This window comes from Leptospira harrisiae (genome assembly GCF_002811945.1).
GTDB classification, from domain to species: domain Bacteria; phylum Spirochaetota; class Leptospiria; order Leptospirales; family Leptospiraceae; genus Leptospira_A; species Leptospira_A harrisiae.
Genome location: NZ_NPDX01000001.1, coordinates 57,672 through 115,342, shown reverse-complemented (window position 1 = coordinate 115,342; position 57,671 = coordinate 57,672). Strand labels below are relative to the sequence as shown.

Here is a 57,671-nt window from a genome sequence, read left to right as displayed (position 1 = left end):
GTCTCAATATTAACAATGGAACCATTTTTGATACCGGCAGAAGGATAAACTCCAGTTCCAATAATTTCGATTTCATGTTCCCCTAGAAGTCGCCCGATGACAACTTTAACTAGTGAGGAACCTAAATCCAAGGCCGTTATGATTGGTACATCATCATAAGTCATATCAATGATAAACTGCGTCTTCCCCTCTCAAGTCGATAGAAACAGCTTTTACAGATTCAGCTTCCATATAAGCTAATGATGCGTATAATTTACGAAAAACATTCAGTTCTAATTTATCACCTAAATACACTTTCATAGTGTTTGGTGATTTTAAATACATAGTGTAATTTCCGTCACGTTCTGCGACGAGTTCGGAGATTCTTGATCTTAAAGCAGGATAAGAGGAAAGAGCATAACGCATTTCTTTAGTGATATCAAAAATCTGTCTGCCTTCTAGTTTATTTTCCCCAACAGTGAACTGACCACTAATCACAATTAGATGATTAGCTAACACTCGATCTCTGGAAATTATTTCCAGATCTTCATCCACTTCATACAGGGAACTTCCTACATGTATGACAAATTCGGCGACTTTCTCCTGTACATTGATCATCAAAAATCCATCAGGGTCTCTTGTGATCCGAACCTTTCGAATCCTTGGATGAACAGAAAGTTGTTTCTCCCAATCCTTCCAATCCCCGATCCTTGGGTTTTCCGGATCCACTCCCAAATAGGTAAATACCTCGGGAGGAGTGAGCGCCACAAGGCCTTCCCATTCCACACGGACCACCGGTTTCACTGGCCTACCCCAACGAAAGATTAACCCTAAAGCCAATAGGCCCAAAGCAACTAACAGGATGGGAACCACGCGCCCAAATCGTTTTTCTTTGATTTCTTGGGGGGTGTCAACCATATATTGATTATGTCACATAGTTAAGCTGCTTGGAAAGCATTTATCATGAGGGTACAAAAAAAGGCCAGGCGAACCTGACCTTTCTCGCAATTCTCAAACGTAAGGTTTGAGGTGCTTAGTTTTGTGCTACCTGCATAGAACCTGCATGAAGGTCCATAGAGATAGTTTGGTATTTTTTGGCTTCTTTTTCAAGAGCTTCTGCACGGCGAAGAAGTTCTTTCTTCTCGTTCATTTGGCTAAGAGCCTTACCACCGCGAGTAGATCCTGCTCTGTCACGAAGTGCCTGAGCCATTTCTACTTTTTCTTTTGCGACATTCGCAAGGTATTCCGAAACGGCAGATTTTTGCGCTGGAGTTGTTGCTTGTTCAATCATAGCAGACTCCAAAAGCTCTAATCTTTCGTTTGTATCTAAAGCTTGGAGATTTGCTGTTGCAAGCCCCATTGCCAAGATCCCTGTTGCGATAATCTTTGTTGTTTTCATGTGATCCTCTCTAGAGTGGGAACCTCTTTTTCCGATTCCCTATTTGTATTCTATGACTCTAAGAATCTCCCCATAAGGATTAAATTCAATCGGAAATTATGAAGAATTTCCTCATTCGAGGGCAAAAAAAGGAAAAATTTTGAAAAATGGATTAATATTAATCAAAATAGGATTAAATTTAATCAATCATTGCTGCAAATAGCTGAAAAGGAGAATTTTAAGATTGGTAAAGGTTATAAAAAAGCCCTCCGAGGAGGGCTTGGTCAAAATTTTGGGACCCAGGTCCAGGAATTGGATCAGTATTTTGTTTTTGTATAACTCAATTTTTTATTGAGGATGATGTCCACATTGGTCACTTCTCCCGGTTGGACTTGAATCTCTGAGTTTTCTAATTTCATTTCTTCCATGAAACTAGCTCGGATTTCATATTTTCCCGGTTTTAAGTTGGTAAACCAAAAGTAGCCATCTTTGTCTGTGGTGACCTTAAAAATCTGATTTGTGGAAACCACTGTCGGCATATAGATGGGATGTTTTTCGATCGGATTGTCTAAGGTTTTATAAAATACACGGCCCCGAATCGCTCCAAATCCATCCATGGAGTTGATCGCATCCACAGTCACAGTCTGTTTGGGGAGAACTGCCGTAGCTGTTTTATAAATCGGGTATTTATCTGCTCTGATTTCGATTTGGTGCACACCTGCAGGAAGGTTATCGATTTTTACATTATAGATATCTCCCTGGATGAGAGTTCCATTTTTGGTCACAGATCCCCAGATTTTTGATTTCTCTGTTGTGACTTGAGAGCTGTATTCCTGGTCATCCACAAGGACTTTGATCGATCTTACTTTGTCTTCTGTTGGAGAAGATTTTAGTTTTCCCTGTTTGTTGAGAAGATCGTAAGGCGATTTTGTAGCCGCTCCCCCATAAGACTTGTCTTTGATGATGGAGGTACGAATGAGAATGCTTCCCGTAGTGACAGAAGGTGGTGCCGGTGGTTCTTCCACGATTGGAGGAATGACAACTGTCGTTTCGTTGGCAGGTGTTGGTTCCGGCTCCGGTGCCACAGGAGGAGTTGTGGTGTTATTTGTATTTGGCGTCGTTGTTTCTACAGGTGTGATGGGAACGTTTACAACAACATTCGGTGGTTTGGGCGGAGGGGTTTGTGGTTTGGGTGAACCCGATAAAAAGATCCCTGCGGCATTCCCTGAAACTTGCGGGGTCTGTTCGTGGTTGAATTGGCGGGCCATCTTTACCGTTTCTTCTTTGGCAACAAAGAAGGCTTCGAGGGCTGTCACCACACTGTCTTTGTTTAAATCCCCTTTTTCTAAGGCATTTCCAAAGTTATAAGTAAAGATCCCATGATTGATGGTTCCTCCGACTTCGATCGAAGTTTGGTCATCGTCTGAGGAAGAAATGACTGCTTTATCTTGGAAAAAATAATCTTCAGCATTTTGTCGAACCACTCCGTCATTTCCTTGGGCAATCGGGATTTCTGCGGCGCCCCGGGTGTTTTTTCCTTTTTTAGCAATCCCACCCGAATAACAACAATCCATCACGAGGACTGTTTTTTGGGATTTGATTTCTGTTAAAAATTCGTTTAGTTCTTCATCCGAAATATGCGGGCGATCGTAACAAATGAGATAGTTACGCATTCCATTTTTTGCTTTCGCATCTTTCATATACATTCCATGACCGGAGAAGTATAAAAAAACAGAATCCTCTTTGCCGACGACTTTCCCCAATTGGGTGATGGCGTTTTTGACATTGTCACGAGTGACCATGGAACCTAACAGGACTTTGATATCCTTGAAGTTTCCTTTCTTTTGGATTTTTTCTTTTAAGAAGTTTGCGTCTGCTTCACAGAGATTCAACTCAGGGATTTTTGCAGTGTTCCCTTTGTAATTAGTTCCAATGAACAACGCATAACGGTTCTGGCCAAACACCGGTAATCCGATGAGATAGGCTGATAGAATACATACAAATATGTTTCGAAACGAAAACATGATTGGGTTTCCTCTTATCCGGATGGAGTGCTTCATTCTCCAACGCCGGAAATCGGAAATCAATTGGATTTTTGTTTGGAATGCAAAAAACGAAACACTTGCGGAAGAACAAAATTACGGAATTCTTCGTTTACCCGTTTTTCCCCTCGACAATCGTAATGGATATTATCTACAAATCTCTCCGCAGGGTAAGAAGAATCGGGAAAGAAAAAAAGTCCAGAATCTGGATTCTCTCTAAAAAAAAGTTTTAAATCGGTAAGTAGGTCTTTCGACTCCTTGGATTCTTGTTTTTCCTGAATCCATGGCATGTAGATCATACCAAATTGGATTCCCTGGGAACGAGTGTATTCGATCAGTTCTTTTAATACGATAAAGTCTGGTTTGCGGTATACATATGGAATTGGATTTTTTAACTCTGCATCCAATTCTTTACGAATCAATTCTTTCGAAAACAAAACAAGTTCTGGTTTCAATCGATTAGAAATATTATACTTTCCGAAATGACGAGTGATTTGGTCTTCGATGGTGCGATTGTCTTCTAATTGGGAAGAGGAAGGTTTACAAAGTCCAGCTTCCACATTTTCACAAGCCTCACAAAAGAGAGATCGTTCTTTGTAATTTTTGTCCACTTTCCAATTGGATAAACTTAGACCATTTCGAATGGCTCCATGAAACCTGTAAGATTCGTATAAAAGCGGCATTGCTTTAGAAAGAATATACAAACGTTCTACACCAGAATACTGGTTTGATAATTCGGAAAATGTAAACTGGTGAAGATAACGATGACCAAAAAATTCCCAAAGGATTTGATTTGCATCTTCTTGTTTTCCGCTGTAACTGATAATATTTGAAGGAGTTACAGTTCGAAAAAAATTCTTTTTTATGCCTTCATTCCATCTTCGATTGAGGTATTCAGATACGGATTCGTTTTCCTTGACTGCCTTTGCATCAGGATCATAAAGTGGAGGGCCGTATCCCGTCGCATAGAGTTTAGGTGATGCGGCAAACAAAATCATTTTTGGTTTGGCGTTTCCTTTTTTTAAATACTTATCCAAAAAGAAACGGTAGTATTTGGGTCCCATGGCAGGCAAACTATGATTATAAACAGAAAACTCAATATCTGGTTGTTTTGGATATCCAGCCAAAGCCATTGAACGTGAATCACCTAACACAATAATCTCGGCATCGCCTTTGCCCGATTCCACAAAGTTTTTCTTTAAATTGACAAAGAAAATTTCCGGTTGTTCCAAATAGTGGATTCCAGTGAATCGAACTACAATTTCCAAAACCAAAAACAATAAAAGGGTAATCCCTATTCCTAAAAATTTAGAACGCAAAGTAGATTACCTCCTTTCCAAAAACTCCACGGGTGAGGATGAGAAATCCCATAAAAAACAAAACAAAAACTTGAACAAGTGGGTGAGATACAAAAACCCAATACCTTTCTTTTTTGAAATAGGTGATTCCATCGATGATGAGAAGTGGTAAAAATATTTTAAAATATTCCTCAAAAAGACCAAACATATTCTTAATGTTATTATTCGGGTTTAGATCCCAATCCCAAACCATTAAGAATTTTTTCATATAAAGAAACATCATATTGGCATCATAAGAACGAAACCCAACGGCACTAAAAACAACGAGCGTATAAATGAGCACTCTAGAAAACGTTCCCAAAAGAATACCTTGGATTCTTTCAAGTAACGAAGGTTTTGTGATTTCTGTAACATCAGATTTATCATCTTTCTTTTTAGCAAAAGCCACCAGGTAAATAATGGTGTATACACCTTGCAAACAACCCCAAGTGATAAAGGTCCAATTGGCCCCATGCCAAAGCCCAGACAAAAAGAAAATAATAAATAAGTTTCTGTACTGAGCAAACTTTCCATATTTACTTCCACCGAGTGAAATATAAATATAATCTCGAAACCATCTGTTCAGTGTTACATGCCATCGATTCCAAAACTCAGTTGGTGTTTTGGAAAATTCTGGAGTTTCAAAATTTACAGTCAGCGTAACTCCAAGAAGTCGCGAAATACCGAGGGCAATAAAAGAATAACCAGCAAAGTCACAATAAATTTGGGTTAAAAATAAAAACCCACCAGCAAACACTTGGGATCCATCCATGGCTTGGATGATGTCTGGATTTTGTGTATAAAGAGATTTTCCAGCAAGGAAAACTTGGTCAACGTATGTGGATAAATTATCCGCAACAAAGACCTTCATAAAGTAACCAAGAAGGATATCATACAATCCTTTTTGTACTCCATCCCAAGTGGGGAATTTTGGTTGTTTCAATTGGGGAAGAAGGTCCGCTGCGCGTTCGATGGGACCTGCCACAAGTTGTGGGAAATAATTCACAAAAAGAGCAAAGTCAAAAAAATCACGTTCCGCTTTGATTTGTTTTCGGAACACATCTATCGTATAAGACATGGTTTGGAAGGTATAAAAACTAATTCCCACCGGTAGAATGATATTTCTTAACAAGTATGTATTCGAATCGGCGGCAACTGTGGAACCCATCCACAAAGCCAATTGGTTCCAGGAATCAATGAGGTTCACTGCGAAAAAATCGTAGTACTTCATTGTAAAAAGAAGGCCCAAGTTGGCAACAATGGAAACTGATAGATAGAGGCGACGACGGATTTGGTTTTCCGTCCCTTCAATCAAAATGGCAGCACAGTAGTCAATGATGGTACTGACAAGGATGAGGGTTAAAAAAAACCACTCCCACCACCCGTAAAAAAAGTAAGATGCAAGGAGTAACCATAGGTTTTGTGCACGGTATGCCCATTTTTGTTTTCCGGCAAACCATCCGAATCCCAAAAAAACCGAATACACGATAAGAAAAAATAACAAAAAGACAAAGGTATTAAAAAGCATCGGTCTTCGTTACAATTTCCGGGTCACTCGATTCTGTAAAATTGAAAAAATGAGGTTAAAATGGGGAATCTTATCGTTGACCCTTTCGGATTTGCAGAAAACTTGAGAGTTACCTTGGATCTACGTTCGGAACTCAAAACCAAATTCGGTTTTTCGGAATTTCGCCCGGGCCAAGAAGAGGCCATTCGTTCTGTGTTAACAGGACAAGATACCTTGGCCATTTTACCTACAGGTGCCGGAAAGTCACTCATCTATCAACTTCCTGCGGCCATTCAAAAAAACAAACTAACGCTAGTTATATCTCCGCTGATTGCTCTGATGAAAGACCAAACAGAGAGTTTGCTTGCCAAAGGGATTCCTGCGGCGTTTTGTAATTCCACCCAAGATGAAGTCGAACAAATGACGATTCTTGCCAAATCGGTCAAAGGAGAAATTCGAGTCCTTCTCGTTTCTCCAGAAAGGGCACTTTCCAATGGATTTTTAAGGATCTTTCGGGAACTTGATTTATTTGCCCTTGTAGTCGACGAGGCCCATTGTGTTTCGCAATGGGGGCATGACTTTCGTCCCGAATACCGCCAAATCCATATTTTGCGAGAACGCCATCCTCGCCCCAATTTTCCAATCCTTGCTCTGACTGCCACAGCCACCACAAAAGTCCAGACTGATGTACAAGCAGCCCTTGGAATGAAATCACCGAACGTGGTGCTTTCCACTTTTTATAGACCCAATTTAAAATTCAGTGTAGAATATCCTGCTGCAGAAAGGGACAAGGCGGATAGGCTCATTGAACTTTTAGAACCTTGGAAGGATGGAAGGAAATTTCCTGGCCGTTGCATTGTTTACTGTGCCACAAGGAAAAAAACTGACGAGGTTTATGATCTCTTAAAAGATTTTGGATTCTCTGTCGGAAAGTATCATGCTGGCAGGACCGATGGAATCCGAGAACGAACTCAAAATGCTTACTCTTCAGGAAAAGTACCGATCCTTGTTGCGACCAATGCTTTTGGGATGGGAATGGATCAACCTGATGTTCGTTTGGTGGTGCATTACCAAGTTCCAGCTTCTCTCGAAGCCTATTACCAAGAAGCAGGTCGTGCTGGAAGAGACGGACTTGGTTCGGAATGTGTTTTGTTTTTTAAGGCTGGTGATGTGGCGACACAAGCCTTTATGATATCCAAGGAAACCAACTTCAAAGGGGGAGATACTCTTCTAAAATACATTAAGGAATATGCAAACAAAGAAGAATGTAGGCAAGTCCAACTTTGTTCTTATTTTGGTGAAACCATTTCTCCTTGTGGAAGTTGTGATATCTGCACTGAGGTAGGAACCAATCTCCATCGAACTCATTTTTTAAAATCGGAAGCTGCCAAAATCCAAAAGAAAAATGAAAAAAGAGATTATCCCCTTTCCGATTGGGAAGAAGAAACCATTCAGAATTTTTTAAAGGAACATCCGGCTGTATTTGGAAAAACCATCATTGCTAAAACTCTTGTGGGCAAACGTACAAAAGATGTACTCAGGTACCGAATGGAACGAAATCCCTTTCATGGAAAGTTGGATGGGATTCCCGAAGAAGCAGTGGTGGCAAAATTAGAAACCTGGGTAGAAGAAAAAAAAGTTTTGGTCGCCGGGGCCAAATATCCAAAACTATATTTGCCTAATTTTGCTAAAACCAAATCCAAACTTTCCTCATCTAACTCTGATAATACGAATTCTTCACAATTAAAATTAAAAAAACCACCCACTCTCCATTCTCAAATTTTGAAAGAACTTATAAATTACCGAGATCGTAAGGCAAGGCAACTCAAATGGAAAAAGTTTATGGTATTTCAAAATCCAGTTCTCAAACGAATTGCCGAAAGAAAACCGAAAAACCTTTCCGAACTAGAAGCTACAAAAGGTGTAGGTCCTGCTAAAGTAGAACGATTTGGAAATGATATTATCGAAATCTTATCCAAGTGGGACTAAGATCCTAATTTTTTTTCGTACAATCGGAACTTGCGAACAGGGTTCTAGACTCTCGAATCCAAAGTAAATTCCCTTGAAACTTTCCATGTCTCTTAGAATCTGCAGATTCATAGGGGCAAAATGGAAAAAATTGCAGGGAAGATCGTTACTCACGAAAGAGAATTTGAAGGAACGATCGAATTCGATTCGAATACCGGACTCATCACAGGAGTGAAAGACGGAATTGATCCTGATGCTCATCAGTTTTCAGAAGGTTCGGTGATTTTTCCTGGTTTTGGTGATATCCACATTCATGCAAGAGAAGATGTGAGCGGAAAACATACTTACAAAGAAGATTTTATCTCAGCCGGAAATGCAGCCATCAATGGTGGCGTGGTCCATGTGGCCGATATGCCAAACAATCCCGTTCCTCCTATTGATGATGAATCCTACGCCGCCAAACAAGCGCTCACCAAAAAAGCACCCATTCATATTACATTGTATGCAGGCATTGGCCCTCATACAAAACCACTAGCAAAAAAAGTTCCGTATAAAGTGTTTATGGGACCTTCTATTGGCGAATTATTTTTTCATGACAATGCATCTTTAGAAGAAGTGATCAAACACTATGCGGGCCAAGACATCAGCTTCCACTGTGAAGATCCAGAGATTTTGATTGCCAACCAATCACAACCCACACACGAATCAAGACGTCCCAAAGAAGCAGAAACTGTTGCTACAGATTTTGCTTTGTATTTGATCGAAAAATACAACCTCAAAGGTAAACTTTGTCACTATTCGACGAAAGACGGACTTTCTAAAATCATCGCAGCTAAAAAACGAGGAGTGAATGTGACTTGTGAAGTGACACCGACTCATTTGATGTTTGATACTGATATGCTTACAGAAACCAATCACAAATGGTTTCAAATGAACCCTCCTCTTCGTGGCAAAGAAGACCGCGAAGCTATGGTCAAAGGAATTTTAGAGGGACATATTGATTACTTAGCAACAGACCATGCGCCCCATTCCATTGAAGAAAAACAAAAAGGAACCAGTGGGATCTCCCAACTCGACACTTATGGGTTATTTGTAACCTATATGATACTCAAATTAAACATTCCGATGAAGACCATAGCAACAATATGTTCCAAAAACCCCGGAGAATTTGTCGCACCCTACTTACCGAATCAATTTGGAAAAGGGGTAGGTGTCATTAATCAAGGTTATGCGGCTAACTTTTCTGTATTAAATTTAAAAAAACCAGTTGAATTTCAAAAATCAATGGTTAAAAGTAAGTCCGGCTGGTCACCCTTTGAAGGATTTAGTTTTCCTGGATCCATTGAGGCAGTTTACTTTTTAGGCAAAGAAATACATGCAAAATGAGCCATTAGGCAGTAAAATTCTCTCTGGTCTCACCGTTAAGTCACTCCTTGCGGAATATCCGAATAGCTTTCAAGTTCTAGACTGGGAAGGAAATTTTATTTCTGTTACGGAACGATTTGCTAGGTTTTTAGAATTTGAACCAAAAGAAATTGTAGGTAAATCCATTGTTGACTTTGCCCACGAAGACGACAAAGAGAACACAAAATACACATTTGATAGTTTGGGTGAGAATCCGAATATTGTAAATTTCGAAAATCGTTTGGTCACCAATTCGAAAGAAGAAGTGTGGATCATTTGGTTACTCATCCCATTACGTGAATCAAAAATAATTCTTGGATTTGATAGAGACGTTACTATCCAAAAGGACATTTCCTTCGAATTCCTCCTCCAACAACAAAAGTACAAATCTATCTTTGACAACCTTCCGATGGGAATTGCCATCACCGATGAAAAAGGGAAAATTGTAGAAACAAATAAAACTGCAAGAACCTATTTTAACATCCAAGATGGAGAACTTTTAAATCGAACTTTAAACATTCGAAAATACACTCTCATCCAACCCAATGGAAATAAAATTTATCCAAGAAATTCCAGTTTAATGCGGGCCCTTCGTCACAAAGAAGTGATTCGAAATTTGGAAATTGGCCTAATCAAAGAGGAAAAAATCACTTGGTTTGATATTTTAGCAACTCCCATTCCTCTCGAAAACTTTGGACTTGCCGTTGCCTTTCTTGATATCACACAAAGAAGACATGCCGAAGAAAAAATTGCATACTTAGCTTTTTTTGACCAACTCACAAACCTACCCAACAGAAACTCATTGATAGATAAACTTTTTCCTATCTTTGAAGAAGCAAGAAGGCATGGGAACCTTGTTGGAATCCTTGCCATCGATTTAGATAATTTTAAAATCATCAATGATTCTCGTGGTCATGACTTTGGTGATAAAATCATCAAATTAGTAGCATACCGTATTCGTGAAAGTATACGAGTTTATGATTTGATTAGTAGACAAGGTGGAGATGAGTTCACCGTTGTATTACCCGATCTTTCGAACGAACGTGATGCAGCTGTCATATCTGAATCTATATTGGATGCGATGACCCATCCATTTGTGATCGATGGAGAAAGAATCTTTGTTAACATATCAATTGGGATCGCACTTTATCCAACAGATGGAAAAGATTCTAACACACTTCTAAAAAATGCGGACAGTGCACTCAACTTAGCAAAATCTCAAGGTAAAAACTGTTATGTATTTTTTACGGAAGAACTCCAAACAGTAGTCGCAGAACGATTAGAAATAGAAAACCGAATGCGAATTGCCATCATCGAAAATCAATTTACTTTGATGTACCAACCAAAAATCGATCTTTATACCAAAAAACCGGTCGGCGTCGAAGCACTGATTCGTTGGCGTCATCCAGAACGTGGTCTAATTTCTCCCAATGTTTTTATCCCGATCTCTGAAGAAACTGGGATGATTTTTGCCATAGGAGAATGGGTGATTAAGTCAGCCATACAAACCATGAGGTTTTGGAAAGACGAAGGGATCAGTGATGTTTCTATGGCGGTTAACATATCCACCAAACAATTCAAACACGAAAGACTCATCTCTACGATTGCCGAAAACTTAAAATTATTCAAAGTAGATCCACATGACCTGGAAGTGGAACTCACTGAAAGTTCGGTTATGGAAAATGCAGATGCAGCAGTTCGCACCATGCAAGAAATCCGAAAACTCGGAGCCAAAATTGCAATTGATGATTTTGGAACTGGATACAGTAGTTTGGGATATTTAAAAAAACTTCCGATCTCCTCATTAAAAATTGATCGTTCCTTTGTCTCTGAAATCACTTCCGACAAAGATTCCAAAACAATCATTCATGCGGTTTCCAATTTGGCACATAACCTTGGTTTGAGTGTTGTGGCAGAGGGTGCAGAAACTGAGGAACAAGTCAGATTACTTGCCGAAAGTGGGGTGGATCTCATTCAGGGATTTTATTTTGCAAAACCGATGACTTCCGAGGATTGTCTACATTTTCTGAAGACAGAACTTGGAATTTCGGATTGACCCGACCGCTTTCCCACCGTTTTTATCAATTAAGGATTTCACTTGAAACTTTCAGTTGATTGGTTAAACGATTTTACCCCGCTCTCCCAGATTCCTTTTGAAAAGGTTCTGGAAAAAATTAATACATCCATTTGCGAAATAGATGATGTGGAAGAATTTAAAGTTCACCTATCGTCAGTTATCACAGTCAAAATCAAATCACTTGAAAAACATCCCAATGCGGAAAAACTTTCCACAACCATAGCTACAGATGGTTCAAAAGATTACCAAATTGTCACTGCCGCCACAAATGTAAAGGTCGGCGACATTGTTCCTCTGGCACTGCCAGGAACCAAACTCGACGGAAAAGAAATTTTAGATTCGGAACTTCGGGGAGTTCGTTCCCAAGGGATGTATTGTTCAGAAAAAGAATTAGGGCTCGCTTTAGAATCTTCGGGAGTTTTGATTTTTCCAAACGACAGCAGTCTTGGAATCTCCGTACGCAAACTTTTTTTATGGGAAGATACCATTCTCACAATTGATAATAAATCTATCACACATAGACCAGACCTATGGAATCATTTTGGATTCGCAAGGGAACTTTCATCTCAACTCCAATTGCCTTTAAACGATTTTCCTTTCCAAACAAATACAAAATGGGAATCGGGTAATGAAGGTTTAGTTGTAGAAAAATCGGACAATGCACATGCGTATTATGTTTGTTCCATCCAAAATGTAAACATCGCTCCATCGAATACTAAAATCAAATCTAGACTTGAAAAATGTGGAATTCGTTCCATTAACAATGTTGTGGATGTATCCAACTATCTTTTGTTAGAACTTGGCCAACCTACACATTTTTTTGATCGTGAAAAACTAAAGTCCACAACCTTCTCAGTTGTAAAATCAAAAGATGGTGACTCATTTCCTTTGTTAGATGATACCACGCCAAAATTACAAAAAGATTTACTTCTCATTCAAAATGGAAAGGATCCTGTTGCTCTCGCTGGTGTGATGGGAGGAAAAGAATCTGCGGTTACAGATTCTACAAAAAACTTAGTAATGGAATCGGCTATCTTCAAAAGAGAAGACGTACGTTATACAATTCGTAAAACAAATATCCGCACCGAATCTGCAGTTCGGTATGAAAAAGGTTTAGACAGTTTCACTTGTTTGCCTGTCATCAAACGGGCTGTACAACTTTTAAAAGAAAACGGAAATCCAAATATCAAAGTTTATGAACCACAAGGATTCAACCAAACAGAATCAAAATCGGTTACCATTCAAACAAACCTTAGTTTTCTCCGTCATAAATTAGGAAAAAACATTTCACAAAGTGAAGTTACAGAAATCTTAAACCGACTTGGGTTTAAAGTCACAAACAAAGAAGAAGAATTATCCGTTTTGGTTCCTAGGTTTAGACAAAACTACGATGTTACCATTCCCGAAGATCTTGTAGAAGAAATTGGAAGAACCATCGGTTACGCATCCATCAAAACTGAAGCACTTTCAATGGCAGTGGAAACACCAATTCGCAATCCATTACGCGAATTAGAAAGAAGAGTTAAAAACTTCCTCGCTTTAGAAGTGGGGTTTAATGAAGTTTATAATTATTCTTTTGCCTCCCCTAGTGATTCTAAATTAGAATCAAAAGAAGAAAGTTCGTCTTTAAAAATTGCAAATGAAATGCCCGACGAACATTCGTTACTTAGGAATAGCTTATACCCTGGCCTAATCAAACAAGCAAAACTAAACCAAGACAGATTTGAATCAGTTAATTTATTTGAACTTGGTAGAACTTATCATAAAGAAGGAAAGGGACCAGAACTTGCTGAAGAGAGACGTTGGATGTCTATCCTTTCTCTTTCCAAAAACAAACCAAATGATCTTACAGCTGTTGAATTAGAATTTTTGCAAGTTAGAGAAACAATCTCAGAACTTTTTTTATACTTAAATCTTCCAAAATACAAATGGGGAAAAACAAATCGAAATTATTTCCATCCTAATGCAGGACTTGTGCTTTCTTATGAAGGAATTGAGATTGCAGAATTAGGTATCCTTCACACGCGTTATGCGGATGAATACGATTTAAAACGCAGAGCCATAATTTCGAAAATCAACATGGAAAAATTAGTGGATGTTTGGGAGAAACAAGGTAGGAACTCACATTTTGTTCCGCCATCTAATTTTCCTCAAGGTCAATTGGATCTTTCCTTATTGATGAACGAAAAAGATGTTACAGAATCCTTTGTTAGCCTTGTTGAAGCAATGGAAATTCCAGAACTCGAATCTGTATTTGTTCAGACCATTTTCCAAGGGGAAACTGTCGGTGAAGGTAAAAAATCTGTTACATATCGATTTAGGCTTATGTCCTATGACAAAACATTTACACAGGACAGATTCAAAGAACTTTCAGATTCTCTTGTAGATGTTGCAAAGAAGAACGGATACAGTTTACGATAAATTTGCTTTGACAAATCCCGATTTTTATCGGGAAATCATCCGAGTTTATGAGAATACTCCTAACAGTCATTTTGTCAGGTTTGTTATTCTCCTGTTCTCGATTGGAAATTCAAAAATCTATCACAGATGATAGTTTTGTTCCGCAAAAAATCGATTATGCGATCTCTTCAAATACCGATGCCACCTTTCAAAAACTCCGTTGGACACCAATCTTTAAAAATAACTTAAGTTTAGGTTTCCAATCGGAACATGTATTCCTTCGACTCAAAGCAACCAATCTTACCTCCGCAAACAAACTAATTTTAGATTTAGGAAATCCACATTTAGATTTTGTTCGAGTATATGAAGATGGAAATCCAGAACCCATTAAAGAAGGTGGCGATTTTATTGCACATTCACATTGGGATGCTTTTTCTAAATCCATTGCCTTCGAAATGGATTGGAAAGAAAATGAAACTAAAACATTAATTTTAGAAACCAAATCTTCATCAAACGTAAGTTATTTGATTAGATTTTACTCTAAAGATACTTTTTACTTAAAAGAAAATTTAGAAAATACCATACTTGGTTTTTTTTATGGAACCATATTGATTATGGTAATTTACAATTTGTTTATTTACTTCATTTTAAAAGAAAAAGCTTACATTACTTATTCCATATCCATTTTTTTTAATTTAGCCTTACAAATGTATTTGAACGGAATCCTCAACCAAGTGATCACACTGGATCATCCAGAAATTCATAATCGGATTGGAAGTATCATTGTTACTTGTTCTGCAGTATCTGGTTGGACTTTTGCCCAACAAACTTTAAATCTACGAGAACTAAATCCTTGGTCCCACCGACTCATTCAATTTTTGAAAGTTATAGTTTTATTTTATATTTTGATTCCGTATGCATATTTACCAATTGCGATTGCCGTCCGTTTGGGAAACCTAATTGCTCAAGTTTTTGTAGTATCTGTACTTGTTGTCGCATTAATCAACTACAGTACAGGCAATAAACAAGCTAGGTTATTTTTAATTGGTTGGAGTACATTATTATTCGGAATTTTGATGTATACCTTGATGCAAAATGGTATTTTACCTGTAAATTTATTAACGATTTATGGAAATCAAATTGGCTCCACTTTGGAAGCCGGAATTTTATCTCTGGCACTTGCCAATAAAATCAATGAACTAAAAGAAGAAAAAGCAAATACGCAAGCATTAGCACTTGTTACTCTTGAAGAAAAGGTGAGAGAACGTACGAAAACTTTAGATGAATCTTTAAACTTAATTAAAAAAGATTTGAACGTAGCTAAGAAAATTCAAAAAACATTATTCTCTGATATTAAAACAAGCGATCCAAGAATTCACTTCCATTCTTATTACCAATCAATGTCAGAAGTAGGTGGAGATTTTTATGATCTAACACAAGTAAAACCTGACTACTATAGAATTTTTGTGGCAGATGCAACTGGACACGGAATTCAAGCTGCACTCATTACAATGGCAATCAAAGCAGAATACGAATCACTCAAAATGATTTATGACCATCCCGATGATTTAGTATTTCATATGAACCAAATCTTTATCAACAAATACAGTAATATACAAACCATATTTACATGTTCCGTTTGTGATATTGATTTAAAAAACAAAATGTTATTTTATGCTTCGGCAGGTCATCCTGACCAAATCCATCAAAGAATTGATGATATAAAATTACTCCCGAGGACTGGGAAAATTATTGGTCTTATGGATCATACTCAGTATCGGATCATTGAACACCAAATCGAAGAAGGCGATCGTATTTTCCTTTTCACAGATGGAATTTTTGAACAATTCAATAGAGAGAAAGAACTCTTCGGTGAAGACCGTTTGTATGAGATTTTAAAAGAGAACCTGAAAATGAGTTTGGATCATACTATGGCAAAAGTACTCAGCGAACTCTCATCGTTTACTGAAGGCGATGTAAAACAAGACGACATTACATTTATCGGTTGCGAAATTCAAAGTCTAAGTTGATTTTGATATCTATGTCCCGTTCAGAAATTCCAGTTTTTACAAAACCATTCATTCACCCTTCCGCAACTGCCTTTGGTATGGTCGAATATGGAACATCCGTATCATTATGGCCGGGGGCTGTGGTACGAGCTGACATGAACACCATCAAATTGGGAAATTATGTAAACATCCAAGATAATTCCACTCTCCATACTGATAGCACAAGCCCAATATCTATCGGCGAATGGACATTAGTTGGACACAACGTGATGATCCATGGTTGTAAAATTGGAAGAGGAGTCCTTGTTGGAATTGGTTCCATTGTTCTTGACAATGCAGAAATTGGCGATGGCACGCAAATTGCTGCTGGATGTATGATTCGGGGCGGAAAAAAAATCCCACCACGATCACTTGTGGTTCCAGATGGATCTGATATTAAAATTTTTCCGGGAAAAGCAAAACCTGAATTAACGGTCGCAGGTTGTATTGAATACGCGCACCTATCTGTCCGATTTGAAAAGAATATCTTTGTTCCCTTTTTAAAGGAAGAAGAAGTTCATTTTGTATCCCAAGCAAAAGAAATCATAACAAAGTTAGGTATCTAACTTTATGCATTTGAAGTTTCTACTGTATAGAATTTGCCAATTATATTAAAGAAATGATAAATAAACTAAAAATCCTAGGAATCTTTTCTATTACACAAACTGTCTTTCAAATTGGGACCGTCATGATAATGGCGGTTTCAGCTCTTGCTGGACAAAGCATTGCACCTTCACCTGAATCAGCATCCCTACCCATATCCTTAGTGATCTTAGGAACTCTACTTGGGCTTGTTCCTGCTTCTAGGATCATGAAGTGGAAAGGTAGTAAATTTGGATTACTCACAGGAACAGTGATTGGAATTTTTGGAGCAGCGCTTGCATCGTATGCGATGTACGAAAAAAACTTTATTCTATTTTCCACATCACACTTATTATATGGTTTTCATCAAGCATTCGTTCAATACTTAAGATTTGTTGCGATGGAATCGGTTCCTACTCATGATCGATCCAGTGCTTTGTCTTGGATTTTAATTGCGGGAATTCCTGCTGCATTTCTTGGCCCACTGGCAGGACTTCAAGGAAAAGAACTTTTTCCAAATTCATTGTATTTAGGATGTTATTTAATATTAATTTCTAGTTTGAGTTTACAATTATTCTTTATATTATTTTTACCAACTTCTAACAAACCAAGCTCTAATCCCAATCAGGATAAAATTGTTCCTTCTCCAAGATCATCAATTCGACCTTTCTCTTACCATGTCCAAAATTTAGGTCTATGGGTTTCTATATTGTCGACAGCATTTAGTTTTGGGCTGATGGCGATGCTGATGTCTGCTGTACCAGTAGCAATGAAATCGCATGGGCATGAAATGCATGCTTCTACTTTAGTTTTACAGTGGCATGTATTGGGTATGTACATTCCTTCTTTTTTTTCCGGGCAATTAGTGAGAAAAATGACAGCACCTTATTTAATTTTATTGGGAATTTTTGTGATGGGACTCGAGAGTTTTGCAGCCCTCCAAGGAACGGATTTTTTACCTTTTGCAGTAGCACTCATTTTACTTGGTATTGGTTGGAATTTTATGTATGTGGGAGGAACCAACTTACTTGTCGAACAATACCACCCTTCCGAAAAAAACTCGATACAAGCAACAAATGATACAATTGTGTATTCTTTTGCGATCCTTTCAACATATAGCGCAGGTTATTTGGAGAATAAAATAGGTTGGCTTTCTCTTAATTTGATAAGTATTCCTTTTTTGGTTGTAATGGCTATTGTGATCATTTGCTTTATTCTACTCAATAGAAAGAAAACAAAGATTTTAAAAACATTAAATGATCAATGAAATCAACTTTATTTCGATTCAAAATATAATTTTAGAGATGGAGTAAATATGGAAAAACAATTATTATCATTTGAAACTATTGTTGGTCTTCATGTAAAGAATGATGAACTTTATACGAAATATAGAACGGAGATGAAATCCTTATTAGAAAAGTATGAAGGAGGATTTCGGTATGATTTTAAAATTCAAGAAACTTTAAAATCAGAAACGGAAAATTCAATCAACAGAGTATTTTTAATCTATTTCAAAAGCAAAGAAAAAAAACTCAGTTTTTTCTCAGATCCCGAATACAAAAATATTAGAGAAACATACTTTGTTCCTTCTGTTGGAAGTACTACGCAGATAGCAGAATACGAAAGATTTTTTGATTCTTAAGAATGAATATTTATTGCCAGAACATCACCTAACTATAAATAATCAAATTTATGTTTAAGAACAAAATCCTACCTGTTTTTTTCGCTACAATTATTATAAGTTTGTCAGAATTTTTAAGAAACGAAATACTTTTTAAATCAATCTGGTTAAATCATTATCACCAATTGGGGATTACATTTCCTTCAGAACCGCTCAATGGAGCCGTGTGGGGTATCTGGTCATTCGGTTTGGCATTTGTAATTTTTTACTTATCTAATCACTTAAAATTCAATCAAACTTTTTTATTCAGTTGGTTTATTGGATTTATTTTGATGTGGGTAGTGATCTGGAATTTAGGAGTCCTACCGATTGCCATACTACTGTATGCAATACCTCTGAGTATTATTGAAACGTATTTAGCTACATGGATAATATATAAACTTAAATAAAAAAACGAAAAGATCACTTTGTTAAATGACCTTTCTGCCAGCTTTGATTTTGGCAGAAAATTCTTTTGCCATTTCAATTCGAAGTTTTCCTTCAGCAAACCGGCGTTTCTCCAATTCTGTATCTAGACGTAAAGGAGGAACAGCACAGGGTTTTTTATTTTCATCTAAAGCAACAAACGATAAGTAGGCGGTCGTTGCCCGAACCATCTCACCAGTGTATGGGTTTTCGCGATTCACTTGAACTCCCACCTCCATTGAGGTAGTACCTACATAATTCACCATCGCTTTTAAATTTACATGATCACCAATTTGTATTGGAGTAATAAAATTAATTCGATCGATACTTACTGTTACTGCTTCGTGTCCAGAATGCCTTTGGGCAGACATAGCTGCGATCAAATCGATCCAACTCATAATGGCACCACCAAATGCGGTCCCGTAATGGTTTGCATCATTGGGAAGTACTATATGTCTAGTTTCTACTGCGGATTCTTGGGGTGACTTAGCAGTTAATTCGTTAGGATTCGTCACAATGAGGATAATTTCCCCTTTACCAATCGCCAGGGAAAGGCTTTTTTACGGATTCTTCTTGTTAGTTTCGTTCGTCCAATGATGATCATATGCTAAAAAATAAACAAAAATATATTTATTGGACCAAGTTCCAAAAGGATACAAGTCCACTACTCCGCAGTTTCCTCTTGACAGCGTCTGGATTATTTCTTTTAGCTTCGTGCTTACATTTAGTTCCGATTCTTACTCACCACGGTGAAGTAGATTTTTTATTTTTTGCCGTTGATTTTAGTTTTGCAGGTATCCTTTTTTTAGAATTTTTATTAAAGAACAAAGTACCCTTAATTATTCGTGTTTTTAGTTTGATTTGTACAACAGTATTTATTTCCGTATTGTCCTATCTCCGCAGTGGCCTTTTGGGAAGCGCTGAAATATCCTTAACGTTTATGATTGTCTCTTTCTATGTATTTCTTCCGCCAATTCTAAGTTTGATTTCTTCTCTTGTCATATCTTTACTGCCAGCGTTATTCGGTGGTTTCATCTATTTTTCCTGGATTCGATTTCCTGATTCCTTGGGACTCAGAAATAATAATCCACGAGAATGGATTTTTAATTCGATTAGTTTGATTTTATTTTCTGTTTTAACTGGATTTTTAATCCAAAGGCTCAGAGGAAAATTAATTAAAAATATTGTTTATCTTAAAGAATCAAGAAGCAAAATACTTAATTCCCAAAAGCACATCGACAAACTAGCATTTTATGATCAATTAACACATTTGCCAAATCGATACTTATTTGATAAATTAATTCAAAATAGGATCAATTCAGGTGTTTCAGATTCTTTTCTCCTTTTAATCAATTTAAAAGGACTAAAAGTAATTAATGCATTACATGGAATTGGATTCGGAGACCAAATTCTTACCTTAACAGGTTGTGTCTTAAAACTTTCTACAGATGAAAAGCCTGGTGTAATCGTTGCTAGTTTAGGTGGTGACGAATTTATACTTTGGATAGAAAATGCGACAAAATCGATAATTGAAAATGCGATTGTAAAATTTGATCTAAACAATAATGAATTACTAACTCCTGAGCGATTAGGACATAGACTCCAATATCGGGTTTCCGGAATTCAGTTTCCGAAGGATGCAAACCATTTGGATGAAGCCATTCGTAAACTATCGATCGCGATGAATGTAGCGAGAGAAGATGTTTTGACAAAGTTAGTTTGGTTTAAAACTGGAATGGAATCTAAAATAGAAAGGGAACAAAAACTAAAAAATTATTTAGAAAAGGCAATCAACCAAGGTAACTTCAAAATAGCATACCAAGAAAAAGTGGATATCACTTCAAAAGAGACCGTGGGCTTGGAAGCACTGGCGAGATGGAGTTTACCTGAGTTTGGAAATGTTTCGCCTGATGAATTTATACCTATCATCACCAAGTCGGAGTTAATTGTTCCTTTTGGAAAATGTATATTTGAAAAAACCATTTCTCACATTCCAAAGTTATTGGACTTATATGGAAAGGAAATACAAGTTTCTATTAACATTTCTCCAATTTTCTTTTTATATCCCAATTTCAACGACTATATCATTCGTTATCTATCAAAACACAAAATTAATCCGAAAAATATCATATTCGAAATTACTGAAGATGTATTTTTAGACGAAATCGAAACCATTCAAAAAATCGTCTCCGAACTTCGAGCCAACGGGATTTCTGTTTCATTAGATGATTTTGGAAAAGGTTATTCTTCCCTTCACTATATGCAAAAAATCCAATTTGATGAATTAAAAATTGATAAATCTTTCTTAGATGACATAGCAAATTCTGATCGAAATTTTTTACTTCTAGAATCCATTTGCCATTTGGCCGATTCTTTGGGCCTCAAAACAATTGCAGAAGGAATTGAAAATGAAGAACAACTCAACCGTCTAAAACAAACTTCTTGCCATGTAGTACAAGGTTATCTTTATTCAAGACCACAAATTCTTTTTGATTAGGTGATACAAACCTACGGAAACTTAGTATATTTTCTTCTCTTTCTTTAGTTGCAGAGAAAATTCGACTCTGAAATTCTATCCTCTATGGGACAAGGTCATAATCATTCTAATCACGACCACCACTCGCACGATCATAGCCACCACCACACATCTTCCTCTTCAAAAAATTTGGCATGGGCATTTCTACTTAACTTAAGTTTTTCTCTTTTAGAATTGGTTGGAGGAATTTTTTCAAATAGCATAGCAATTATCTCTGACGCCTTTCATGATTTTGGCGATGCAATGTCTCTTGCCCTAGTCTGGTATTTGCAAAAAATTTCGACAAAGCCAAAAGACAATCTTTTTGATTATGGGTACAAAAGATTTTCTATTTTAGGTGCGCTCATCATTTCAGTAATACTATCTGTAGGATCTTTTTTTATGATAGTTGAATCCATTAAAAGATTTATCAATCCCGAAGAAACAAAAGCAGATATTATGTTTGCCCTAGCTATTGTTGGGGTTCTTGTCAATGGTGCAGCCATGATTCGTCTCAATCATGGAATATCATTAACTGAGAAAGCAGTGTTTCTTCATTTTCTAGAAGATATTCTTGGATGGATCGCAGTACTTATTGGTAGTGTTGTGATGATGTATTTTAAAGTTCCTTGGTTTGATCCTTTACTTTCATTGGCGATTGCATTATGGATATTATGGAATGCATATGGTAACATCAAACAGGTAATGATTGTGATGTTACAAGCTGTCCCTGAATCAGTCGATCGTAATGATCTGATTGAACATTGGGAAAATATCAAAGGAATTCAATCTATCCATGATGTCAAAATTTGGAGTTTGGACGGGAACCACCATGTTGCTTCCTTACATGTGCTCATAGAGAAAACTGTCAAAATAAACGAATTCCAAATGATTAAAGAAAAAATTAGAAAGGTTGCACTAGAATTTGAAATTATCCATACAACCATTGAACTCGAAACTGACGCCGAACAATGTAAACTTCATTCAGACTGAATGCAATGGTTTAAATCTATCCAATGATTCAATTCGTTTAATCCATTCTAAAATTTTTGGATATGATGATAAATCAAATCCTCCTTCATGTGCCACATGTGTGTAAGCAAACAAAGATATATCTGCTGTAGTTATTGAATCACCTACTAAAAATTTATTCTTTGTTAGCTGGGTATCCATAACTCCTAAAGCTTTATATCCACCTTCTTGTTTAGATTCGTATTCTGCCCGTCTTTCCTCGGGAATCCCCAAATAATGTTTAATAAACCTTGCTACCGCAATATAAGGTTCATGACTGTATTGTTCAAAAAATTGCCATTGTAAGACCTTTGCTTTTTCAAAATGATCTTTAGGAATCAGATCACTCCCTTCTGCCAAAAAATTCAAAATAGCATTGGACTCTGATAAAATTCTGCCATCATCCAAAATTAAAATAGGAATTTTCCCATTCGGATTCATTTTCAGAAATGAATCTGTTTTGGTTTCTCCTTTTTTTATATCAATATCTTGCCATTCGTATGGAATTTCTAGAAAGGAAGTTACTAGTAAAAGTTTATAACTATTCCCTGATTGTCTGTCACCGTAAATTTTCATTTTCCTTCCTGTAAAGATCTGGTAAAAAACTTTCGAACTGACCCACTTCTTCAATGTTATGTTTGATCCAAAAAAAACCATGTTTTTTATCAAAAAACAAAATTTCAAAGATTGATCGTAACCATTTAAAACTAAATCCCTTCCATCCAATAATCAAACAATTTTCATACCGAGTTCCTTCGGCACTATCCTTAAAACTATATTCCATTCTTGCAATTGGTAAAAAACCATAAAGTTTTGGATTATGAATGAAACCTTCCTCATCTAATTTTTCGATGGGACTCATCACATTTACTAGATACTTCTTATTTCTTCCTAAGTATTCTACAATTCTTAAAGCCGCTCCAGGTCCGACACTGCCATCAGGTTTTCTTTTTTCATAACTGACATGTACATGATCTTCGGGATGCCAGACATGGTATCGATTATAAACTTTTCCTTCATATTCAATATCACCTTCCAAATGTTGAAACCACCAAGCCAACATTTTTGGATGAACACCTTTGATTGTATCATGTCGAATCCAATATTTAACCCGACCATCCGCAAGCACCTCTCTTCCCGATTCAGCCGAATCCACAGACTTCCTGGTCCACTGAATTTTCAACTTTGGCAATAAACCTAATTGAACCGTTTTCATTTCGATCTCCCAGGTATAGTAAACGCTATACCATTCTATTTTCATGTAAAGTAAATACTATACAAAAAATCAATCGAAAAAATATCCCGTATTAAAAAAATGATTCTAAACAGACCTAAGTAAACCTATGAAACTAACCCTAAAACTTCTACAAAATGAATTTGAAGCTTATCAAAATCCAGAATCAAATAAGGAAAAAGATATAGTTGATGCTGCCGAGGATGTTTTTGCTGAGTTAGGTTTTGCAGGTGCCACAACTGCTGAATTGGCGAATCGAGCTGGCGTGACAGAAAGAACTCTTTTTAAATATTTTCCTTCAAAGCATGATTTATACAGACGAGTTCTATCGGGATTACTTTTATCGACAATTGTTCCTGGTCATATGTCTGATCTCAAAGAACGATTACAAACTCTGAAACCAAATTTTAAAGATTGGTACATTTCCATTTTAAAAGCAAGATATGAAGCCGTAGCGAAAGAACCAAAAAAATTAAAACTACTCTTAGGCGCGCTGATTTTTTCCAAAGAATTCTCTGAGATCTTTGGAAATCTTTGGAAAACTAATTTATACGATACATCAGTCCAGGCTTTCAAATACTTTCAAGAAAATGGTGAGGTCAGAAAAGATTTAGATCCAAATCAAATTGTCAGAGCCTCATTTAGTTTGGCAGCTAGTTTTCTAATCACTAAATTTGTTTTAGCCCCAAAGTATCCTTTAGATCCAAACAAAGAAATCGAAACACTATATGAAATTTTTTTTCAGGGTATCAAAAACGAAAAGTAAAAGTTCACAATTACCACTTCCTTTCTAGAAACATAAATGAGTTTATTTCTTTCTTGTTTTCTCTTTTTTCGGAAGTAACAAAATCACTTTTCCTTTCGTTAACAAATTATTTGCAATTTCTTCTACTCCATCCCCACTTCCTAAATAATAATCTAAACGACCAACTCCGGTGATTGCATTTCCCCTGTCATGAACAAACACCAAATGGTTGTTAACTGAGTTTTGGTTTGACTGAAACGAAAGTAGGATTGGGAAACCTAGTGGAATTTGTTTATCCATGGCTACTGATCGTTTTGCAACCAAACGAATCCCAGCACTTCCCAATGGTCCAAACGAAGTCTCATTTGGTTGCGTATTTGGAAACGATTCTTTTTCAAAAAATATATATCTTGGATTCTTAAAAATCGCTTCTTTAACTTCCTTTGGTTTTGTTTGGAAACAATTTGATAAATGATAAGGCTTTAGACTCGGACAAATTCCTTTCAGGTAAATGGAAGGGCTAACATAATTTTCTCCATTGTCCTCAGCATAATTTATACGAAAAATTTCTTTTGATTCGGTTTCGACAAGCGCTGAACCTTCTAGTTGTGCTAAATGTAAGTCCGTCAAACGAAGAAATAAAATTGGTTTAGAATATTTTTCCCAAATTTGTTTTTGATTCCATTTTTCCCAATGGAAAAATTTTGGATTCTCTGGCAATGATAGATTTTGGTTAGGAGGTGATAAGGCAGGATACTGGTATTCACCCTCTGGTTTAGTTTTTCCATTAATTCGTACTTCATAATATCCTGTTATAATGGGCAGTCCATCTGACGGACTCAAATCAATTAATATAAAGTGTTTTTTAATTTCAGTTGTAATTTGATCTTTTGTAGTTTCGTGAATGATTGTTTGAAGTTTTTCAAATGATTTTAAAATTTCTACTTTCGTATACTCATCTTCTCTAAAACGTAACTTTGTATCTTGGGGCAACTTCTGAAAATAATGGAAGGATTCCTTAATAGCTGATTCCAATCCCGGATCTTTAGTAAGATCTAACTGCTTGGATGGTGTGGGATTTAGTAGATTTTGAGAAACTAAAGATAAGTCCGTTCGATTTAGACTGCCATTCCGGTTCTGCCTCGGCTCCGAAAATAGAGTCGCGATTGATAGTGTGCCAATCAAAAAAACCATTGAGGCGACATTGTTCACCAAGCGAAAAGGAAAGTGACTTACTTTTTTCAGCGAATTCCCGTTGCTCATAAGAGTGTGTTTCCTTCAGTACCTAGATTCTGAATACCTTTAAAATGTAGAAAGGAATGCTGAACAATTCATGAACGAAAAACCTTTCTAATTTCTGTAAATGGTGGGAAAAGGTAACTCACTTTCCAAATTCAGCGTCAGTAAATAGAAACCCACTTTCCAAATACAGTGACTGCAAATAGTAACCCACTTTCCAAAGAAATCTACTTTCAAGACCCAGTTACTTCCCTATGAATATCGATTTATACCTCATCTGGGACCCCTGTTCCTCAATTTCTTTCTAGGTATCCAAATGGCAGTTCTGTTTTTGTCTTATGTCTCATAAGATACCCACTGTCCAATCATTTTTACCAATTCCCCTTGACTTCCATGAGGGTACCAAAAACCTTTCAAAAGACCTCATATTTTTGCGATCATATATAGATTAATTAGGTGTTTCATGAAACGTACATTCCAACCGAGTAAAATTAAACGCGTGAGAACTCACGGATTCCGAGCCAGAATGGCTACCCCAGGCGGACGAAATGTGATAGCCAACAGAAGAAGAAAAGGCCGTGCTAAATTGACTGTTTCCGACGAAAAAATCGGGAGAAAGTTCTAATTTAGGAGCTTCCTTCGGAGACCCTTCGCGACCAAACCAGGATCCAGGAACTCTTTCGTCAGAATCGTAAAATGGGCAGGCCACCGATGCGATGGCTTGTTCGAAAAAACGGCCTTCCGTTTGCCAGTTTTTTATTTTGCCCCGATAAAACTCACAAAACAGCCGTTGAACGTAACCGTTCCAAACGAATTCTACGAGAACTGGTTAGGAAACATATTTCTTTGTTACCTGTTGGATACGATTGTGCCCTACTTGTTCAGAAAGAATTTGCGAAGTTATCCAAGGAAGACCGAGAGGTTTTGTTCCTTTCGGTTCTAAAACATTTCCCATGAATCGGCTGTTTTTGGTTCTAATTTACCTCTATAAAAAACTGCTGTCCCCTCTATTGCCTCCGGCTTGCCGGTTTACCCCAAGTTGTTCCGAATACGCCAAACAAGCGTTTGAGACCTATCCATGGTACAAAGCGCTGGTATTAAGTGTTGTTCGAATTTCAAAATGCCACCCTTATCATGAAGGTGGCCATGACCCTTTACCGAAATCCTTTAACAAGAGTTAACTTATGCAAAATGATTCCACAAACAGACAAGGTCGTTTATTCCTCGCGCTATTTTTAAGTTTAGCGGTTTGGATGGGTATAAACTATTTCTTCTTTCCTCCGCAAACTCCAAAACCCAAAACTGCAGATGAAGTTTCCAAAAAAGATGGTTCTGAAAAAGAAAAAACTAACGGAAATGCAACGGAAGCAAAAACCGAATTAAATAAGCCAACAACGGAAACAACAAAGTTGAATCCAGTAAAACAAGAAGATGTAAAAACCTTCTCGTTAAAAACGGATTCTTTTTTAGTTCATTTTTCTAGCTTAGGCGGAAGAATCACAGAATACTATATTAAAGACCATAAAGAACCAGATGGTTCTGAATTTGCGATTGCAAAAGATCCTAAATTCGAAATTGAATTTGATGGAAAAAAAGAAAAAGCTGTAGAACTCACGAGAGGGCAAGGTTTTGATTTCAACATCATTGAAGACAAGGACACAATTCCTTTTTCTGCATACAACTTAGTAAACTTTAGTTCTAATTATAATGCTGAAACAAAAACAGTAATCTTCGAAGCGCCTTCGTTAGATGGCAAATTTACAATCCAAAAGAAATTCCAGTTTTTCCCATCTGAAAACTATTTTAAATTTCATTTAACACTCAAAAACAGATCTTCAGAAACCATCAATATTTCTCCTTCAAAATCTGATGTTTACTTTAGATCCTTTAGTTCCCTTGGCCCGGTGCTTAAGAAAAAAGAAGATTTTAATGATCGAGATAATGCACATTACTTTCGTTATTACTACTTGGATGGAAGTTTTAAAGACCACGTAGATGGAACTAGCACACAAGGATTTTTTGATAATCTATTTGGATCAAATGAAGGAAAAGACACTCGTTACGAAATTAAAAAAGGTTCTAACGAAAAGGTAGATTTTGTAGGAACAGGAAGTCGTTACTTCATTGGTGTGATCGATCCATTGGATGACAAACCAGCCGGAGTTCTTCTTGATAACCGCAAAGGAAACGAAACAGGTGTTCTTCTTGTCTATGACAATTGGAAACTAGGGCCCGGTGAAGAAGTAAACTTAGATTATGCGGCTTATGTAGGTGTAAGGGAACTTGACGGAACTGCCTTCCGTGATAGTAAACTGGATCCAAAAATCAACAAAGACTCCGTGTTTGCGGGCCTTAGTGATTCTCTAGACAAATCCTTTAACCAAGGGATTACAACTCCACTTCGTAATGGAATTGTTTGGATCTTAAAAAAGATTTATTTAGTTATTCCTAACTATGGTTGGGCGATTGTTATTTTTGCCATTCTATTCAAATTAGCTTTCTATCCGCTGAACAAAAAACAGGCGGAATCGATGAAAAAGATGCAAGAGTTATCTCCGCAAATCAAACTCATCAATGAAAAATATGCGGATGATCCAAAACTCAAACAGGAAAAAACAGTAGAGTTATACAAAAAGAATGGAACCAATCCGATGGCTGGTTGCCTTCCTATGCTCATTCAAATTCCTATCTTTATTGCATTGTATACTGCGTTCTCTGACACAGTTGACCTTTGGAATTCTCCATTTTTATGGATCAAAGATTTAAGTGAACCTGACACTGTTTACACAACTCCAAAGTTAGCTTTTATCGGAGCACTTGCGATCAACATCCTTCCACTTATCATGGTGGCAACGCAAGTGGTTCAATCTCGAATGACAACAGTCTCTACAGATCCAAACCAAAAGATGATGATGTACATGATGCCTGTGATTATGTTATATTTCTTCTGGTCAATGCCTGCAGGTGTGACCATGTATTGGACAATGCAAAACATTCTATCAATCGCACAACAAGTGTATACGAACAAATTTGGTAAATCAGAAGACAAAAAACCAAAGAATAATGGGCCAGAACCAGCAAACAATACTTCTGCGATTGCAAGACCTGGATTCAGAAACCAAAACAAAAAGAAAAAATGAAATCATTGTTTAACAAGGAAGATCACAGATGAATAATTACATTTTCGAAGCCGAAGGAAAAACGAAAAGTGAGGCAGAAGAATATTCTTTAGAAACACTTCGTCTCCAACCAGGCGATTTACGATTCGAAGTAGTTGATTCCGGAAAGTCCGGATTTTTAGGAATCACACAAAAAAAACCAGCCGTTGTACGCGCGTTTGTTGCAAATAACGACATCCCATCCGAAAAAATCATCCACGGGGTAATCATTACTATTTTGAAAAAAATGGGAATTCCTGCCGAAGTAGTAGGAATGGGTGATGTAGATGGAAAAATCTATGTTGAACTTACCAGTAAAGAATCTGGACTCATCATCGGAAAAAGAGGAGGAACCTTAGATTCTCTTCAATTTCTTTTAAACTTAATGGTAGATCCAAAAATTCGCCATAACCGAAAAATCGTTTTGGATATTGAATCTTACCGCGACAAACGCGAGTTATCTCTCATTCGATTGGCTAAATCTGTAGCAGCATCAGTCATCAAATCAGGAAGATCTAAACTACTCGATCCAATGAATCCGTTTGAAAGAAGAATTGTTCACATGGCAATCCAAGAAGACGAAAGAGTGTTCACTAGATCTGAAGGAAATGGAACATTCAAACGAGTTCGTGTGATCTCTGCAAAAGAAAAACATAAATACAAAGATTTGGAAGATCCATCTAAAAAAGGCCTTCCTGTAGAAGACTTTGCCGACGGAGTTGACCAAGAAGATCTTGATTGATACCATAGCGGCATTGTCCACTGCCCAAGGACCCGGAGCGATTGGCATCCTTCGGGTATCGGGCACTGCCGTATTGCCCATTGCCCTTGCCGTTTTACAAAAAAACGGATCACCCCTCACAGAAGATTTGATTAAGAACCAAAAACGTACTGCTATTTTTTGCGATTTTGTTGATTCAGAAAAATCATTAGACCAAATTGTATTTTTTTATTTTCCAGCACCTAACTCGTACACAGGCGAAGATTTAGCTGAGTTCCATTTACATGGAAACCCAATTCTACTCAAACGTGCCTTGCAAATCCTTTTTGATAACGGAGCAAGACCTGCACAGAAAGGCGAGTTTACCAAACGAGCTTACTTAAACGGAAAAATCAATTTATCAGGTGCAGAGGCCATCGGTCGACTGATTGAAGCTCGTTCTAGATATGAATTAGAATTAGCTCAAAAAAACGTATTTGGTGAGATTACAAAATTAAGTTCGAAAATCAGAAGTGATCTCATTTCACTCAAAGCAGAGTGCGAGGCGGAAATAGATTTTTCTACCGAAGATTTAACCTTTGAAAGTTTGGAAGAAAGAAAAAATCGAATGATTTCTTTAAAAAATCTTTGTTCCAAATTAATCAAAGATTCAGAACGTGCAGAAACTTTAATTTTGCAATCTACAGTAGTTTTATTTGGTGAACCAAATACTGGTAAGTCGAGTCTTATGAATTTACTCATCGGGAAGGATCGTTCCATAATATCAGACATTCCTGGCACCACTAGAGATTATATCGCAGAAGAATTGAGTTTAGATGGAATCCCCATTCGACTTGTGGATACAGCAGGAATTCGTGATACATCCGATAACATTGAACAAATGGGAATTGAACGAAGCAAACGAGAAGCCGACAGTGCCAATGTAAAGTTACTTCTTATTGATACATCTGTTCCATTCGACAAAAGTTCGTTCTTAATGAAACATAAAGATAGACTCCGTGGTGCCATCCTTGTTGCCAATAAAATTGACGAAAAAAACATAGATTGGAACCGAAACCACCTCGATGAATTACAGAAACAATTCGAATTAGAAATTACAGAGATTTCCTGTAAAACAAAACTCGGAATTCCCCATTTATTGGAACTTTTAAAAACAAAACTCACTTCCATGGATAATTCAGAAGATGTGGTTTTATTAGAAGACAGACAAAGATATCATATTCAAAAAATTGAATCTAGTTTGGTTGAAGCTATTCGACTAATGGAAGATGAGGCACCTGCGGAAATTTATATCCAGGAGATTAATTCTTCTCTCAAAGAAATTGGTGAAGTCAACGGCCACGTAGACAACGAAGAGATCCTTGGTAGGATTTTTAGTAAATTTTGTGTTGGTAAATAATTCACAAATCTTCTAAAATTTACGATTGTCTATTCATCGAAATAGTATCTAATAGGTGCACATTCCATACGAGGTATAAAATGAAAAAATTTCTTGTGATTCTCTCCATTTTCTCTTTCAGTACATTTGGTGTTTTTGCTCAAACAGAAGCAGACGAAGAACCTACAATGCAAGCTGATGAAGCTTCCGAAACCGTTAAACCTAAAAAAGAAAAAATGAATAACAAAGACGGTGAGAAAAAAGAGAAAAAGAATAATAAAAATGGCGAGAAAAAGGCAAAAAAAGCTAAGAAAGCCAAAAAAGAGAAAAAAGCAAAAAAAGACGCTGAGTAATCAAAATCTTTTGTATGCAAAAAACCCCTGGAAACAGGGGTTTTTTTATGCCATATCAAACCAAATGAAACTAATCACTAAAATCACAACAAAACTCTCGCTAGTTGCTATCTTTCTTTTTTTTATTTCCTGTTCAAATTCGGATCTAAAGGAACCAAAAATTTCGAATCCAATTTTCATTCGGTTCCAATTCAAACTTAACTCCATTCCGAAAGAACTCAAAGGAGAACGTATTTATTACACTCTCAAATTTTATTTTTGTCCCGATACAAATACAAAAGACTGTTATACACCAGTTTCACTGATTATAAATAAAAATCCAAAGCAGGTTCAGTCGTCCAGTGACCAAATGACCTTTCAAGAAATCACACCAAACCAGTGGACACACCTTTCCATTCGATTAGAGGGAATCGAGAAAGTTTACGGAAAATATTCACCAGGCCACAACCCTTTCTGGATAGAAAATACAGATTCCCTGTCAAAAAATCCCAATATAACTCACGAATTCAATTTTGTAAGCCAAGAGAACTTAATCCCTAATCGCAAACAAGAAGAGTTAGCATCTAAGTTTGCCCCAATCCTTGTTTTCCATAAAGATAAAAAACACTTACCATCTAACATTGAAAAGTTTGCCGACCACTTTGTTTCCAAAGAATACAAACTTCCAGAAAAGGACATCCGAAGAAAAACCAAAGGGCAAACCACTTGGAACTATGTTGAATTTCCTGAGATTTTTCCCAAAGAAAATCCAACACATTTGTATTATCATGTTCGTTACGCCAATGCCACTGTATCAGGAACTGGGAAAGAAGCTCTTCCAGGATTTCGTGACGATGGTAACTATTGGTATGAAGTTGGGAATGGCGATATGGTCATCTCGTATTGGATTTGGTATGATTGGAATGAAGGGCCAACTAAATTTGGAAACATCCACCAAGGTGATTTGGAATCTTATGCCTTACTTGTCTCAAAAGATGGAAAACCAAAACGAATTTTACTTACGGGACACGATCATATCTTACTCGATACAGATTTTAAAAATATAAACTCTTTAAAAAACCATCCCATCCTTTATGTGGCAAAAGGCAATATGGGTTCCGATGGTGGAAATCCAACATCCGCTTATGGTGGTTATACTGTAAAACTACATGCAGGAAATGCACTCTTTAATTATATTTCTGATCCTTGGGATGTGTTTCCTAGTTTCGATCCAGAAAACTCGATTCTTATCATTCCCAAAAACCTTTCGGAAAAAGATTTAACTAGTGTTAAAATTGGATCAGGAACCACAAACAAAACAGCGACACTGGATGATTGTGATTGTAAAGACCTTCCCGAACCTACTCGGTATGTGGATGCAAGTAAGATGGTCAAACAAAAAATTGAAAAGTTAGTTGCTTGGGAAGAACCTGGTTGGGTAGATCAACCTGCAGATAAAGATCCTGATGGCCACCATAAGGTAGATCCTAAACTTTCTTCTTTCTTTAGGTTCCAAGGAAGACTTGGAAAACATCCGAGATCAGATTTAAGGATTCGCGAATTACACCAATACGGCGAATCTCCAGAGAATGCTCCTTTCAAAACCAATATTGAACAACATTACACTTTTGAAAGTCCTAAAACGGAGAGATCTTATACGGACAGGGAAGGAAACTATGGACCAAAATTTTTAGGCAATGTTTCCACTCCGCAAAAGTAGTCAGATTAAACCTATAAAACCAAATAACTATAATTAGATTAGTTCAACTAACTTTGCTTTGGTTAATTCTTCTGGTTTAAATGGTTTTTCCTTTCTAATGAAATCAATCATTTCTTCTCGGCGAACATAACCGGCGCCGAGGATAGCTTTTTTGATCACAAAGTCTTTCCAGGTTTTGAAACTGTGACCATACTTTTCCCGGTCGAGTAACCTTGTGATCGATTCCTCGTTTTCTCCCCAAACAAAGGGATTGGCACCGGCTTGGAGTAGGTCAGTCAAACATTCAACGGCATCCGCTGAGGCAGATAAAAACAAAGGAGTGTTTCCAAATTCGTCTTTTGTTTCTAATACAACATTTCCTTCTTCCAAGAGATAAGAACATAACTCATGTAAGTTTCTTTCAGCAACCAAATGAAGGGCCGTTTTTCCCTCACGATCTTTGTGACTTATAGAATTAGGAAACTTTGACAGAAGTTTGGTAACAATCTCCATTCGGTCTTCTACAACCGCTTCTAAAAAAATAGATCTACCTTCTTCATTCCGTAAAGAGACAATCTCTTCTGTTAAGGAACTAAGCAAAACTTCCCAAAGAGATTCAGCGGACTCAAGAATTGCTAAATGAAAGATGGTGTTTCCATTTTTATCTCTAGTGAGAAGATGGTTTGATTTTTTCCAAACGGAAGCAGTTTCTACCAAAATTTGCAGAAACGACTCTTTGTTTTGATTCATCACATCAAAGATAACATTGCCAGGAGTGGTGTAAGCAGATAACGGGTCAGCACCATTTAAGATAGCATGGCGAAAAAGTTCCGCACTCTCCATCTTTAACATCCAGGAAAGAGCGTTGGTTCCATACAAATCTAATTCATTTGGGTCTGCACCAGCTCTGATCTCTGCATCCCATTCTTCAATACTTCCTGATTTGGCTGCGTCTATCAAACTCATTTAGGTTATGATACGCGTGTCCTCACAGGAGTCGATTTTTTAACGGAAGGTTTCTTCGGAACAGATCCAAGGATTTTATCAAAACCTTTCTTTGTTTCAAAAGATAAAAATTTGGTGGCCGATTTGTCTTTCGTCGGAACAAAACTCATGGCTCGTTCGGAAAGGGCAGTGATGGTCAAACTAGGATTCACACCTAAGTTTACCGTAAGCATGGACGCGTCACAAACACGAAGGTTTTCGTATCCAAAAACTTTGTTTTCCATATCGATCACACCTCGTTCAGGGGAGTCAGCCACAATACATCCTCCCATGATATGGCCTGTCAAAGGAGCGCTGAGTAGAGTGTCATTGAAAGAACTGCGAGGGATTCCACCGACAATCTCGGCAAGTTTTCTTGTGAAGGCATTGGCTATCGGAATGTAAGTGGGTGTTGGTTCACCTGTTGACAAAGCTGAGGTAATGGTTCTTTGGAAAGGCCAAATGATTCGTCTTTTTCGTACAAGTCGTACGCTATTATCAACTGTTTGCATTACAAGTAAGATGATAGAATTTTTTGCAAAACCAACCGGGTTATGCGCCTTTAAAAAATAAATGGGGTGACGAAGCATCGTCCAAAAAAATTTGAGAGGTCTTGGAAACTTCCCTCCTCCATCGGTCATCACACTCGCAAGAAGAGCAAAAAAATCAGATCCTTTCGAATAACGAACCGGTTCAATATGAGTGTTTTCATCAGGATGGACAGAAGAGGTAATGGCAATCCCACGAGAATAATCCACACCTTTACTTGCGGGAACGGTTACTGGTAATACGGTTTCACTATTCGTACGAACTGTATCACCTAACTTTTCTGATAATCGAATCATTTTGTTTTCAAATTGCATTTTGAGTAGAAGCCCAACAGTTCCCATCACACCGGCAGAAAGCACAACTTGTCTGGAACGAAATTTTCTTTTTGGAAAACCAAACCAACCAGTGGTACTGTTTGTTTCCAATTCATATCCAAACTCACCGCTTGCCTCTGGATCTGGAATTCCTTTTTCATTGAGAGGGACGAGAGATGTGACTTTTGTTTCTGGAAGGATCACAGCACCTAACTTCTCTGCTAAGAATAAATAGTTTTTGTCTAAAGTGTTTTTTGCGTTATGACGGCAACCCACCATACAACCACCACAAAAGTTACAAGGATCACGATCGGGGCCATCTCCTCCAAAAAATGGATCTTTCGGATCTTTTTTGTTACCAAAATAAATTCCTACAGGTGTTCGACGAAAGGTATCTTCCTTTCCAAATGTTTTGGCAGTTTCTAATAAAATTTGGTCTGGTTCCCAGAGTTGTGGATTTTCTGTAACTCCAAGCATATGTTTCGCAACATCATAATATGGTAATAAACTTTTTTCCCCACCCATTTTGGAATACAAGGGAGAGTTTAATACTTTTGAAGAAGGAACATATAATGTACATGCATATACCAAAGAACCTCCACCAACACCGGCCCCACTCACAAGTAAAAAATCATTCAGCAAATTGATTCTTTGGATTCCATAAAAACCTAATTTCGGCATCCATAAGTATTTACGAAGGCTCCAATTAGTTTTGGGAAAGTCTGTTGATTTCCATCTTTTTCCTGATTCAATCACTAAAACCTTATAACCTTTTTGTGATAACCGGTAAGCAGAAACAGAACCTCCAAAACCAGATCCTACAATAATAAAGTCATAATCATAATTTTGTTCTTTTGGAATGGATTGACTCATGGTTCGTTTTTCCTTGTTTGTGGTGCGTGAGCGAAACCGAGTCTGCAATGGAATTCGATTTCTGTCAATTCGCTCTTATCGAATCTAACAAAAACTTCTCGCCGAAAGTTATAAATCCTTTTAAATCGGTTCATGCCTGAGATTAAAAAACAAATTCCTCTACTCAATAACGACGGAACCCTCACGGAAGAAGGTTGGGCCAGATCTCCTTTTTGGACTTACAATCGCGAAAGTATTGCGGCATCCGCTTTAAAAATTAAGGAATGGGATTATTACTCCATTCTTTCTCCGACAAAAGATTTTGGAATTACAATCACGGCATCTGATCTAGGTTATGCGGGACTTTTTGCGATTTGTTTTTTGGATTTCAAAAGAGGAACATTCAAACAAATTGATACTCTCTCCGTTTTGCCTCTTGGAAAAACTGGATTCCCACGAGTCAACAGCAGCGGTGTTGTCCAATTTGAAGACAAAAAACTGAGAATCCGATTTGAAGTCATTGGCGGAAAACGAATTTTAGAATTTGAATCAAAATCATTTGAAGCGCCAGATGGAGGCAAAGGAATCCAAGGTAAAATTGAACTGAACGAACCAAAAATGGATTCAATGAATATTGCAACCTCTTGGAAAGAAAACCGAAAAGCATTTTATTATAATACAAAAATCAATTGTATGCCTGCTTCTGGCCAGGTCCAGGTTGGTAACACAATCTACCAATTTGATTCTAAAAAAGATTTTGGAGCCCTCGACTGGGGTCGCGGAGTCTGGACTTATAAAAACAGATGGTACTGGAGTTCCGTATCAGCTTATTTGGATGGAAAACCTTTTGGCCTCAACTTAGGATATGGATTTACCGATAGAACTCCGGCTTCTGAAAATGTTATTTTTTATGATGGAAAAATTCATAAACTTGATGAAGTGAATTTCATCATCGATACTAAAAACTATATGGCGCCATGGAAATTCACTTCCAATAACAACCGTTTGGATTTGGAATTTACACCGATTGTGGATAGAAATTCTTATATGAATTTTTTAATCATCAAAACCGTACAACATCAAGTGTTTGGAATGTTTAATGGAACAGTAGTTTTAGATGATGGGAAAAAACTAAAACTTCAAAACATCCTCGGGTTTGCCGAAGATGTTCTGAATCATTACTAACAAATTCTTATTTTCGTTTTTTAAGTTTGTAATAGGCGGAAAAACTAGCGGGGATAAAGATTAAAGATCCAAAGGTTCCAAATCCAAGTCCCCATGCTAAAGAAAGTGTCATCGGAATGAGGAGTGGATCTGATCCACCGATAGCATACGCAGTCGGAATCATTCCTGCCATAGTGGTGAGGGTTGTCACAAGAATGGGACGAAATCTTTCACCAGAAGCTGTAATGAGAGATTCATACAGCCCTTCTCCTTTGGCTTGGAATTCTTGGATGGTATCCACAAGTACGATGGATGCGTTCACAATCACTCCTGCAAGACCAATGATTCCAATCATCGCAAGGAAACTTAATGCCTTTCCTGAAATCAAAAATCCAAATACCACTCCCACAAAACCTAATGGAATCGAGAGTAAAATGAGGATAGGTTTTTTAATACTATTGAAGATGATTGCAAGGATGGCAAAAATTCCAAAAAAGGCAAGAACACCTGCAGTCAAAAGAGACACCATCGACTTGGCAGTTTCTTCTTGTTCCCCGCGAAATTTGATTTTATAACCGGGATACTTTTTACCAATATTCCCAAACTCATCCACAATTTTCCCATTCACTATTGAAGAACTGGTTTTGGCTTCATCTACATCCGCAAGAACAGTAATTGCTTTTTCATAATCGTTATGGTACAACGCTTCAATTCCTTGGACCGTTGTTTTTGTGGTAACAGCTGTAATCGGTGTTAGGAGACCAAATTTATTAGATATTTGAATTGAATCCAAATCTTCCATTCCATCTCTAAACTGATCATCATTCTGTATGACAATTTTTACTTCATCCTTACCTTTACGTAAGTTAGATGCCTCAAGACCTTCCATAGCTGTTCGAACATAATAAGCAGTGATTTGTGTATCAATTCCTGTGATGGCAGATGCAGTATCCTTCATTCGAATTTGGATTTCTTCTCTACCTGGTTTGTAATCATCGTTAATATTGATGACTCCCTCTTGTTTCCGCAAAAAATCCTGCATCTCATTTGAGATTTGTTTTAGCGTTTTATAATCACGACCTTCAATCGCAACAGTCACTGCTGCCCCAATCGGTGGGCCGTTGACCACTAAATCTACCATGACAGATACCGCACCTGGAAGTTTTTTCAAATCAGGTTCTAACTCCCCAAAAATCTCTTGAGCAGTTCGTTTGCGTTCTGTTTCGGGAACAAGAATGATCTGAGCCATTCCTAACTGCTCACCAATTCGCGTTAATGGATCAGTAGGATCCGTTTGTTGGATTCCAATTTTTAAAATGATACTTTGTACTTCGTTCTTAGGAATTTTATTTAAAATTGGTTGAAAGTATTGCAGTTGTTTTGTGGTCTCTTGTGCAGAAAAGTCAGGAGGGAATTCTGCTCGAACCATCACATAATCAATTCCTTCCTTTGGAAATAAATTGAAGTTCATCAGTCCCACCAATCCGCAGGAAGATAAAAATACAATGAGAATGGATCCTAAGGTAAGAAAAGGGCGATTCACAACTTTTGTAATAAAACGAGTGAATGCAGATTTTAATGAATCAAAACCATTTTCTAAAACGGACCGAAAACGTTCCCGGTGTTTCGAACGTTTTTTGACTTCATGTGAAGTAAACTGCGCATACCGAACGGGAAGTAATAAAAAAGATTCAAACAAAGATAAAGTCAAGGCTACAATCACCATAAATGGAATTTGCCAAATGAATTTACCCATAATTCCAGACATAAATGCCATAGGTAAAAATGCCGCTACAGTAGTGAGATAAGAACCAATGATCGGAACAAATAATTCACTTGCACCAAGAACAGCAGCTTCTCTAGAATCAATTTTTCTAGATCTATGTTTATAAATATTTTCAGAGATGATAATACTATTATCAACTAACATACCAAGCGAAATGATAATTCCAAGCATCGATACTAAGTTGAAAGAAACATCAAAAATTGGAAATGCTATGGTTGTAGCAAAAAGTGTCAGTGGTAATGAAAGACTTGTGAGTAATGAATCTTTAAAACTAAAGAAGAGAATAAGCACTACTACTACCAAAAACAAACCTTGAAGTGAATTGGTGATCACTACATCCAATCGTTTGATAGCACGAGCCCCTTCGTTGTTTAATTCCGTAAACTGAATGTTCGCGGGGATTTGCTTTTTTAATTCAGCAATTCTTTCCTGAACAGCTTGCACTGTTCGAATGATGTCAGCGCTATCTTTTTTAATGATTTGTAAAACGTAAGCTGGTTCGCCATTGACAACTGCTATTACTCGTGGCCTTTCATATGTATCTTTTACATTGGCAACTTGAGACAAAAGAATTGTATTTCCAGTTTCATTGGAACGAACGGGAATATTTTTAATATCATTGATTTCGTTGATTTCACCAGTCACACGAATGTCTTGGGTGATCGGTCGTAAAAATGATCCGGCAGGAACACTGATATTTCGTTTCGATATTGCATTGATGATATCAGAAAAACCGAGTGTATATCGTTTCTTTAATTCGGGATCCACACGAATACGCCACTCTTCTTTCCGTTTTCCAAAAGCATCCACACGAGAAACACCAGAAACCTTTCGCATTTCATCTTCGATGAACCTACCCATTTCCTGAAGTTCCATTTCATCCATAGCACCATGGATTGCTATCTCTAACACAGGAAAGTTGGAACTCTTCTGTTCCGTTACAATTGGTCGATCTTTGACTTGCGTTGGTAAATTGGTCACACGGTCAACGGCACGTCTGATATCGTTCACAACACCATCCGGGTTATTGTGTTCTAAATCAATTTTAATGCTGATATCGGATTCTGAGTTGCGAGAGATGGAACGAACGGAATCCAATCCTTCCACTTCACGTAACTTTTCTTCAATGGGTATGGTAACTTTTTTTTCCACATCCACAGGGCTTGCACCGGGATAGACAGTGAGAACTCGGACTTGGCGAAAGTTCACCCGAGGGAAAGCTTCTCGTTTCATCGAAAGGACTGAGATCATCCCAGCAAGGAACAAAAAGATAAAAACCAAATTAGCAACTAATGGTTTATAGACGAAGAAATGAATGATTTTTTTCATAAATGAATTACAGTTAGAATCAATCTAAAAATATTGAATGTTGGGTCAAGATGAAACGTTAATTTATTGACTTGGTTTTTCTGATTCGCGTTCTTTTAATACAGTTTCAATCACTTCCACAAAGACCGAAGTATCTTGCGCGCCACTCACTGCATACTTTCCGCCAATAATAAAATACGGTACTCCGCTGATTCCATTTTGATGGTAATATAAAATTTCTTGTCGAATATTCTCTTTGAGTTCTGGGTCATTGAAAATGGCATCAAACTTAGATCGATCTTTGTACAATGGTTCAGCGACTTTCCAAATGATTTCTTTGTCTGTGAGGTCTTTTCCTTCAGAAAAGTTTGCCGCAAAAAAACGATCTACTAACTGAGCTTGTTCGTCTAAAGTTGAAAGTCCTGCTACAAGTGCATGGAGTACGAGAGTATTTGTAGCTTTTGGGATGTCTTCAAATCGAAAGGGAATTCCCACTGATTTTCCGATTTCAGTCAACCGTTGCCATGCACCATCCAATCTATCCAAACTTCCAAATTTTTGTGTTAGGTGCTCTTTGTAATCAATTCCTTCTTCAGGAATCTCTGGAGAAAGTTGGAATGGCCTCCATTTGACTTGGGGGTTAATTTGATCTCCGACCGTTTGTAGGGCCAACTCCAGTTTCTTTTTTCCTACGTAACACCAGGGACAAGCTACATCGGAGACGATATCGATGGAAAAAGGTTCAGAGTTGGTTGACATTTTATATTAGACGGCTATCCAATTAAGGTCTAGACCATAAATGGAAAAATAATGAAGCTCACAAGAAAAAGATTTCTAATGAATAGTTTTGCCACTGGAGCCTTGGTTTCTCTCTCCACACTTCAAAAAACCTTATATGCATACAGTAATAAAGATTCGAACCTTCATAGGGAAGATCCGCTAAGGTTTGCAGAATCATTAGGAATGACCAAACCACTGGACCAGATCCTTATCACAGCGCTTTTGGCTCCCAACTCCCATAATTCACAGCCTTGGAAAATTAGAAAGGTTTCCGATTCGGAATTTTTACTTTTTGGTGATGGGGATAAACAACTTATCGAAATCGATTCGCTCAACCGGCAATTTTTCCATACACAAGGTTGTTTTCTGGAGCTTGCTCATTTAACAGCCGATAAACTAATGTTCGATACGAAAATCGCATACTTTCCAATTGGAAAACCAGGACCAAAAACTTTTTCAACTTTGCCAGTGGCAAAATTCCAAATTTTCCCAAAAACAAAATGTGTGCACGACTTTTTATTTGCAGGTGTCCCTAACCGCAGAATGAACAGGTCTGTATATTCTGGAGATTACATTTCAAAAGAAGAAATAGAAGATTTAAAAATGTTAATGGGGCCTAACAAACATAAATTACTCTTTGTGAATGATCCAAAACAATTAGAATCCATACTTCCCATTTTGGATGCAGCTTTCGCAATGGAAACCAATCGCACCATTTCCAATGAACTGAACCGAAAATGGTTCCGAGTTTCGAAAGAGGATATCTACCAAAAAAGAGATGGACTCACATTAGAAGGAAATGGACTTTCAGGAATCAAACTTTGGTTTGCCAAAACCTTCTTTGTAGATTTATCAAAAGAAACATGGCATTCAGAATCGGCGAAAGAAGCAGGAATCCAAATGTTTCAAAAGCAAGTGTATTCTTCTAAGGCTCTTGTTTTTTTGATCACAGAAAATTCTGATGACGAAAGGACTTGGATAGAAGTAGGAAGAGATTTTATGCGGTTGAGTCTGGCATCGGCGGTCCGAGATTTTGCCTTCCATACCATGAACCAATCGGTGGAGGATTATCCAGAAAGTAGAGAGTTCACCAAACAACTGAAAACGATCCTTGGCCTAAAGTCAAAAGATCAAATTCAGTTGATCGCTAGGATGGGTAGGAGTTCGTATGAATACAATTCCCCTAGACGTGAATTAAGTAGTTTCCTAATTTAAAGAGTAGGAAAAACTACTTCACCAGCAGATTCAAATGCTGGTTTGGAAAACAAGTATCCTTGGTAGAGAGAAATTCCCATATCTACCAAAACTTTCAATTCACCGATTGTCTCAACACCTTCTGCAATCACAGCGATTCCGATTTCCTGACATACATTAGCAATTGCCTTTGTTAATTTTTGAGCCACTGAATTGGACTGGATGTTTCGGATGAGTTCCATATCTAACTTAATGAGGTCAGGTTGGAATTTTGCCAACAAATTGAGTCCAGAGTATCCAGATCCAAAATCATCAATGGCAGTCAAAAATCCATATTCTTTATAAGTTTTGAATATATTGATAATATGATCGTGGTCTTGCACTTCTTCTCCTTCCGTTAACTCAAATACCAATCGATTCAAAGGAAATTGGTATTCTTTACTTGCTTCGAGAGTAGCACGAATACAAGTCTCTGGTTGGTAAACTGCATTTGGTAAAAAGTTAATATTCAAATAAGAAGGAATACCAATCTGACTTGCCAGTTGGATTGCTTTGATTCGACAGGCTTGGTCAAACTGGTATCTGTTAGTTGAATTTACTTTAGAAAGAATGGAATAGGCAGATTCACCGTTAGTACCGCGAACAAGTGCCTCATGGGAATAAATGGTTTTTTGGTTCCAATCAATAATAGGTTGGAAGGCCATAGTAAAAGAAAAATCTAAACCTGCCCCATTACGACACTCGGTACAACTATACAACTTGGGAATTTTACCTGACGGTGTTGAAATGAGTTGGTCTTCAGGAAATTTAGGCTTCATAGGTGAATTACTTTTTAGACGAAAATTACAGAAAAAATGAAATTAGACAATTAGAATTTAGGAAGTTTGCCAATCACATACCAAATCACAACTAAGAATTGGAATGTGGCTGTTACAAGCAAGATGCTGTAAGGTTTGGCATTGATTGCTTTTAAAGAACCGATCCTGGCTCCAAAGATCCCACCAAAACTTCCAATGAGTGCTAATTCCAAATGTAATTTACCTTGGAAAAAAAACATAACACTCGTTCCAAAGGACGTAAGAAAGATTCCTAAAAACGAAGTAGCCACAGCTTCCACAGGACTCATACGAAAATAATACACAAACAGAGGAACAGCCAAAAAACCTCCCCCAATTCCAAATAAAGAAGAAAACAATCCAAAAAAGATTCCAGTAAGAAGAACAATGATAGCAGATTTTGGTGAATAGGTAAACGGCTCCATTTGGTTTTCGTTTGTTTTCGAATCGGTTGCAATATTGGAATTTAAATTTTGTGACCGAACTTCTAAAGTTTGGAAGTATCTTCTTCTTCGCCTTAAGGCAGTGATCATATTATAAATAGCAAGAATTCCTAAAAAAACAGTGAATACGATCAGGTAAATAAACTCTGAAAACGGAGTCCCATAAAACAACTGTTTACCGATTTCGGTATCTTCAAATCTTCCAAACTTATATGCTGTGTATTGAGCTGTTGGAATCGATGTACAAAGCAAAAGAAACCCTTGTTTCCATCTAATTTTATTATTTTTATAATAAACAACAAGACCGGAAAGGGAAGAAATCGGCATCTGTGCGAGAGAAACGGCTACTGCTTGAACGGCCGTTAAATGAAAAAAACTATGAAAAAAGGGAGTGTAAATGAATCCACCCCCGAGCCCTAAAAACGATGCTAAATAACCAACAAAGAACCCAACTCCAAATACAACTATGATCCCAGGCCAAAATCCCCAGACAAAGTCATGATAAATTTGAAAGTTGAAATCCAATGTTTTTAAAAATGATCCTTGGCATCCTCAAAAAACTTATGAGTGGTTCTTTCGAATACTTCTCTTTCTGTTGCAGTTTCAAAATTGTACCAAGAAATAGGAATGAAGAGAAACCACTGAGCATAATTTCTAAAGATATGATACTCATAGGTTCCTACTTTTTTTCCATCTTTATAAAGAAGATACTGAACATCATAACCATCTTGTGTGGACCAAGCAGGAAGGAGTGTTGCAGTCAAAGTGGAAATTCCAAGAAACACGGTTGCTTCTGGAGACGGTGAACGGTAGTTAACCTTTACATTCACTAAATAACCAGATTTAGGAACATCCACTCCTTCCACTGTGTTTTTAAAACGAGTTTTGTTTTGGAAATAGTTTTTTAAAGCTTCCCTTCCACCTAAATTCATTTGGGGAAACGTCGGAAGAGCATATACAAAATTCGAATCTATGGTTTTTTCTTCCGAAGGAAGTGGGAGAATTTTAGGATGATCTTTATAACTTATCAAACAATTGGTTAAAACAAAATAAATAGATATGGATAACCCAATTTTAAAAACTTTAGTTCTGGCTATGGTCATGTAACCCTTCCTCATCATGTCTTCTTTCTAATTCTTCGTACAATTCTTCTTGATCTTCAGTAAAAAATAATTCAAATCCAATTCGTAAACAAACAGGTTCATCTTCAATGGAAACATTACTTGGCAAAATTAAATTCATTACATAGAAAGTATTTGATTCTGCTTCTTCTAAAAAGACTTCTGTGGCATCCCATTCATCAAACTCTTCCACATCCGGTTTACGAAATTCTTTTAAAATTTCATCAAAAGGTTCTGTGATGTAGTTAAATTCGCCAGACTCACTATCGATGATGAACTGAATGTGGTGGCAACCAGGTCCTTCTTCTTCTAATGGACTTAAGACTAGACTTCCGCAAGCAGGGCAATGAATGACGGGATCGATGGCTCCGCTAGGCCAATTGATATTGATGGTTTCAATCATAGGTTACAAACCTCAAGTCCCCATCCTAATCAGTCTCATTCTTAGGGAAACTGGAATTTGTTTTTCTTTTTCAAAAAAACCTTTTAAATCTTTGTTAGAAAAACCTAGATAAAATTTGCAATAAAACAGGGGTTTTATTTCTATCAAAAAAGAAATGGGGATCACAGCCGAATACCAATCTGCATTTACTTCCAGCTTTCATGAATTTTTTGGAAATGCAAAAGATATAGGTTGGGAGCTTTACCATTTAAGTTCGGAACCAGAAAATGATTTCCCAACCTGGCTCACATTCACCATCAGAAATCCGTTAGGTGGAAGAGCATTAGTATTTCGTTACCATCGTTTAGAAAATAAATTCTATGCACATCTCAAAGTCCAAGTCATTCCAGGAGAAGAAAACTGGAGTTTGGATCAATTGTTTCATAAAAAAGGATACACCGATCTTGATGCCGATGATATCCTCTCTTCCGGTGGAGAGTGGCTCTTTTTTTCACTCGCACGCCACTACTTTGGAATTATCATTTCCTTTTGTCCAAGGATCTTAGAACCTGATTATTTTTTAGATTGAGATTTTTTATTCCGATCATCCGCAAGGACTTGGTTCCATAAAAAACCCCAAATAAAAAAGGTAGAATTGATATAAGTATACAACATCAGAACTACCATTTTTGAAATCAAATCATATGCTAATGAATAATTCACACCTACGTTTTTCATTTTGAGATACCATTGAAATCCAAAACTCATTCCTAGCACCAGTAGTGAGGCCAAAATGGCACCGGGTAAATTTTCTTTTAAAGTGGTTTTCGCTTTTGTAATATAAGCATAATAGAATGTAAACAATCCAATACAATACGGTAAAGAAATCAGTGATACCGAAAGATAAGGATTGTATCGGAAAAACCCAAACCGAAACTTTTGAAACAAAAACCGTTCTGTAGCAACAAGTCCAAATGTTAGATAAAAATATAAAACAAGTAATAATAAAGAAATCACAAGCAATCGAAAATTGATCCACTGGGATGCGATAAAACCAACCTTAGTTTCGTCCCGGGAAATAAACCGAAGAGCTTTGGAAATAGTTCCAAAGATAGTCAAACTGGAAAAAAAAGAAATCGCAATACTCAGAGCAATCACATTATAGCTCTTAACTCTTGTTAAATTTTCTACACTTTTATCTATGGGTTGAAAGATTGGTGCAGGTAAAAATTTCCCTATTTGGTCTGTCATCAAATTGATGGTTTTTGGGTCTTGTAAAAGTCCAAGTAAGGTCACAAAAACAACTAGAAGTGGAAAGAGAGTCAAAAGGAAAGTAAACGAAAGTTCCGAAGCCAGGCCATGGACATCGTACAAGTACACTTCACTGAAAAATCGTCTGAGTCGTTTCATGCGGTCAGTTTGAAACTTGTCTGTATTTTTGTCTTATTTTTCTTGCAGTCTCCCAACTTGCGGAAACTCTGGAAGAATCTCAGTGACGTACCTAAAAGGGGAAAACTTCCATGTCAGAAGAAAAAGAAAAGAAGAACAAAAAAATCGCAAAAATGACTGTAGCAGAAATTGACTCAGCCATCAGCAAATCAGTGGAAACCATGAACGGCGAATCTAGCCTTTATGTAAAACACCTTCGCGAAAGAAAGGCGGAACTTCTAGCCAAGAAATAAGGTTAGTCCCTCCTAAATTCCCCGCCTTACGGCGGGTTTTCGCAAAGCGCTTTGATCCAATTCATCCAAATCCACCAACATTTCGGTCCCAAAGTCCTTTTTGAGGGATTCAGCTGGCATATCAAACCAGGTTGTCGCGTTGCGATTGTCGGGCCTAACGGATCCGGAAAAACCACTCTCTTTCAAATGGCCGCAGGAAAGATGAAACCCGAATCCGGGGAAGTCATTCGTTCCAAAAATACCGTCCTTTCCCTTTTTCAACAGATCCCCGAATTTAGCCCGGACACTTCTGTCATAGATACAGTCCTCGATGAGAACAAACTCTATGCCGAGTATGATGGAAAAAGAAAACTCATCGAATCCAAATTCGAAACGATCAATCACGATGATCCTGCATTTGAAGATTTACTTCACGATCAAAGTGATTTAGAAGAATTTGCCCACTTACACGACTTACACGGTCTAGAAGCTCGTGCGAAAAAAATTCTTTCAGGCCTGGGATTTTCTACAGCCGACTTCCTTCGTAAAACCAAAGAATTTTCACCGGGTTACCACCACCGCATTGGTCTTGCCATTGCCCTTCTCAACCCACATAATTTATTATTACTCGATGAACCTACAAACCATTTGGATGATAAAACCAAATCTTGGTTAGCTGACTTTTTAGTTTCCCAAAACCAAGCCTTTGTTCTTGTAACTCATGATCCTGAATTTTTAAACCAAACGGTTGATACGATCATTGAAATCAATCCCCATGGAACGTTTGAATTCCAAGGAAGTTTGGAAGAATTTTTTGAAGCCAAAAATGAAATCCAAGAACAACTCAAAGCCCAATTCGCAAAAGAAGAAAGTTATCTAAAAAGCCGAATGGAATGGGTGGAACGATTCCGTGCCCAAGCGACCAAAGCAAGACAAGTCCAATCGGTAATCAAACGATTGGAAAAAAGAGATAAGGTAGACAATCCAGAAGAATCCTTTTGGAACCAAAAACCCGATTACCAATTCCAATTCCTTCCATCGAGTAATATCATCCTACGCTTAGAAAATGCCTCCTTTTCCTATCCTGATAAAAATACGGGTGTGAAAAAAACTATTTTTGAAAACGCCGAAATTGAAATTTCCGCAGGCGACAAAGTGGCGCTCGTTGGCCCGAATGGAGCCGGGAAATCAACTCTTATGCGTTGTCTTTTAGAAAGGCATAAGTTGGATTCAGGTTCTCTCTATTATGGCCCAAAAACCAAACTGGGTTACTTTTCCCAAACTCATGGAGAAGATTTAGATGAAGGCCTGAACCTTGTTGAAACAGTAATTAAAAAATACCCCGAACTCAGCGAAGAAAAAGCAAGGACCCTTCTTGGACATTTTGCCTTTCCAGGAGATGGAGTTTTTAAATCAGTAAAACACTTGTCTGGTGGAGAACAAAGCCGCCTCCGATTGGCACTCCTTGTCAACCACCCTTCCAATTGTTTATTTTTAGATGAACCTACAAACCACTTAGATATCGTGATTCGAGAAGCAGTCAAACGGGCTCTTATTGATTTTCCAGGAAGCCTACTCATCATTAGCCACGATCCCGATTTTATGAAGGGACTTTGTAACCGCACCTTCCAACTCTCAGGTGGGGTTTTACAAAACCTAAATTGTAGTTTTGACGACTACCTCAAGTTCCATAAAGAAGATGAAACGGAATCTCCGGCCCAAAATTCCGCTGGCAAATCTAAATTTGAAGAAAAAAAAGCAAATCCGCAAAGCAGCAAAAACAAACGAAAAAAATTAGAGAAAGAAATTTCCGATTTGGAAGTCCAAATAGAAAGACTGGAAAAAAATAAAAAGGACAAAGAGGAACTTTTACAGGATCCAGAGTTCTTTAAAAACAGAAGTTTTCAGTTGGAAATGGACACTTATAACGATATTAAAAGAGATATAAGCCTCCTCACGAAACGTTGGGAGGTTATTACAATAGAACTAGAGGAAATGGGCGGAGTCACATAATGGTACCGGAAATCGATGTAGTCAGTTTTAAAAAACGTCTGGATGCACGTGCAGAAGGAAAAGATGATTTTTTTGTATTGGATGTAAGAAACCCAAATGAACAACAAATTGCTCTGGTTCCCGGTACAGACAAACTCATTCCCGTAAGCGAACTTGCCGCACGGATCGAAGAAATCAAAAACCAAATCGACAAAGAAATTTTGGTGTATTGTCGTTCGGGGGGAAGGTCAGGAATGGCCTGTGGGATTTTAGCCCAAGCAGGATTTAAATCCTATAAAAACGTAGCCGGAGGAACTCTAGCCTATTCCGATTTAGTCGATCCTTCCATGCAAAAGTATTAATTATGAAACCTACAGCCAATTTAAGAATTTTAGAACAACACAACCTCATCCCACCATCTGTCATTATGGAAGAACTTCCTTTGACAGACCAGGCCTGTGAAGTGGTAGTACGTACCAGAAGTGAAATCTCTGATATCATCCATGGAAAAGACAATAAACGTATGTTAGTTGTCGTAGGTCCATGTTCTGTTCACGACATTGGTGCCGTGATGGAATATGCATCCAAACTCAAACCAAAAATTGAAGAGTTTAAAAACGAACTTCTCATTGTAATGCGAGTTTATTTTGAAAAACCAAGAACCACTGTGGGTTGGAAGGGACTTATCAACGATCCCGATTTAGATGGATCTTTTCATATCAACAAAGGTTTACAACTTGCACGCAAACTTCTGTTAGACCTCAATAATATGGGAATCCCTTGCGGAACAGAATTTTTAGATGTGATTTCTCCTCAGTACATTGCAGACTTAGTTGCTTGGGGTGCCATCGGTGCGAGAACCACAGAAAGCCAAGTCCACAGGGAACTAGCATCAGGTCTTTCAGCACCTATCGGTTTTAAAAATGGAACTGATGGAAATGTACAAATTGCAGTGGATGCCATTCGTTCAGCAAGTTCTAGCCATCATTTTCTCTCTGTGACCAACCAAGGTAGTAGTGCCATCTTTAGAACTGCTGGAAACAAAGACACTCACGTCATTTTACGTGGAGGAAACAAAGGACCTAACTTTGATGAGGCGTCTGTCAATGAAGTGGGCTCACAAATTGAAAAAGCAGGCCTTCCACCCAAAGTGATGATCGATTGTTCTCATGGAAATAGCCAAAAGGACTTTCGTAAACAACCTGCGGTGATTGATGCAGTAGCAGAACAATTTGCAAAAGGCAGCACACATATCCTAGGTGTAATGATTGAAAGTCATTTGAAAGAGGGAAACCAATCGATTGATGCCAAACCTCTGACTTATGGACAGTCCATTACAGATGCTTGTGTTTCTTGGGAAACAACCGTCCCTATGTTCGAGAGATTGGCCGAAGCGGCAAGAAAGAGAAAATAAAGTTTAAGTATCTAAAAAAGCGTGAGCTTCCGATGGATACTCTCGTTTCGAAACTTCGCGGTGGTACAGATTCACCGCATCCTTTACCGCCCCGCTAAGATTCCCAAATTTCTTCAAAAACTTAGGATGAAAGTCTTCATTGAGTCCGAGTAAATCTTGCATCACAAGCACTTGGCCCGAAGTATACTTTCCCGCACCAATCCCAATCGTCGGAATCCGAATGGATTCTGTGATTTCTTTTCCGAGAGATTCGGGAACCATTTCGAGTAACAAGGCAAAGGCGCCGGCTTCCGAAAGTTCTCTGGCTTTACGAACCATTTTGGATCGAGCTGCTTCCGTTTTTCCTTGGACACGATGACCACCAAGAGTGTGAACTGATTGCGGAGTGAGACCCAAATGAGCAAACACAGGAATTCCTGATTCGGTCATTCGTTTTGTGAGTTCGATAATAAATTCAGAATCCCCTTCCAGTTTTACACAAGAAGCATTGGTTTCTTTGAGCACACGGCCAGCAGAACGAATCCCTTCTTCAATAGATGTTTGGTAAGATAAAAACGGTAAATCGGCAACAATGGTTTTGTCGGGAGCTCCCTTACACACAGCTTTTGTATGGTAGATGATTTCATCTAAAGTAACAGGTAGTGTAGAATGATTTCCTTGGATCACCATTCCGAGTGAATCACCCACAAGGAGGCAATCCACTTCTGTTCTATTAAAAAGAGTAGCAAAGGTATAATCGTAACAAGTGACGACAGAGATGGGTTCTCCCGCATCGTATTTTTTTTTATACTGTAGAATAATGTTTTTCATGGTTTAGTTCCAAAAAGAGTGCATACACTCCAATTTCTCCCATATCGGTTAATAGCTGTTTGATGAAAGGTCTTGAATAAAGCGAATGGTGAGGCAGGTGTAAAAAATCTGTTTTCATCACTACGGCTTCATATGTAAGAATATCAATATCAATTTCTCTTGGGCCCTTCCAAGACCTACGTTTACGGCCGAGTTTGTCTTCAATCGCTTGGAGGGAATCCAGTAAACAAGGGAGAGTGAAAGCAGACGATACCATCACTTTTAAAATTTGGTTTAGAAAGTAAGGTTGGTTTGTATTTTCCAGTGGAGCTGTTTCCAACCGCTCCGATTGTTTTAAAATTTGCACTTCAGGTAAGGTAGAAATTTCCCAAATTGCCTGGTCCATAAAATGGTGTCTGTCACCGATGTTGGAACCCAGAGACAAAAAGGCAATGTTGGAATATTTCATAATCTTACCTCTTTACAAACTTAGTGCGATAATCGGGACATTTGAGTTCAATTTCTTTGGTCATTTCCATGAGCCTGGAATAAATGCGACCTTGACCACGATCTCTCCACTCGACTAGTGAATGATTGGATGTGAGAAGCGTGAGTTTTTCTTGTTCATAACGACTATCAATCAGATCGTATAACTTTCGATTGTTGAATTCGGATTCTTTTTGTACACCAAAGTCATCAATCACAAGTACATCTACATTCGCAAATTCTCTTTCGATGGAACGTTCTTGTCCGTGAGTTTCGCTATCTGATTGGTATGTATCGCGAATGGCTGACAAAAAATCCTTATTCACTTTAGCGTATTTGCATGTAATCCCATAACGAAAAATAAGTTCGTTCAAAATGACACAAGCGAGTAAGGTTTTTCCTGACCCAGTCCCACCCCAAAGATAAAACCCTTGCGGCGAAAAATCTGCGTTCTTAAATTTATGAACGAGTTCGTTTGCCCAGTCGTGAGCAATAATAAAGGACATATCGGGATCGTTTGCTGTGTCACCAATGTCGATATTGGACAAAAATTGGAAGCGGTACCTTGCAGGAATGTTGGCTTTTTCGACCAGATTCTCCCAATTTCGCAGGGAAAACCGTGCGTTGTGACAAACACAAGGAAGCATTTTGTCTAACTTTCTATCAAAAGTCATATAAGGGGCTTGCCCTTTCGACTCACAAGTGTTACAGTCGCTTCCGATACAATGGCAAAGGACAAGGGCACCAGAACGAGAGCCGCGAACATGTTCGGCCAAGGTAATCCCAACCCCGCCACAGGTTTTACACTGTGGATTTCCGTCCCGGATGGCAGTAATTTCGGATAAATTCATCTCCAAGGAGCAATCTTCTCGAATTCTCTAAGCTGTCAAGGAATGAGATTTTTTAGGAGTTTCAGGACTTATGTCCCTTTAAATCAAAGAGAATCGGAAGAAAAAGTTCATGATTAGGTTTTTTTCCTCATTAAATCGTTATTATTGACTCTTGCCATTCCGATACTTTCATTGAAGAAATAGATAAACCTATTCCTTCAAAATATTGAAAGAGACAAAAGGGTCACACGACTATGAAGATTATTAAGTATCTCCTTATTCTCCAACTGGTGTCCGGCTTCAGTGTGCTTTTCGCACAAACTCAGCCTGCGAACGCTCAAGATAGCCAAGCGGCTAAAGACCAAGTCGACGAACTTCTCAAAGGCGAACTCGTTCCTGAGAATGACGATGCGGAACTTACCGAAGACCAAAAAAAGAGAAAGAAAGAAATTATGGAACAGGAATCTCTTTGGAAGAATCCTGATTTTAAAGGGTATAACAAAACTTTCCAAGAGTTACACCAACTTTCTAAAACTTTCGCCAACAACCAATTCCGTTTGGCTCTTTCCAACTACCAATCCGGTGTTAACACTGTGATGAAAAATAGAGATTGGGTGGAACAGTACCGCAAAGAAGAAGCTGAGAAAAAACGCTTAGATGAAAAATGGTACTGGCAAAAAGTAGATCGTAAATCTAGAGAAGAACGAGTTGTTTACCGTGAAAAAATGAAAGCGAAACAAGACGCTCTCAATTACTTCTCTAAGGCGATCAATCACCTTGATGAAATTAAAAACCCTGACTTAAGAGAAAGACCTGAGTTCAAAAGACTTCTTTCTGACGTTTATCGTTCATGGATTATGGCTGAGTATGACCTTCAAAATCTTCCTCAAACCATCCCAATTCTTGAACTTTACATCGAAATCGATGATAACGAAAAAGAATATCCTGCTCACAAGTATCTTGCAAGTGCTTATAGCTTTGAAGAAAACATGATCAAAAAGACAAAAGGTCCAGATGATATGCTCTTCAAGTATCGTTACAAAAAGAACGTTCACTTACTACGTGCCACTGAGTTAAAATATGGAAAAGATTCTCCTGAATACAAACATATTGTTAACGTAATCAACCGAGATGAGGTTATTTCGGTAGCACAATAATCCCGAAAACATCTCTTTCAATGAGAAAGCCCGGCTTACAACCCCGGGCTTTTTTGTTTGGATTAAAATTGATTTTCCAATTTCCTTCTATTTAATTTCCTTAAGCACCGTTTTCGTTGGCATTCGAAAGAAACTAAATAGTCCTAAAGCATACAAACTCACAGTCACCAAACAGATTCCTAAAAACACTAAACATAGTTGTCCATAAGGATAAACACTTCTGAGTTCCAAAACGGAACGGTTTAGAACTTCGTTGGAAACAACAGAATAAACAAGTCCCAGTAAAAACGAAATCACAGAAACAAGCAATGCTTCGCGAAGAAAATGTTTTACCATAAAACGACTGTTGGCACCAATCACTCGTAAGAGTGCGAATTCCCTTTTCCTTTCGGATTGGCTGGCATATAACGTTGTAAATACGAGAACAAAAGAAGCTGCTAAGATAAAAGCAGTCATCAAAGCCATCATCTGTGTCACCTTTTCTAAAATTCCCATAAAGGCTTGGATGGTTTTTTCTGTGTCGATTACGGTAATGTTCGGAAAACGATTCACGATTACCTTTTGTAATTGGTATCGACTTTCTCCAGAATCAATGAGTAAGGAAACAATATAAAACCGGGGAGCATTTTCCAAAATTCCCTTGGAAAATAGAACCACAAAATTTGGTTTCATATCCGCCCAGTTCACCGAACGTAAGTTAGAAATTTTTCCAGAAACTTCACGCCCTTGGACATTGAAAGTAAGTTCATCACCCACTCCTGCCTGCAAATAACCTGCAAAATCCCTTTCCACGGAGATTTCATTTCGTCCCGATTCGTCCCACCACGAACCTTTGGTCACTTCTTCTGTATCATACAACTCATCTCGGTAGGATAAAAAGTATTCTCGGGTTCTTGCAGTAGCCCGCCAATTCCGATCCATTGCGTTTTTGATCGTATCTTCTTTTTTGATGGGTTCGCCATTCACTTTGGAAAGCCTTGCGCCAATCACGGGAGCCAAATATTGTTTTTCCACTGGAAAAGTTTTAATGGCAGTTAGCAGGTCCTCTTTCTGTGTTTCCCTGATGTCGAGAAGAAACATATTGGGCCTACGTTCAATCTCACGAGCACCGCTTAGTTCCAGTAAACTCTCTTGTAAAATCAGTGATAAGGTGAGGATAAACAGTGCTGATCCAAGTCCAATGATGGATAGGCGAAGGGCTCCTGATTTACGTGTGACTTTTTTTGTCACAAGGCTCCATTCTTTGGATAACCATCCTAGTTTGGATACTTTTGCGATAAGTAGTCCAAGGAAAATGTACAATCCGTACACTAGAATGGGTAAGGTTAATAAAACCAATGTAAATAGGATTCCTTTGAAAATACTTTCTGTTTCGAGAACAGCAAGGCTGGTAAACAAAATGTAAATCAAAAGGAAAGATCCAAATTGCCATTTGGATGTGGAAAGTTTTCCGCTGGTTTGTGATTCTACTTCTTTTAAAGCAGCAAGCGGTTTGACAGATCTTGTTTCTAAAACGAGAGGAATGGAGATAAGAAGTGGAAGGATCACTCCCAACACCAAACTCCAAAGTATGGAAGAAAAAGAAAATCCAAATACAATTCCTTCCTCGACAGACATCAGACCACTGATATCCGGTAGTACCGATTGGATCCCATAGCCAAGGACAAGACCAAGAGTGGTTCCGAAGATTGATAAAATGAATATCTCAGCAAAAACCAAAAGTAAAATCACATTCGGTTTGGCACCAAGACACATAAGGATGGCGATTTCGTTTCGTTTTTCAAGTAACCTAGTTCTTACGGCTGTATAAACAGATATGGCTCCTAAAAAAAATCCTGCTAAAGCGAGAAGTGCCATATAATCAAAAGTGTTTTTGATAAACTGTTGGGATCCTGAATTAACTTCTGTATTGTGATAAATAGTTAAATCTTCTTTGATGAGTGCTTCAAACTCTTTGTCCTTCCAAACCAAACTGTCTACAGTTTCTGGAAATTTCGCATAAATGGTATAACGAATTCGACTTCCTCTTTGGACAAGCCCCGTTTGGTTTGCAGTATCTCTTAAAATGATGGATCCTGGAGCCGATCCTACAAATGATCCCACAGCTCCTGGTTCTTTTACCACAATACCAGCTAACACAAGTAAACTATCACCCAAACGGACTCGATTGCCGATTTTTAGTTTTAAGTTTTCTACGAGCGACTTATCGAGTAAAACTTGGTTTGGTTTTAAATTGTGGTAAGCATCTTCTGGTTCTGTCTTCATTTCCCCGTAAAAAGGATAGTTGGTTTCGACTGCTTTGATAAAACTAAGCGAGTTTTCTTCCCCCGATTCATTAGAAATCATGGATAAAAACTGGATGGAAGCGCTGGTTTCTGAGCCCTCCGGAAGGCTTGTTTTGACCAATTTTTCAGCTGTTTTTGTGATTTCTTGAGGGGATTGCAGGGCAATATCCGCCCCCATAATCGATTTTGCCTCTCGTTTGATTGCATTTGCCGTATTGTCTTTGTAGGAATGGATTCCAATCACCGAACCCACGCCAAGAGTAATAGAAACAACAATGAGAAGTGAATACCGAAACCTAGAAAAAAGCTCACGTTTTAGATAAAATCGAAAAAGGGATGTCTTCATCGACTGACCTGCTTAGAACCATTAGTCGTTTTCTTTTGTTTGGTGGTCTTTTTTGCAGTCAGGTTTTTGGAAGAACTGGAAGTAGATTGTTTTTTATTCCTAGAATCCGAAATAATTTCCCCATCTTTCATTTCTAAAACACGATCTGCTAGTTTTGCCACATCTGGATCATGAGTGACCACAACAAGAGTGGTGCCTTGTTCTTTGTTTCTGTACAACAAAAGATCCAAAACCGTTTTGCTATTTTTAAAATCTAAATTGGCAGTTGGTTCATCAGCAAAGATGATTTTTGGATCGTTCACAAAACTTCTCGCAATGGCAATTCTTTGCTCTTCACCACCTGACAACTGTTTTGGGAAGTGAGTGGCTCTGTGAGACATAGACACAGATTCTAAAATTTTTTCAGATTTTTTTAAAATTTCAGCTTCTGATAGAGATGATTTTAAGTACAATGGAATCCCTACATTCTCAATGGCATTGAGTCCAGGGAGTAATTGGAAGTTTTGAAAGATAAAACCTATCCTATCTGCACGTAAATCAGCTAAATTAGATTCATTTTCCTTTGTTAAATCGGTTCCATCCAGTGCTACAACCCCAATATCAGGTTTATCTAGACCGGCCGCTACACCAAGTAGTGTTGATTTGCCTGAGCCAGATGGGCCTATAATCGCTACAAATTCACCCGTTTCAATGCGAAATGAAATATTTTTCAACACATCAATCGTTTCCGATTCATTATGAAATGACTTAAACACATTTTTAAATTCCAACACTAGGTTTTTCCCCCAAAGATTTTATCACCTAACAAAAAAGACATGACTAATAACGGGCATTTATTAGAAAAAATACCGCCTAACAACGATTTTTCAATTTTTTCCATAACAGTTATATTTTTTTTAATTTTCATTTTCGTTCCAACTATATTGCACCGATTCGAAAAAATTCTGACAAATTTTTACTTATCTTTTTGAGCGTACATCCTAATTTTTTTTGACCCCAAAGGGCTGGTTTCATATAAAGTAACTTCATCGTAGTGTTTGCCCGATCCCCTTTTTTGGGATTTTTCGGGAGTTATGAACAGCACTGTCGATAAGCGGACTCATACAGGTAAATATAGAATGCTCGAATGCAATACAAAGATAAATACTGCAGACTTTATGAATGTGAAAATCAACAATCTTAAACCTTGTGCGGAATGCGGATCCGTCACAAACCTTTATCAATACAATCTCTGTAAAGTTTGTCTCTCCAAGAGTTTCAAAAAGCTTGTAAAAATCATCGACTCCGTGAGAAAGTAGAATTACTACACTTTCTCTACGTTAGTCGATGAATTATCCATTCCAAGATATTGAACAAAAATGGCAAAAACACTGGGACGACCACCAGACCTTTCGCACAAACGCACACTCAACCAAACCTAAATACTATTGTTTAGACATGTTTCCCTACCCAAGTGGCGCTGGCCTTCACGTAGGCCACCCAGAGGGATACACTGCCACCGACATCATTTCACGACTCAAAAGAATGGAAGGATTTGAAGTCCTTCATCCCATGGGATGGGACGCATTTGGTTTACCCGCAGAACGATATGCGATGACCACAGGGATCCACCCTCGCACCACAACTAAGAACAATATTGATACCTTTCGTCGCCAAATCAAAAGCCTTGGGCTTTCTTACGATTGGGAAAGAGAAATCTCTACTACACATCCAGACTATTACCGTTGGACCCAGTGGATTTTTTTGCAAATTTACAATTCCTATTTTGACAGAAAGTTAAACAAAGCACTCCCGATTGTTGACCTCATCAATACTTTGGAATCAGAAGGTTCTGGTTTTTTTGAAGGAAAAGAACTCCCGAAAGGAATTCAGTTCTCAGCCGCAGATTGGAAGTCCAAATCTCGCAAAGAAAAAGAAGATATTTTATCCCACTTCCGCTTGGTGTATGAGGCCAATATCCCAGTCAACTGGTGTGAAGCCCTCGGAACCGTTCTTGCCAACGAAGAAGTGGAAGAATGGACTTCCAAAGGGTATTCTGTAGAAAGAAAACCCATGCGCCAATACATGATGCGCATCACTTCCTACGCCGAACGTCTATTAAATGATCTTTCTCTATGTGAATGGCCGACTTCCACTTTGGAAATGCAAAGAAATTGGA

Annotated in this window: 51 protein-coding genes and 1 pseudogene (2 of these 52 cut by a window edge); 28 read left to right on the top strand and 24 right to left on the bottom strand. The window is 37.8% G+C overall.

The genetic code is table 11. From position 1 onward, the window contains the following. From ftsA to CH364_RS00500, 6 genes are all read right to left on the bottom strand, one after another. A protein-coding gene (ftsA, locus tag CH364_RS00525) for a cell division protein FtsA (protein ID WP_100741690.1) crosses the window boundary here: on the bottom strand, window positions 1-164 show its start. The gene continues 1,075 nt to the left of window position 1, outside the view; 164 of the gene's 1,239 nt are visible here — the first part of the coding sequence; the start codon lies at window positions 162-164; its stop codon lies off the left edge, out of view. A gap of 1 nt (window position 165) precedes the next feature. Then, window positions 166-897 carry a cell division protein FtsQ/DivIB gene (locus CH364_RS00520; RefSeq protein WP_100741689.1) on the bottom strand — a complete coding sequence of 244 codons (732 nt, stop codon included), beginning with the start codon at window positions 895-897 and terminating at the stop codon, window positions 166-168. 115 nt (window positions 898-1,012) lie between these two features. Further along, entirely contained in the window at window positions 1,013-1,378 is a 366-nt protein-coding gene (locus CH364_RS00515) for an LIC_10421 family protein (RefSeq protein ID WP_100741688.1), read from the bottom strand. A 296-nt stretch (window positions 1,379-1,674) separates the two neighbouring features. Continuing rightward, window positions 1,675-3,381, bottom strand: a complete 1,707-nt coding sequence (locus CH364_RS00510) for a caspase family protein (protein WP_100741687.1) — start codon at window positions 3,379-3,381, stop codon at window positions 1,675-1,677. Between the two features lie 59 nt (window positions 3,382-3,440). Beyond that, on the bottom strand, window positions 3,441-4,718 hold the full coding sequence (locus CH364_RS00505; RefSeq protein ID WP_100741686.1) for a DUF1574 family protein: 1,278 nt from the start codon (window positions 4,716-4,718) through the stop codon (window positions 3,441-3,443). Continuing rightward, a complete protein-coding gene (locus CH364_RS00500) occupies window positions 4,708-6,264 on the bottom strand; it encodes an MBOAT family O-acyltransferase (RefSeq protein ID WP_100741685.1) in 1,557 nt (518 codons plus the stop codon). The genes CH364_RS00505 and CH364_RS00500 overlap by 11 nt, the downstream gene beginning before the upstream one ends. A gap of 60 nt (window positions 6,265-6,324) precedes the next feature. Between CH364_RS00500 and CH364_RS00495 the strand changes: the two genes are divergently transcribed. From CH364_RS00495 to CH364_RS00460, 8 genes are all read left to right on the top strand, one after another. Further along, window positions 6,325-8,232, top strand: coding sequence for a RecQ family ATP-dependent DNA helicase (locus CH364_RS00495; RefSeq protein ID WP_100741684.1), 1,908 nt, complete (start codon window positions 6,325-6,327; stop codon window positions 8,230-8,232). A gap of 120 nt (window positions 8,233-8,352) precedes the next feature. Beyond that, window positions 8,353-9,597 (top strand): amidohydrolase family protein, encoded by a 1,245-nt coding sequence (locus CH364_RS00490; RefSeq protein ID WP_100741683.1) that lies wholly within the window; start codon window positions 8,353-8,355, stop codon window positions 9,595-9,597. After that, the gene (locus tag CH364_RS00485; protein WP_100741682.1) at window positions 9,587-11,671 is read left to right on the top strand and encodes a bifunctional diguanylate cyclase/phosphodiesterase; all 2,085 of its coding nucleotides are present in this window, start codon (window positions 9,587-9,589) and stop codon (window positions 11,669-11,671) included. Before CH364_RS00490 ends, CH364_RS00485 begins: the two co-directional genes overlap by 11 nt. Window positions 11,672-11,713: 42 nt before the next feature. Further along, window positions 11,714-14,113, top strand: a complete 2,400-nt coding sequence (pheT, locus tag CH364_RS00480; RefSeq protein WP_100741681.1) for a phenylalanine--tRNA ligase subunit beta — start codon at window positions 11,714-11,716, stop codon at window positions 14,111-14,113. Between the two features lie 47 nt (window positions 14,114-14,160). Continuing rightward, on the top strand, window positions 14,161-16,122 hold the full coding sequence (locus CH364_RS00475) for a 7TM diverse intracellular signaling domain-containing protein (protein WP_100741680.1): 1,962 nt from the start codon (window positions 14,161-14,163) through the stop codon (window positions 16,120-16,122). 26 nt (window positions 16,123-16,148) lie between these two features. Further along, window positions 16,149-16,706, top strand: coding sequence for a gamma carbonic anhydrase family protein (locus CH364_RS00470; protein ID WP_423790165.1), 558 nt, complete (start codon window positions 16,149-16,151; stop codon window positions 16,704-16,706). A gap of 44 nt (window positions 16,707-16,750) precedes the next feature. After that, window positions 16,751-17,989 (top strand): MFS transporter, encoded by a 1,239-nt coding sequence (locus CH364_RS00465; protein ID WP_100787834.1) that lies wholly within the window; start codon window positions 16,751-16,753, stop codon window positions 17,987-17,989. Window positions 17,990-18,037: 48 nt separating this feature from the next. Then, a complete protein-coding gene (locus CH364_RS00460) occupies window positions 18,038-18,364 on the top strand; it encodes a DUF1330 domain-containing protein (RefSeq protein WP_100741677.1) in 327 nt (108 codons plus the stop codon). Between the two features lie 449 nt (window positions 18,365-18,813). On the opposite strand, the gene CH364_RS00450 is transcribed toward CH364_RS00460, so the two are convergent. After that, window positions 18,814-19,323, bottom strand: coding sequence for an acyl-CoA thioesterase (locus tag CH364_RS00450; RefSeq protein WP_100741675.1), 510 nt, complete (start codon window positions 19,321-19,323; stop codon window positions 18,814-18,816). Window positions 19,324-19,412: 89 nt separating this feature from the next. Here CH364_RS00450 and CH364_RS00445 point away from each other — a divergent pair, with 89 nt between their 5' ends. Next, window positions 19,413-21,305, top strand: coding sequence for a putative bifunctional diguanylate cyclase/phosphodiesterase (locus CH364_RS00445; RefSeq protein ID WP_100741674.1), 1,893 nt, complete (start codon window positions 19,413-19,415; stop codon window positions 21,303-21,305). A gap of 84 nt (window positions 21,306-21,389) precedes the next feature. After that, entirely contained in the window at window positions 21,390-22,316 is a 927-nt protein-coding gene (locus CH364_RS00440) for a cation diffusion facilitator family transporter (RefSeq protein ID WP_100741673.1), read from the top strand. Here CH364_RS00440 and CH364_RS00435 read toward each other — a convergent pair. Continuing rightward, window positions 22,308-22,910 (bottom strand): glutathione S-transferase family protein, encoded by a 603-nt coding sequence (locus tag CH364_RS00435; RefSeq protein WP_100741672.1) that lies wholly within the window; start codon window positions 22,908-22,910, stop codon window positions 22,308-22,310. The genes CH364_RS00440 and CH364_RS00435 overlap by 9 nt on opposite strands. Then, a complete protein-coding gene (locus tag CH364_RS00430) occupies window positions 22,894-23,550 on the bottom strand; it encodes a DAPG hydrolase family protein (protein ID WP_100741671.1) in 657 nt (218 codons plus the stop codon). Before CH364_RS00430 ends, CH364_RS00435 begins: the two co-directional genes overlap by 17 nt. Window positions 23,551-23,677: 127 nt before the next feature. Between CH364_RS00430 and CH364_RS00425 the strand changes: the two genes are divergently transcribed. Then, window positions 23,678-24,334: a TetR/AcrR family transcriptional regulator gene (locus CH364_RS00425; RefSeq protein ID WP_100741670.1), complete on the top strand. Its 657-nt coding sequence runs from the start codon at window positions 23,678-23,680 to the stop codon at window positions 24,332-24,334. A gap of 42 nt (window positions 24,335-24,376) precedes the next feature. On the opposite strand, the gene CH364_RS00420 is transcribed toward CH364_RS00425, so the two are convergent. Continuing rightward, complete coding sequence (locus tag CH364_RS00420; RefSeq protein WP_243401174.1) at window positions 24,377-25,348, bottom strand: MltA domain-containing protein; 972 nt, start codon at window positions 25,346-25,348, stop codon at window positions 24,377-24,379. Window positions 25,349-26,015: 667 nt separating this feature from the next. On the opposite strand from CH364_RS00420, the gene rpmH reads away from it, so the two are divergent. The 8 genes and pseudogenes from rpmH to CH364_RS00380 all read left to right on the top strand — a co-directional run bounded on the left by rpmH (window position 26,016) and on the right by CH364_RS00380 (window position 32,861). Then, on the top strand, window positions 26,016-26,177 hold the full coding sequence (rpmH, locus tag CH364_RS00415; RefSeq protein WP_081431642.1) for a 50S ribosomal protein L34: 162 nt from the start codon (window positions 26,016-26,018) through the stop codon (window positions 26,175-26,177). 26 nt (window positions 26,178-26,203) lie between these two features. Beyond that, a pseudogene (rnpA, locus tag CH364_RS00410) lies at window positions 26,204-26,509 on the top strand (ribonuclease P protein component); the annotation flags it as partial. Next, window positions 26,506-26,733: a membrane protein insertion efficiency factor YidD gene (yidD, locus tag CH364_RS00405; RefSeq protein ID WP_020776531.1), complete on the top strand. Its 228-nt coding sequence runs from the start codon at window positions 26,506-26,508 to the stop codon at window positions 26,731-26,733. The pseudogene rnpA and the gene yidD, both read left to right, overlap by 4 nt. Before the next feature lie 3 nt (window positions 26,734-26,736). After that, window positions 26,737-28,692, top strand: coding sequence for a membrane protein insertase YidC (gene yidC / locus CH364_RS00400; protein WP_207762195.1), 1,956 nt, complete (start codon window positions 26,737-26,739; stop codon window positions 28,690-28,692). Window positions 28,693-28,720: 28 nt separating this feature from the next. Continuing rightward, window positions 28,721-29,452: an RNA-binding cell elongation regulator Jag/EloR gene (gene jag, locus CH364_RS00395; protein ID WP_004784914.1), complete on the top strand. Its 732-nt coding sequence runs from the start codon at window positions 28,721-28,723 to the stop codon at window positions 29,450-29,452. After that, entirely contained in the window at window positions 29,445-30,830 is a 1,386-nt protein-coding gene (gene mnmE, locus CH364_RS00390) for a tRNA uridine-5-carboxymethylaminomethyl(34) synthesis GTPase MnmE (protein ID WP_100741667.1), read from the top strand. Before jag ends, mnmE begins: the two co-directional genes overlap by 8 nt. Window positions 30,831-30,910: 80 nt before the next feature. Next, window positions 30,911-31,162, top strand: a complete 252-nt coding sequence (locus CH364_RS00385; RefSeq protein WP_100741666.1) for a hypothetical protein — start codon at window positions 30,911-30,913, stop codon at window positions 31,160-31,162. Window positions 31,163-31,226: 64 nt separating this feature from the next. Further along, window positions 31,227-32,861 carry a hypothetical protein gene (locus CH364_RS00380; RefSeq protein WP_100743321.1) on the top strand — a complete coding sequence of 545 codons (1,635 nt, stop codon included), beginning with the start codon at window positions 31,227-31,229 and terminating at the stop codon, window positions 32,859-32,861. 33 nt (window positions 32,862-32,894) lie between these two features. On the opposite strand, the gene CH364_RS00375 is transcribed toward CH364_RS00380, so the two are convergent. Together CH364_RS00375 and CH364_RS00370 are read right to left on the bottom strand one after the other, a co-directional pair. Then, a complete protein-coding gene (locus tag CH364_RS00375; protein ID WP_100741665.1) occupies window positions 32,895-33,806 on the bottom strand; it encodes an ankyrin repeat domain-containing protein in 912 nt (303 codons plus the stop codon). 5 nt (window positions 33,807-33,811) lie between these two features. Then, on the bottom strand, window positions 33,812-35,560 hold the full coding sequence (locus tag CH364_RS00370; RefSeq protein WP_100741664.1) for a GMC oxidoreductase: 1,749 nt from the start codon (window positions 35,558-35,560) through the stop codon (window positions 33,812-33,814). 132 nt (window positions 35,561-35,692) lie between these two features. On the opposite strand from CH364_RS00370, the gene CH364_RS00365 reads away from it, so the two are divergent. Then, window positions 35,693-36,724 (top strand): DUF2804 domain-containing protein, encoded by a 1,032-nt coding sequence (locus tag CH364_RS00365; protein ID WP_100741663.1) that lies wholly within the window; start codon window positions 35,693-35,695, stop codon window positions 36,722-36,724. A 7-nt stretch (window positions 36,725-36,731) separates the two neighbouring features. Here CH364_RS00365 and CH364_RS00360 read toward each other — a convergent pair whose 3' ends face one another. After that, window positions 36,732-39,818: an efflux RND transporter permease subunit gene (locus CH364_RS00360; RefSeq protein ID WP_100741662.1), complete on the bottom strand. Its 3,087-nt coding sequence runs from the start codon at window positions 39,816-39,818 to the stop codon at window positions 36,732-36,734. Window positions 39,819-39,881: 63 nt separating this feature from the next. Beyond that, on the bottom strand, window positions 39,882-40,556 hold the full coding sequence (locus CH364_RS00355; protein ID WP_100741661.1) for a DsbA family oxidoreductase: 675 nt from the start codon (window positions 40,554-40,556) through the stop codon (window positions 39,882-39,884). Between the two features lie 51 nt (window positions 40,557-40,607). Here CH364_RS00355 and CH364_RS00350 point away from each other — a divergent pair, with 51 nt between their 5' ends. Next, a complete protein-coding gene (locus CH364_RS00350; RefSeq protein ID WP_100741660.1) occupies window positions 40,608-41,792 on the top strand; it encodes an Acg family FMN-binding oxidoreductase in 1,185 nt (394 codons plus the stop codon). On the opposite strand, the gene CH364_RS00345 is transcribed toward CH364_RS00350, so the two are convergent. From CH364_RS00345 to CH364_RS00330, 4 genes are read right to left on the bottom strand one after another with little or no spacing between them, the layout of a single operon-like run. Further along, entirely contained in the window at window positions 41,789-42,589 is an 801-nt protein-coding gene (locus CH364_RS00345; RefSeq protein ID WP_207762194.1) for an EAL domain-containing protein, read from the bottom strand. The two genes, CH364_RS00350 and CH364_RS00345, sit on opposite strands and share 4 nt — an antisense overlap. A gap of 50 nt (window positions 42,590-42,639) precedes the next feature. Beyond that, window positions 42,640-43,575 (bottom strand): sulfite exporter TauE/SafE family protein, encoded by a 936-nt coding sequence (locus CH364_RS00340; protein ID WP_100741659.1) that lies wholly within the window; start codon window positions 43,573-43,575, stop codon window positions 42,640-42,642. Window positions 43,576-43,580: 5 nt separating this feature from the next. Then, window positions 43,581-44,153, bottom strand: a complete 573-nt coding sequence (locus CH364_RS00335) for an LIC12231 family lipoprotein (protein WP_100741658.1) — start codon at window positions 44,151-44,153, stop codon at window positions 43,581-43,583. Continuing rightward, entirely contained in the window at window positions 44,134-44,574 is a 441-nt protein-coding gene (locus tag CH364_RS00330) for a hypothetical protein (RefSeq protein WP_100741657.1), read from the bottom strand. Before CH364_RS00330 ends, CH364_RS00335 begins: the two co-directional genes overlap by 20 nt. Window positions 44,575-44,728: 154 nt before the next feature. Between CH364_RS00330 and CH364_RS00325 the strand changes: the two genes are divergently transcribed. Then, entirely contained in the window at window positions 44,729-45,142 is a 414-nt protein-coding gene (locus tag CH364_RS00325; protein ID WP_100741656.1) for a hypothetical protein, read from the top strand. On the opposite strand, the gene CH364_RS00320 is transcribed toward CH364_RS00325, so the two are convergent. Then, window positions 45,127-45,963 carry a YihY/virulence factor BrkB family protein gene (locus tag CH364_RS00320; protein WP_100741655.1) on the bottom strand — a complete coding sequence of 279 codons (837 nt, stop codon included), beginning with the start codon at window positions 45,961-45,963 and terminating at the stop codon, window positions 45,127-45,129. The two genes, CH364_RS00325 and CH364_RS00320, sit on opposite strands and share 16 nt — an antisense overlap. A 110-nt stretch (window positions 45,964-46,073) precedes the next feature. Here CH364_RS00320 and CH364_RS18655 point away from each other — a divergent pair, with 110 nt between their 5' ends. The 4 genes from CH364_RS18655 to CH364_RS00305 are packed head-to-tail and all read left to right on the top strand — an operon-like array spanning window position 46,074 to window position 49,620. Continuing rightward, a complete protein-coding gene (locus tag CH364_RS18655; RefSeq protein WP_165779465.1) occupies window positions 46,074-46,235 on the top strand; it encodes a hypothetical protein in 162 nt (53 codons plus the stop codon). Window positions 46,236-46,286: 51 nt separating this feature from the next. Beyond that, a complete protein-coding gene (locus CH364_RS00315; protein WP_100741654.1) occupies window positions 46,287-48,227 on the top strand; it encodes an ABC-F family ATP-binding cassette domain-containing protein in 1,941 nt (646 codons plus the stop codon). Then, window positions 48,227-48,568, top strand: a complete 342-nt coding sequence (locus CH364_RS00310) for a rhodanese-like domain-containing protein (protein ID WP_020776119.1) — start codon at window positions 48,227-48,229, stop codon at window positions 48,566-48,568. The genes CH364_RS00315 and CH364_RS00310 overlap by 1 nt, the downstream gene beginning before the upstream one ends. A gap of 2 nt (window positions 48,569-48,570) precedes the next feature. Then, window positions 48,571-49,620 carry a 3-deoxy-7-phosphoheptulonate synthase gene (locus CH364_RS00305; RefSeq protein ID WP_100741653.1) on the top strand — a complete coding sequence of 350 codons (1,050 nt, stop codon included), beginning with the start codon at window positions 48,571-48,573 and terminating at the stop codon, window positions 49,618-49,620. A gap of 3 nt (window positions 49,621-49,623) precedes the next feature. Here the strand turns inward: CH364_RS00305 and panB are convergent, their stop codons facing one another. From panB to CH364_RS00290, 3 genes are read right to left on the bottom strand one after another with little or no spacing between them, the layout of a single operon-like run. Next, the gene (gene panB / locus CH364_RS00300; RefSeq protein ID WP_100741652.1) at window positions 49,624-50,430 is read right to left on the bottom strand and encodes a 3-methyl-2-oxobutanoate hydroxymethyltransferase; all 807 of its coding nucleotides are present in this window, start codon (window positions 50,428-50,430) and stop codon (window positions 49,624-49,626) included. Beyond that, window positions 50,405-50,878 carry a 2-amino-4-hydroxy-6-hydroxymethyldihydropteridine diphosphokinase gene (gene folK, locus CH364_RS00295; RefSeq protein WP_020776805.1) on the bottom strand — a complete coding sequence of 158 codons (474 nt, stop codon included), beginning with the start codon at window positions 50,876-50,878 and terminating at the stop codon, window positions 50,405-50,407. Before folK ends, panB begins: the two co-directional genes overlap by 26 nt. A gap of 4 nt (window positions 50,879-50,882) precedes the next feature. Then, window positions 50,883-51,746, bottom strand: coding sequence for an ATP-binding protein (locus tag CH364_RS00290; RefSeq protein WP_165779464.1), 864 nt, complete (start codon window positions 51,744-51,746; stop codon window positions 50,883-50,885). A 233-nt stretch (window positions 51,747-51,979) separates the two neighbouring features. On the opposite strand from CH364_RS00290, the gene fcpA reads away from it, so the two are divergent. Continuing rightward, complete coding sequence (gene fcpA / locus CH364_RS00285) at window positions 51,980-52,882, top strand: flagellar coiling protein FcpA (RefSeq protein WP_100741650.1); 903 nt, start codon at window positions 51,980-51,982, stop codon at window positions 52,880-52,882. Window positions 52,883-52,969: 87 nt separating this feature from the next. Here fcpA and CH364_RS00280 read toward each other — a convergent pair whose 3' ends face one another. Further along, window positions 52,970-55,513 carry an ABC transporter permease gene (locus CH364_RS00280; RefSeq protein ID WP_100741649.1) on the bottom strand — a complete coding sequence of 848 codons (2,544 nt, stop codon included), beginning with the start codon at window positions 55,511-55,513 and terminating at the stop codon, window positions 52,970-52,972. Beyond that, entirely contained in the window at window positions 55,510-56,286 is a 777-nt protein-coding gene (locus CH364_RS00275; RefSeq protein WP_100741648.1) for an ABC transporter ATP-binding protein, read from the bottom strand. The genes CH364_RS00280 and CH364_RS00275 overlap by 4 nt, the downstream gene beginning before the upstream one ends. Window positions 56,287-56,839: 553 nt before the next feature. Here CH364_RS00275 and leuS point away from each other — a divergent pair. Beyond that, window positions 56,840-57,671 carry the 5' portion of a leucine--tRNA ligase gene (gene leuS, locus CH364_RS00265; RefSeq protein WP_100741647.1) on the top strand. The gene runs 1,772 nt beyond the window's last position, so only the first 832 of its 2,604 coding nucleotides appear in the window; the start codon lies at window positions 56,840-56,842; its stop codon lies off the right edge, out of view.

Coding starts and splice junctions, on each gene's coding strand:
- folK (WP_020776805.1), bottom strand. CDS start 50,878: ATGAAATATTCCAACATTGCCTTTTTGTCTCTGGGTTCCAACATCGGT.
- CH364_RS18655 (WP_165779465.1), top strand. CDS start 46,074: ATGTCAGAAGAAAAAGAAAAGAAGAACAAAAAAATCGCAAAAATGACT.
- CH364_RS00350 (WP_100741660.1), top strand. CDS start 40,608: ATGAAGCTCACAAGAAAAAGATTTCTAATGAATAGTTTTGCCACTGGA.
- yidC (WP_207762195.1), top strand. CDS start 26,737: ATGCAAAATGATTCCACAAACAGACAAGGTCGTTTATTCCTCGCGCTA.
- rpmH (WP_081431642.1), top strand. CDS start 26,016: ATGAAACGTACATTCCAACCGAGTAAAATTAAACGCGTGAGAACTCAC.
- panB (WP_100741652.1), bottom strand. CDS start 50,430: ATGAAAAACATTATTCTACAGTATAAAAAAAAATACGATGCGGGAGAA.
- CH364_RS00355 (WP_100741661.1), bottom strand. CDS start 40,556: ATGTCAACCAACTCTGAACCTTTTTCCATCGATATCGTCTCCGATGTA.
- CH364_RS00500 (WP_100741685.1), bottom strand. CDS start 6,264: ATGCTTTTTAATACCTTTGTCTTTTTGTTATTTTTTCTTATCGTGTAT.
- CH364_RS00320 (WP_100741655.1), bottom strand. CDS start 45,963: ATGAAACGACTCAGACGATTTTTCAGTGAAGTGTACTTGTACGATGTC.
- CH364_RS00460 (WP_100741677.1), top strand. CDS start 18,038: ATGGAAAAACAATTATTATCATTTGAAACTATTGTTGGTCTTCATGTA.
- CH364_RS00365 (WP_100741663.1), top strand. CDS start 35,693: ATGCCTGAGATTAAAAAACAAATTCCTCTACTCAATAACGACGGAACC.
- CH364_RS00520 (WP_100741689.1), bottom strand. CDS start 897: ATGGTTGACACCCCCCAAGAAATCAAAGAAAAACGATTTGGGCGCGTG.
- CH364_RS00475 (WP_100741680.1), top strand. CDS start 14,161: ATGAGAATACTCCTAACAGTCATTTTGTCAGGTTTGTTATTCTCCTGT.
- jag (WP_004784914.1), top strand. CDS start 28,721: ATGAATAATTACATTTTCGAAGCCGAAGGAAAAACGAAAAGTGAGGCA.
- CH364_RS00495 (WP_100741684.1), top strand. CDS start 6,325: ATGGGGAATCTTATCGTTGACCCTTTCGGATTTGCAGAAAACTTGAGA.
- CH364_RS00290 (WP_165779464.1), bottom strand. CDS start 51,746: ATGAATTTATCCGAAATTACTGCCATCCGGGACGGAAATCCACAGTGT.
- CH364_RS00490 (WP_100741683.1), top strand. CDS start 8,353: ATGGAAAAAATTGCAGGGAAGATCGTTACTCACGAAAGAGAATTTGAA.
- CH364_RS00515 (WP_100741688.1), bottom strand. CDS start 1,378: ATGAAAACAACAAAGATTATCGCAACAGGGATCTTGGCAATGGGGCTT.
- CH364_RS00430 (WP_100741671.1), bottom strand. CDS start 23,550: ATGAAAACGGTTCAATTAGGTTTATTGCCAAAGTTGAAAATTCAGTGG.
- yidD (WP_020776531.1), top strand. CDS start 26,506: ATGAATCGGCTGTTTTTGGTTCTAATTTACCTCTATAAAAAACTGCTG.
- CH364_RS00310 (WP_020776119.1), top strand. CDS start 48,227: ATGGTACCGGAAATCGATGTAGTCAGTTTTAAAAAACGTCTGGATGCA.
- CH364_RS00510 (WP_100741687.1), bottom strand. CDS start 3,381: ATGTTTTCGTTTCGAAACATATTTGTATGTATTCTATCAGCCTATCTC.
- CH364_RS00330 (WP_100741657.1), bottom strand. CDS start 44,574: ATGATTGAAACCATCAATATCAATTGGCCTAGCGGAGCCATCGATCCC.
- CH364_RS00485 (WP_100741682.1), top strand. CDS start 9,587: ATGCAAAATGAGCCATTAGGCAGTAAAATTCTCTCTGGTCTCACCGTT.
- CH364_RS00280 (WP_100741649.1), bottom strand. CDS start 55,513: ATGAAGACATCCCTTTTTCGATTTTATCTAAAACGTGAGCTTTTTTCT.
- CH364_RS00305 (WP_100741653.1), top strand. CDS start 48,571: ATGAAACCTACAGCCAATTTAAGAATTTTAGAACAACACAACCTCATC.
- CH364_RS00435 (WP_100741672.1), bottom strand. CDS start 22,910: ATGAAAATTTACGGTGACAGACAATCAGGGAATAGTTATAAACTTTTA.
- CH364_RS00440 (WP_100741673.1), top strand. CDS start 21,390: ATGGGACAAGGTCATAATCATTCTAATCACGACCACCACTCGCACGAT.
- CH364_RS00380 (WP_100743321.1), top strand. CDS start 31,227: ATGAAACTAATCACTAAAATCACAACAAAACTCTCGCTAGTTGCTATC.
- CH364_RS00370 (WP_100741664.1), bottom strand. CDS start 35,560: ATGAGTCAATCCATTCCAAAAGAACAAAATTATGATTATGACTTTATT.
- CH364_RS00325 (WP_100741656.1), top strand. CDS start 44,729: ATGGGGATCACAGCCGAATACCAATCTGCATTTACTTCCAGCTTTCAT.
- fcpA (WP_100741650.1), top strand. CDS start 51,980: ATGAAGATTATTAAGTATCTCCTTATTCTCCAACTGGTGTCCGGCTTC.
- CH364_RS00335 (WP_100741658.1), bottom strand. CDS start 44,153: ATGACCATAGCCAGAACTAAAGTTTTTAAAATTGGGTTATCCATATCT.
- CH364_RS00345 (WP_207762194.1), bottom strand. CDS start 42,589: ATGAAGCCTAAATTTCCTGAAGACCAACTCATTTCAACACCGTCAGGT.
- CH364_RS00360 (WP_100741662.1), bottom strand. CDS start 39,818: ATGAAAAAAATCATTCATTTCTTCGTCTATAAACCATTAGTTGCTAAT.
- CH364_RS00375 (WP_100741665.1), bottom strand. CDS start 33,806: ATGAGTTTGATAGACGCAGCCAAATCAGGAAGTATTGAAGAATGGGAT.
- CH364_RS00425 (WP_100741670.1), top strand. CDS start 23,678: ATGAAACTAACCCTAAAACTTCTACAAAATGAATTTGAAGCTTATCAA.
- CH364_RS00445 (WP_100741674.1), top strand. CDS start 19,413: ATGCTAAAAAATAAACAAAAATATATTTATTGGACCAAGTTCCAAAAG.
- CH364_RS00385 (WP_100741666.1), top strand. CDS start 30,911: ATGAAAAAATTTCTTGTGATTCTCTCCATTTTCTCTTTCAGTACATTT.